Source organism: Novosphingobium sp. FG137 (genome assembly GCF_057809735.1).
On sequence record NZ_JBMDKN010000004.1, the window covers coordinates 1 to 57671 of the forward strand.

Below are 57671 nucleotides of genomic sequence, written 5' to 3' on the forward strand. Positions count from 1 at the left end.
ACCTGCGCCTCCCGCCGCCACACTCGACATAAACTGCGACTGCAAAGAATATGTCGTCGACTACCTCATGAAGAGCTTTCCGGTACGGCTTATGGCCGTCTGCACCGACGAAAACGGCAATCCCCGCTCCGAACCGATGAGCGATGCCGATGGCGCGCCGGTTCTTTGCCAGGCCGCACTCGCAGCGCGCGACCGGATGATCGAGCAGCTCTGTGCGCTCCCGCCGATTGCCACCGCGCTCGATGCGATCATCGAACGCTTCGGCACGGACAATGTCGCTGAGGTCACGGGACGGACACGGCGTCTCGTTGTCGGCTCCGATGGGCGGCAGCGGCTGCAATCACGGACACCGCGGGCCAACATCGCCGAGACACAGGCCTTCATGAACGGCGACAAGCGCATTCTCGTGTTCTCGGACGCTGGCGGGACTGGCCGCAGTTATCATGCGGACCTCGCGGCGAAGAACCAGGCGCGGCGCGTCCATTTCCTGCTTGAGCCGGGCTGGCGGGCCGACGCGGCGATCCAGGGGCTTGGCCGTACCAACCGCACCAATCAGGCCTCAGCCCCGCTGTTCCGGCCAGTGACGACCGATGTTCGCGGCGAGCGCCGCTTCATCTCGACGATTGCGCGACGTCTCGACAGCCTCGGTGCCCTGACACGCGGCCAGCGCCAGACTGGCGGGCAGAACCTGTTCGATCCGGCCGACAACCTCGAAAGTGTCTATGCCAAGGATGCCCTGCAGCGCTGGTTCGGGCTGCTGTTTACTGGAAAGCTGGAAGCCGTCAGCCTTGGACGCTTTCAGGATCTGACAGGCCTGAGGATCGAAAGTCCGGACGGCGGCATGGTCGATGACTTGCCCACGATCCAGCGTTGGCTCAATCGCATCCTTGCCCTGCCGATCGCCCTGCAGAACGGCATCTTTGACGAGTTTCTGGGACTGGTCGAGGCCCGCATCGATGCGGCCCGAGCTGCAAGCACGCTCGACCTCGGGCTCGAGACCATCGCGGTCGAAAGCTTCGAGGTTCTTTCCGATACACTGCTGCGCACCGACAGTGTGTCGGGGGCAACCACGCATCTCCTCGAACTGGAGATCGCCCGCGCGCTGAAACCGCTCACGCTGGAGCGGCTCGACCAACTGGATGGCGCGTGGGGCAGCAAGCGTTTTCTCCGCAATGCGCGCTCAGGAAGGGCCGCGCTGCTTGTCCCGGCTCGTAGTCTCCTCGCAGACGATGGCACCCGGATCACCCGATACGAACTGGTTCGTCCGTTGAAGCGGGGTCATCTGACCGCTGAGCAGCTTGCAGAAAGCAGCTGGGAGCCCGTTGATGACGGTATCTTCCGCAACGCATGGCAGGCCGAGGTCGACGAAGCGCTGTCATCGCTGAAGCGCGAACGCCTGCATCTCGCGACGGGCTTGCTGCTGCCCGTCTGGGACAAGCTCCCGGCGGACCATGTCCGGGTCAGTCGGATATCGGCCAGCGACGGTCAGTCTTTGCTGGGCAGGGAGGTGCCGCTCCATGCCGTCGCAGACATTTGCGGCGCACTGGGACTGGATGCCGCGCCGTCCATCGCACCGGATGACCTCGTGCGGGCTGTACTCGCCGGCGGCCGACCGATGGCGGTCAAGGCACGCGAAGCGCTCATGCTCCAGCGCCGTCTTGTCAACAGCTCGCAACGTCTTGAGCTCACGGGCTGGTCTGCGAGCCGTCTCGACTGGTACAAGGCACAAGGTTGCTTCACGGAGATCATCCGCTTCCAGACGCGGCTGTTCGTCCCGCTCGAGGGAGCTGCCGCAGTGCTGGCAAGGATTACCTTGGACTCATAGGTACTGGTATGCGCCAAGCTAGAAGACATCCGCGATGTCCTGGCCGTCCTTGCGGCGCGGCATGACTTGCAGATCAAGGTCAAGCATTGCGATTACGCTTAGGAGCGTGCCGAGCTTTGTTCCCGGGCTTCCGGTTTCTATTGCCGAGATCGTTTTTTGCTGCTTGCCGATCAGGCTCGCTAGCTGCTTCTGTGTCATTTTGCGTTCTTGGCGCGTGCTCCTCACGAACGTACCGAGTTGGTTGGGCAGTCTGATGATTTGATCCAAGGGACACTCCATCAAGAGGTTATACCCTATAGGGGATGGATCTGCCGTATCCCGTAGAGGGTATAACTCAGCTAGCTACCGTCGAGCTCACATGCGGGCATCGGATTTGACGATCGTCTGTGATCATCAATGCAGCTTGATGTACACAAAACCCGGTTTCACGATCATCAAAAGGTGCAGCCAAGGCTCGCGAAGCGCTCATGCTCAAGCGGATCTTCGTCAATGGTTCGCAGCGTTTGGAGCTGACCGGGAGGTCCGCAACACGCCTTGACCGGTGTAAGGCCCAGGGCTGCTCCACCGAGATCATCCGCTTCCAGACCCGGCTATGCGTCCCGCTCGAGGGAGCGGCAAAGGTTTTGGAGCGGCTTGATGACGGTATCTCGCTGCGCTGATCAAAGGGCGCCGAGATGCGTTGCGAGGATCGAAGCGGTCTCCAGCAGGCCGTGCGCTTCGAGTGAGCGCAGCAAATCCTCCGGCTGCATCTCGGGCCGCTGCAGCCGCTGACGCAATCTGCGAATGGCCGAGATCGCGAGCCCTTCCTCAAGCGCGATCGTATCAGCGATAAACTCGTCCGCGCTGCGCGCTTCGAGGTTGAGCGAGCCAAGAACACTTGCCGGGAAATCGGCAAGGTTCTCGGTCACGATGGCCTGAGCCTGCGTCTTGAGCGCTGCGGCAACGACATGCTCGTCATTCGGATCGGGAAGGCCAACAGGATTGCCGAGCAGCCGGTCGAAATCTTCGACGAGTGCCTCCGGAAAGGCGCGGGTCATGCCCGCGATAGCCCGCGCAGCGCGTTCGCGCGCGTCGGCGAACCCCCGGTCGGCTTGTAGCCGCGTTAATGTTCGCTCGGTCTCCGCAAGGATCTGAGGTGACCACCTCACGCGAAAGAACTCCGCCTCGGCAAGGCTCAGAAGGAGATTGCGTCGCCAAACGCTGACGAGCGAGCAAGCGTCGATGAGCGCTGTATAGCGATTTGCGAACATCGCCTTTCAGATCAGGTGCGCGTCGTCAGCTATCAGGGCGTCGAGCGCCTGCGTTCGCTCCTCGTCGCGCTTTGCCTTGTAGTCGAAGACATCCTGGGCCCTGACCCGCCTGTGGCGACCGACGAGCGAATAGGGCATCGCGCCTTGCTCTAGCAGTTTGATCAGGTGGGGCCGCGAGACGTTGAGCAAGTCGGCAGCTTGCTGCGTCGTGAGCAGTTCCTGGATCGGCACCAGCGTGACCGCGTGGCCGCTGCCGACATGGCGCAAGAGCTCCAGAAACAGGTCCGACATGGCGGGCGTCAAGGTAACGTCGACCGGGCTCGAATCTCCGGGCGCACGAAGCCGAAGCGCGGCTTCGCCTGCCTTCTGCGCCGCCAGAATCCTTCGCAACTGGTTTGCCATCTGGCGATCATCGGCCGAAGGCATCCGTCCGCCGAAAGGCTCAGCGTGTGCTGGAAGGGTCATGGCATCCTCGAAAAAGCTGGGAATAGCTGATCGCATATATTCGAAATATTCGCAACGAATTTTCCCTCTATGGATAGGCCGTAATACCGCCTTTCCGGGATGAAGAGAGGGGAGGGGGCTTTGCCCTGATGAGCCTGTCAGGCGTCGATGGTCGGCGTCCGGCATGGGCTCGCAGTCAGGAGTGAAGCCGATGTTTCAGACAATCCCGTTGAACAAGCTTGTCGCCTCGCCGCGCAATGTTCGCCGCCACACCGATGCCGCTGCCGATGCGGAACTCAAGGCCAGCATCGCCGCGCACGGGCTGCTGCAGAACCTTGTGGTGCGTGCGGGCGCCAAGGGCAAGTTCGAAGTCGAAGCCGGTGAGCGTCGCCGCCGGGCGATGCTGGCGCTTGCCGAAGACAAGGTGCTGCCCCGCGACCATCAGGTTACTTGCCTTGTGCTCAGCGCCGACAATGAGGCTGCACCGGAAGCAAGCCTGGCGGAGAACTTCCACCGTCTCGCCATGAACCCTGCCGATGAAGCACAGGCGTTTGCCGCGCTCATCGAGGGAGGGGCCACGACCGAGCAAGTCGCGCGCCGCTTCGGGCTGACGGTTCGCTTCGTTGAAGGCCGCCTCCGGCTTGCGACGCTGGCACCTGTGGTTTTCGACGCCCTCGCCGCCGGCGAGATCACGCTAGACATGGCCAAGGCCTATGGCGCGACCTCGGACCAGCAGATCCAGGCGCGTGTCTTCACCGAGATCTCCGGGGCCTACTATTCGCCGACCCCGGACAGCATCCGCCGCATGGTGCTAACCGGCACGGTCCGTGGCAGCGATCCGCGGGCGAAGCTCGTCGGCCGCGACGCCTACGTCGCTGCAGGCGGTCGGATCGAGCGCGAACTCTTCGACAATGCCGATACCGAGAGCTGGGTCGATGTGGCGCTGCTGGAATCGCTCGCTGCCGAGAAGATGGCCGAAGAAGCGCGTGTGCTTGCCGAGCAGAATGGTCTCGCGTGGGTCAAGCCGACGCTCGATCCCTATGCGAGCCACGACCTCGTCGAGGGCCTCGTGCGGCTTCCGGCAGAGGCGGCGCCGTTGAGCGAGGCCGAGGCTGCCCGGCTCGAAGAACTCGATGCGTCGTGGGACGAGCATGCAGCTGTCCTTGAAGACGAGGACAGTGCTCCCGAAGCCATCGAGGCGGCCGAAGCCGCCATCGCGGCGATCGAGCGCGAGACGCAGGACATCCGCAATCGGCCGCCGGTCCTGCCCGACGACCACAAGGGCTCTGCCGGCATGATCCTCACCCTGTCGCGCGAAGGCAAACCGATCCTGCAGCCGGTGTTTTATGGAACGCGCGACGAAGCGGCTGCAGACGGCGATGATGGCATCGAGGTGGTCAGCTCGGATGGTGAGGCCGGCACTCGCCGAGCCACCCTGTCGAAGCGGCTTGTCGACGAGCTCGCCATGCAGCGGCGCGATGTCCTCGCACTGCACCTCGCGTCCGATCCCGCGCTGGCGCTCGACGTGATGGTCTTCATGCTGGCCGATGCCGACAGCCATGACTGGCAGGCCCGCACGGCCTCCACGATCCGGGGTGGCCTGCCGAATGGCCCGCTGGTCGGCTTCGAGCCTGCCGATGCGGCGGCGACGCGGGCGCTGGTCGAACTCAGGGCCGGTCTCGATGAGACCTGGCGGAGCGGGCGGGACCAGTGCGAACGGTTCGACCGGTTCCGCGCGCTCCCGGACGAAGCCCGCGCGGCGTGGCTCGGCCATGTCGTTGCTCGCTCGCTCGAAGCCAGCCTCAACATGGCCGGCGAGCGCCGGATCCCGTTCCAGGATCACCTCGGCGCGCTGATTGGCATCGACATCGCGCAGTGGTGGCGGCCGACGGCGGCGAACTACTTCGACCGGGTGCCCAAGCAGGTCATACTTGAAGCGCTGGGCGACGTCGGCGGCGCGGAACTCGCGTCCCGCTACATGTCGGTGAAGAAGGCAGACCTTGCGGCCAGCGCCGAGCGGATCTTCGCTGGCGCGACGATCGCCGAAGTTACCGAACGCGAGCGAGCGCTGGCGTGGGTGCCGGATGTGATGCGATTTGGCGCCTCTGCGGTGATCGATGAGCAGGGCGACAGCGACACGGCACTGGCCGAGGACCAGCAGCCCAATCCGTCGGATGGCATGGCGAACGCCGGCCCATCCGAAGCCTCCCCTTGCGATCTGGCAGCCTGACCTCCTCCTGACAGGCTGACAGTCGCGGACCCTCGAAGCCGTCCCTCGCGCTCACCGCGAGGGGCGGCTTCGTTCGTTCAGCGAGAGGAGAGGAGGCGCCCCTGGGGGCGGAAGCCGTGGGCAGGAGCACCCACGGGTGACCGATCAGGAGACCCACCCATGACAAAGTTCCGTTCGCGCGAGAGCAATGCCCTCTCGCCCGCAGCCCGCATCACCCAGGAGATCATCGCCCGGCTTGAGGCGGGGACCAAGCCCTGGGTCCAGCCCTGGCGGGGTGTTCCCGTCTCGCGGCCCTTACGGGCTTGCGGGATTCCCTATCGCGGCATGAATGTGTTCTGGCTCTGGATGGTCGCCGAAATGTGCGGCTACGTCTCGCCGTTCTGGATGACCTATCGGCAGGCGCAGGAACTCGGCGGACAGGTCCGCAAGGGCGAGAAGTCGACCATCGCGATCTTCTACAAGAGCTACACCAAGGAGGTCGAAGCGCCCGACACCGGCGAGCGCAGCGAGGAAGCACGCCGCGTGCTCAAATCCTACCCGGTGTTCAACGCCGATCAGGTCGAAGGGCTACCGTCGCACTTCCGTCCGGTCGCCACCCTCGATCTCGTTGAGCCAGAGGGCCGCGAGGCGGAGCTCGACGCCTTCTTTGCGGTGATCCCGGCACAGCTGCGCACCCACGGTGCGGAGGCCTACTACGAGCCTGGCATCGACCGGATCACGATGCCTTCGCCGACGCTGTTCACGGGCTTCGATCACTACTACGCGACGCTCGCGCACGAGCTGTCGCACTGGACCGGGCATGCGAGCCGGCTCGGGCGCAATCTCAAGAACCGCTTCGGCTCTACGGCCTATGCTGCCGAAGAACTTGTCGCCGAACTGTCTAGTGCAATGCTCGGCGCCGAACTCGGACTGCCGGTCGCGCACCTCGACAGCCATGCTAGCTACATCGAGCACTGGCTAAAGCTGCTCAAGGATGATGACCGCGCCATCCTGACCGCGGCGGCCCGCGCCGAGGAAGCCGCCTCTCTGCTGCTCAAGTTGGCCGGACGGGCTGTTGCCGGTGATCATGATGATGACGCCTTGCCCGGCAGCGATGCTGCCGATGCCATCGCGGCCTGACGGAGAACAACGATGGGACGTTCTGTCAGCTATCCATCCGGCGCGGTCGTGGCCTTCCAGGTTCTGGATATCGATGACGACGGCGACTGGGATTTCGAACTCGACTGGCTGCGCGAAGACCTGATCGAGCGGGCGAGGGCTGCGTTCCCCTCGCTCGAGCCGCAGCAGGGCTGGCGCGGCCGTGAGGACCGGATCCTTCTGCGCAACGCCTATGCCGATTTCGGCATGTCGGTCTATGGCAGCCTCGTCGCCGTCTGGATCGCCGAGCGCGAGGACGGCCCCTACCAGGAGTGCGACTGGCGCCATCCCCGAACCGGCCGTGCACGCCGCTGGCTGACACAAATCGCACCGCGCTTTGAGGCCCTGTTCGGTGAGTACGAATGCCTTGGGCACATGTCGAACGGGGAGGGCGTCTATCGCAAGCGGGCAGCCTGATCGGCCGTCTGTTCAAGGAACACCCCAAAAGGTTTGAACGCAGCCGCATCAACTCCCCGGTGCCGCGAGAGAGGCCCTGGGCCGGTCGCCCGCGCCCCGCAACCCGGCTTGGCACGGCCCGTGTTGGCGCGCTTGCAGCGCGCCTGCCCGCACCAGCCGCGCCAAGCGGGTTTCCGCCCTTCGGGCGTGCGGAACGCGGGGCTTGACCGGCCCTGACGGGCTCTCGCCGGCACGGGGCAGCACGACGCTCCTCGCCGGTCTCACACCGTCAGGAGGTATCCCATGCACACGTCCTTTGCCGACCAGCTTTCCGGTCTCGATCTCTCCGGCTTCTCGATCGGTCCTGCGCCGCTCACAGAGACCGATTTTCCGCCTCGGGAGGCCGCCACTCAGACGCTTGAAGCGGTCTGGTCCGATCTCTTCGCCCTTGTGACCGGCACCGCGCTGGAAGCCGATGCCGAGGATCTGGACTGGGCCTTCGTGAACCTGTTTCACCGCGCTGCTGAGCGCAAGGGAGCGGCGCTTGACCGGGCGACCGACGAGGTCCGTGCGCTGGTGGCAACCGCCGATGGATCCGAAGTCCACACGCATGATCTCGAAACGCAGGTCGAACGCGCACAGTGCGCTGAAAGCGCTATGCTCGCCTTCGAGGAGATGCGCGAGATCGCTGCGTCCCTTTATCTCAACGAGTTTGGCTCGTCCTGGAAACCGGTCTCGAGTTCGCGTCTCAATCACGGCGCGACCTTGACGTCGGCGCTCGTACAGGGCCGGGATTTCCTCCGCGCACGCGCTGAAGCCAAGCGGCGGGCCGCCAAGCCTGAGGGCACGCCGGTGGTCTTCGCCGGTGGCCGGATGGGCCGCAGCAGCGAAGCCGATGCGCTTGCCTTTGCCGACAACATCTGGGCGACGCTCGACAAGGTCCATGCCCGCGTTCCCGACATGGTGCTGGTCCATGGCGGCGATACCAAGGGTATCGACCGGCTCGCGTCATCCTGGGCCGAACGCCACAAGGTGCCGCAGGTCGTCTTCGCGCTCGACATGCGGCTTGGGAGCCGAGCCGGGTTCCAGCGCAACGAGCGGATGCTCAGCCTCGAACCGCGCTATGTCGTCGCATTCCCCGGCAATGGCGTGCTCGAGCGGCTTGTGATCGAGGCCAAGGCGCGGCGGATTACTGTCGTTGATCGCCGTGGTCCGCTGGGCACGTGCCCCAAGGCTCAGCGCAATGGAGCACCTGACTGACTGATCTCATATGTCGCCAGCGCCTCATGGGCGCTGGCGATCAACTCCAAGCTTGTCTTGCGCGTTCAGCACGCCAACGCTGACTTGCAGTTTGTATTGACATTGTATGTGCAAAATGGCATTTTGTGATGCGAACTGAAAGGTTGAAGGCAATGGCCGTGCTCAATCGCGATGCCTCTGAGAGTGGTCGGCGCAAGCTGCCGGCTGATGCGACGATCACGATGCGTGTCCCGGCGCGAACGCGCGATCTGATTGACTCAGCGGCGGCGTCGCTGGGCAAATCGCGCACGGAGTTCGTGCTCGATAGTGCCCGCCAGCACGCGGTCGATGTGCTGCTCGATCGGCGGGTCTTCAGCCTTGATGCTGAAGCAAGCGAGGTGTTCGCCAAGGCATTGGCGGCCCCGGTTGCTCCCAATGCGGTGCTCAAGGACCTGATGTCGGCCAAGGCTCCGTGGGAGTAAAGCCCATACGGCTCAGCCAGCCGGAACCGCTCAAGGCGCACCATGATCTGAGCCAATTCGAGAGCGGAAAGTCGGCCCTGGATCAGTGGCTTCGTTCGCATGCCATGGCGAACGAGGGGACATCTTCGCGTACCTTTGTCGTGTGTGATGATGGGGATACGGTTGTCGGCTATTACACGCTGGCAACCGGCAGTGTGGCCCGAACGGAAGTTCCGCGGCGCATCCGCCATAATCTGCCCAATCCTGTTCCGATCATGGTTCTTGGACGTCTCGCCATAGACAGGCGGTGCCAGGGCCTCAAACTCGGCAGTGCACTGCTGCGAGAAGCCATGCTGCGCACGCTCCGCGTGTCGGAGCAGGCCGGCGTACGGGCGCTTGTTGTCCATGCGATCGATGACGAGGCGGTCGCCTTCTACACGCGCTATGGCTTCCAGATCTTCCCTCCGGAAACGCGCACGCTGTTGCTGCCAGTTGAGACGATTGCTGCCGCCTTGCCGGCATGATGATTTGATCCGCAGCTTCTCGCTTCGCCGTCATCACCTCTGTTTTGAGGCTCCGATCAGACCGCCACTTACCCGCTTGCTGCACCGGCATTGTCCGAGGGATGCCATAAAGGCGACCGGCGGAGCTGTCCGGCAGCGGTGATGTTCAGCCTTCAGTCCTGCTTTTTGTCGGTCGGCGGCAGCGCGGTCCAAGTAGGAAGCCTGGTCCGGAAGTGGGAGCAAGTTCCGGGCGAACCGCAGCCGTGAAAGTCCGCGAATTGGCAGCTCATCTCACCGGCACCTGCCCGGGACCATCCGGCTCTTCGCGAACCCCTCCCTGAAGGCGCCGTCAGCCCCTCGCAACCCCGATCCGGCCGGCCGTGTTGCCGCGCGCTGCGCGCGCGTCTGCCCGCACCACCCGTCCTGATCGAGGTTCCCCTCCGGCCGCCTGCGGCGCCCTGCGGTGCGAGCGCCAGCCGCCACCTTCTGACGGTCAGTTCGCAGCCGGGATGGTCCCGGAACTGCAGCCTCAGGAGAAGTTCCATGACCAATCTCGTTATCCTCGTCGGCCGCATCGCCCGCGATCCCGAAACCCGCACGACCACTGGCGGAACCAGCATCACCAGCCTCTCGGTCGTGACCGACCGCCCCGCCCGCAAGGACGGCAAGACCTACAAGGACGAAAACGGCTACACCGCCAAGGACAGCGAGTTCCACCGGATCACCTGCTTCAATGGCCTGGGCCAGAACGTCGCCAAGTTCTGCAGCAAGGGTCAGCTGGTCACGGTCGAGGGCCGCATCCACTACACCCAGTGGGAAGACCAGGACGGCAGCAAGCGCTACGGCTGCGAGATCATCGCGGACAAAGTCGATTTCCTCACCAAGGGCCGCAGGACCTCCGGCGAGAGCGCTCCCGATATCGACGAGGACTGAGGGCTTCATCCCCTCTCGAACAAGGCCCCGGCAGAGCGATCTGCCGGGGCCTTCTTTGTGCTCGAGAAGCAATCGGCGGCACGGGGGCATCGAGCCCCACGCGCCGCCAGGACTGCCGGCTACGCTGCAGACAACCGCTTGATGGCGGTGTCGATGCCAAGTGTCATCGACAACCGCAGCAGCTGCTTGAGCTCTGCCTGGTCGAGCACTTCAGCACCGCATTCGAGGAGCACTGTGCCGAGTTCGGTTGCAGCCTCTTCGCGCAGCCTCATTTCGCGAGTTGCAAGTTCTTCGCGCTCTGCCCTCAGCTTGATGAGGGCATCACGTGCACTGGGCTTTGACCTGGCCATAATCAGGGTCCTTTCGATCTGGCCGTTGGACCCCTCCGCCCCCAATCTTGCCATCATGACGCAGCGTTTCAAGGGGGCAGGGCACTCTCGCCACTGCCGTGCCCTGCCGAGAGGTTGGAAGGTTCTCTCGCAGAGTGATCAAGTGTGATGGCGCCTTTAGGGCCGCGTCAAGGACGACGGGGCCCCACCAGTTTGCCGGGACGAGCCCGACAAAATCGTTGCCCCCATCGCCGCTGCGCGGCCGCGCATTCGCGCGGTCCCTGACCCGGCCCGTCGGCACCATCGCGAGCTTCCTGATGCGACGCATCGCAATCAGGAGGAGAAAACCATGTTTGTTCCAGCACACGCAGCGCTTGCCGAAATCCAGTCAGTGGTTGATCACAGCAGCGCATGGATCGCGGCCCTTGATCAGGCCCATGCCCGGGCCCAGCATAGCTACTTTACCCAGTATGTCCTGACCGATGGGGAGGCAGGTTATCTGGTCATCGACGAGGGCGACTACGGCGCACTACCGGCGGAGCTTGAGGGACGGGTCATCGATGCTGTCTGCGGCAAGCTGAGCGACGAGTTCTAGGAATTTGGCACCATTATAGGGAGGGCGTCCGTCAGGGCGCTCTCTCTTTTTCTTTGCTCGTTCACCGGACCGGCTATCGAGTGCGTAATCGGCAGGTGCGGAGCGATTTGGATTGCCCCATGAAAAAGCCCCGCCGAACCGCTTGGGCTCGGCGGGGTTGAGGTCGAGAGTACCGGAATGGCACCCTTCGGGTCGCAAGAATGGTTTAGCATCGCTTCGATGAAAGCAAAGTGACGATCGTCACTCGCTCCGGATCGCCACGCGCATCCAGGCCACCTCGATAGGTCTTCTCGGCACCCAGCCTCGAGGTCGACTACGAGTGCATTGGTCGCACTGCTGCCGGTTGATCAGGCCAGCGCCTGAGGGCAACCGACGTCCCTCCAGTCCAGCACTCCATGAACCGATTGTCCTTCCAACCGACCACCTGGAACGCCGCTGCAAAGGAGAGGAAGTGGGCACACCGTACGCGACTTGTCGCATGCGGTAAATATTTATAATATAGATCAAAATTGTGGATTTCGATCCCTTTGGTGCTTTTCCGTCACTTTGACCTACTGGGCCGCGTAGCACGTCAGTCTACCGTGCGGGGAGGCAAAGACGGCAGGGTTCCCTGTCTTCAATGTTCTTGACATGTTCCAAATGCCAACGTAATCTGCTCATCACTTTCGCAGAGTGACCAGGCTCCTTCATTTGAAGGAATCTGTCGTATGTCACGTCCCAAATGTCTCCAAGCCTACGTCTCTGACGAGCTTGCTACTCGTGCCCGCGCAGCAGCTTCTGCCAACGGGCTCGCGCTCAGCGAATGGCTGCGCACAGTCATCGTCCGCGCCTGCGATAACGACCTCTCGGTCGCCAGTGATCGCAGCGTCATGCTCCGGCTATACCGCCAGTCGCTCTTCGCCATGGTTGGGGTTGATGCCCTCCTCGCGGGCCATAGCGATCATGCTTTGCGCGAGCGTGTGCATACCGCTTTCGCTGCCCGCTGCCGCGCCGCCGGTGTCGCTGAAACGACCGACGAGGGAGGCAGCCATGAAGCGTGACCTCGGCAATTTCACTCGCGGCAGCCAGCTCATCGAGCACTTCGGCTTCATGTTCGCAGCGGGCCTCAAAGGCCCGCTAATCATTTCCCTCATCGTTATGTGCTTGATGACCTGGTGGACCGTCTCGGAAGGCATGTCCGACCACGAAGTCTACCTCGCTTGGATGCATGTCTACGGCGTCGGCTACCGCTTCATGGAGTTCGATCCGGCGCACGATGTGACGGTCCGGACAGCGTGGGGAAGGGCCGTGACCTTTCCCATTTCGCTGCTCGATATCTACCCGCCGGTGGTGCGCGCCTGGCATCATTTGCTAAAGCTGGTTGGCATCGCTCTGGCCTGGTCGACCGTGATCCTAGTGCCGGTGTTTGTGGCGTGGGTCTGGTTCGCGTCGCGGTTTGGCGGCAAGGCCAAGGAACGCCAGCATGAGCGCGGCGCCAAGCTGACGAGTCTCCGCGATCTCGAAACCCGGATCCGGAGGCATAACAAGGCGGAGCAGCGCAAGGAGTGGAGCGCGAAGCTCGGCAACGAGTGGCGCTTTTGCAGTGCTGCACAACTCGCCCGCGCGTTTCCCTATCGGCCTTCGAGCATTGCCGGGGTGACCTATCCCTGGCGGCTGGAACAGAGCCACGCCATGCTCATCGGCACCACCGGCATGGGCAAAACCGTTGCGCTCTCGGACATGATCGAGGAGGCCCGGGAGCGCGGACACCGCGCGGTGATCTTTGACCTCACCGGACACTTCATCGAGCACTTCTACGATGCCTCGCGCGACGTAATCCTCAATCCGCTCGATGCGCGCTGCCCGCGCTGGAGTGTGTTCGACGAGTGCCGCGACGAGGCCGAGTTCACGGCCGCTGCCGAGGCGCTGGTGCCCCACGATGGGGGCGGCTCGGAACAGTTCTGGGTGCTCGCCGCGCGCCTGCTGTTCGTCGAGATGTGCCTCAAGCTCCGCGCCCGCGGCGCCGACAGCAACGACGCTCTGGCGAGGGAACTGATGACGGCAGACCTCGCCCAAGTGCACAAGCTCATGCGCGGCACAATCGCCGATCCGCTGACCGCACCCGAGGCCGCGCGCATGGCTGAATCCATCCGCGCGGTGTTCAACGCGAACGCCAAGGCTCTCAAGATGCTTCCCCGAAGGGGGAAGCCTTTCTCGATGCGCAAATGGATCGAGAGCACCGATGACGGTGGTGGGTTCGTCTTCATTTCGGCTCGCTACGTCGATCTCAGCGTGTGCTCGCAGCTCCTCACCGTCTGGCTGGACCTGGCGATGAACACGCTGATGACCCTCGATCGCACCCGCGACCTGCGCATCTGGTTCTTCATCGACGAACTGGGGGCGCTCCACCGCCTCCCTGCGCTTGAGAAGGGCCTGCAGACCGCGCGCAACTTCGGCGGCGCGATCGTCACCGGCATCCACGCCTATGCGAAGCTCAAGGAGGTCTACGGCGACAACATGGCAATGACCTTGTCCTCGCTCGCCCGAACCAAACTCGTTCTCGGGACCGGCGATGCCGAAACCGCCACATGGTGCTCTGACTTCATCGGCCAGAGGGAGGTGCGGGACATGGACGAGGGCTACACCTACGGTTTCAACAATGCCCGTGATGCCGTCAGCCTGACCACGCGGCGGCATATTCAGCGTCTGCTCCTTCCCGACGACATCAAGGACCTGCCTCGCCTTGTCGGTTACCTCAAGTTTCCCGATGGCTTTCCCGCAGCGGAGGTCAAACTCACGCCGGTCGACCGTCCGATGCGTTCGAAAGCGTTCATTCGCAGGGCAGCTGATCCCTTCCCGAATCGGCCGATTGCGCGAGAATTGGCGGATGGAAGCACCGGCGAGGACTGGACGGGATCTTCGGCTCAGGAGCACCCGTCATCCAATGATGATGGTGCGGGCAGAAGGCTCGATCCGCGCCAGGGTCTGCTGCCGCTTGTTCCCCGCGAGCCGGAGAACGGTGAGGGTGACGAGCGCGTCCAGCATCGCGGCAGTCTGACAGATAACGCCGCTGAAATCGTTACGGCGAAGGGGGCTGTTACCCGCCCAGCTGTGCCGCGCGAGGGTCAATCGGCAGACGAGATGGCGGGCGTTCAAGGTGCGGGGTCTGTGCCGACCCGTGGTACCAGCCCCGAAGCTGCAAAGACCAGTGGCGACGGTGAAGTGCCTGACATGTCGGCGCCAATCTATGGCAGTTCATCGGCATCTGACACCACTCCGGCACATTCAGATCAGCCTCTGTCAGAGGCACCCTTGGCGCTGACCGACCCCCGCCGGTTGGCACTCGAAGGGGACGCATCTGAGGTGCGTCATGCACCTCGCGAGCCTCGCGATGTTGGAGAGTTCGACATCGAGATCTGAAGCACCAGCTTCCTCTGATCGGGGTCCTTGCCCATGCTTTCCGTTGCCAATGTCCGCACCGCCGGCGGGGCCGCCCGCTACTTCGCCGCCGACAACTACTACACCCGCGCTGATGCCGATCGTTCGGGCGAATGGTTCGGTAAGGGCGCGGACAAGCTCGGGCTGTCGGGTGAAGTCGATGCCAAAACCTTTGAGGCCATTCTCAAGGGGTTTCTGCCCGATGGAACCCGCCTTGGCACCGACAAGCGCGAACATCGGGCAGGGACCGACCTAACCTTCTCGATGCCCAAGAGCTGGTCGCTGCTCGCCCTCGTGGGCGGCGACCAGCGCATCCTTGAGGCCTATACCGAGGCGGTCAAAGAGACGCTCGCGTGGGCCGAACGCAACCTTGCCGAGACCCGGATCGAGGTGAGGGGCAAGGACAAGGCCGTCGCCACAGGCAACCTCACCGTCGCCCTCTTCATGCACGATACCAACCGCAATCAGGAACCTAATGCCCACATTCACGCGGTGGTCGCCAATGCGACGCAGGGTCCGGACGGCAAATGGCGCGCCCTGCGCAATGACAAGCTGTGGGAGCACAATACCCTACTCAACGCCATGACGATGGCCCGCTTCCGGATCTCGGTCGAGCGCCTCGGCTATGAGGTTGGCGAGATCGGCAAGCACGGCAACTTCGAAGCGGTCGGCGTGCCGAAATCCGTACGCGATGCCTTCAGCTCGCGCCGCGCAGAAATCCTCGGCCAACTGGAGGGGATGGCCTCGCGCAGCCTCGCCGCGCGCAGCGCCGCGAACCTCATGACCCGCTCGGAAAAGAGTACGGTGGAAGACCGTTCCGCGCTGGTGAGCGCTTGGAAGGAAAAGGCCCGATCCATCGGCTTCGATCCTACTGCGGTCATGGCGAGAGCGAATGCGCGCGCGGCCCAGGGCCTTGGCGAAGTCGGCAAGCTGACCTCGATCGTGCGCGGGACCGTTACCAGAGCGCAGGACCTTGTGGCCTCGCTCGCCGAGCGCTTTGGGTTCAGGGAAGGCGATCCGCTGATGCCTCGGGATCTCGCCAAGCGGTCGCCCGAACAGGTCGCGGCAGCCCACGCTGTGGCGTCCGCGGTGCGGCATCTCGCCGAGCGCGAAGCGGCGTTCTCGAAAGTCGATCTCTACCGTGCAGCGCTGGGTTTTGGCCTTCCCGCAGCCTTGCCGGCCATCGAGCAGCGGGTGCAGCAGCTGGTCCGGCAAGGTGCACTGCAACGCGGCAGCGGGGTCAACCAGGGCATGCTGACCACGAAAGACGCGGTCGCATCCGAGCAGCGCATCGTGGCCGCCGTGGATGAGGGGAGGGGGAAGGTATCGCCGATCATCACCGCCGATGCGGCCGGTGCGCAGCTGCAGAGCCTCTCGCAGATGCGGTATGGCATCAAGCTCAATGCCGGGCAGGAGGCTGCCGGACGTCTGCTGCTGGGTTCGACCAACCGGATTGTTGCGATTCAGGGCGTCGCCGGCGCCGGCAAGAGTACGGTGCTCAAGCCTGTGGCCGACATCCTGCGCGAGGAGGGCAGGGTGGTGCTGGGCCTCGCCGTGCAGAACACTCTGGTGCAGATGCTCGAGCGCGACACCGGCATCCCGTCGATGACAGTTGCGCGGTTTCTGCGCCGCTATCAGGACCTGCTGGAGGGTGGTGATCCAGCCCGTCTCGCCGAGGCCCGGGCGGATATGAAAGGCGCCGTGATTCTGCTCGACGAGGCCTCTATGGTCGGCAATGCCGACAAGGAAAAGCTGGTCCTTCTCGCCAATCTTCTCGGTGTCGACCGCTTCGCCAGCATCGGCGACCGCAAGCAACTGGGTGCAGTCGATGCGGGCAAGCCCTTCGATGTCATGCAGCGCTCCGGCATCGAAACAGCGACGATGGATGCCAACATCCGCGCCCGCACCAAGGCCTTGCGTGCTGCGCAGCAGGCAGCTCAGGGCGGGCGGATCGATGACGCGCTACGGCACCTCGGCAAGAATGTCGTCGAGGTCGGTGAAGGGGCAGCGATCGAGGCGGCGGCGGCGTGGCTCTCGCTTGCGCCTGTCGAGCGCGAGCGAACTGCGATCTATGCCTCTGGCCGTGCTCTGCGCAGCGAGGTCAATGCCGCTGTTCAGACCGGGCTAAAGGCCAACGGCGAACTGGGTCAGACGGCACTGAGGCTGGACGTGCTCTCACGCGTCAACACAACGCGCGAGGAGCTGCGCTATGCATCCAGCTATCGCCCGGGGATGGTCGCCGTATTCGACCGCGACAATCGGGCGCAAAAGCTAGGGAAGGGGACATACACGGTCATCGAGAGTGACCGGCAGCGGGGGTCGGTGACCTTGGAGGGTGAAGGCGGGAAGCACACAGTGCTGAAGGTCGATCGCCTTCGTCCCAATGGTGACTACGATCCGCTACGGCTGTTCGAAGTCAAGCGCCTGGACCTCCATACCGGAGACCGCATTCGCTGGACTGAGACCGACCACAGACGAGGGCTCATCAATGCCGACCAAGCGCGTATCACCGCGATCGGCCGGGATACAGTATCGCTGGTGACCTCGACGGGCATTGCGCATGATCTGCCGGCCAGCGATCCGATGCTGAAGCGGCTTGATCTGGCTTATGCGCTCAATGCCCATATGGCGCAGGGGCTCACGTCAGACCGCGGCATCGCGGTGATGGACAGCCGCGAACGCAATCTCTCGAACCAGCAAACTTTCCTCGTGACCGTCACCCGCCTGCGGGATGGGCTAACCCTCTTCGTCAATGATGCCTCGCGGCTTGGCGCGGCCATCGCTCGCAACACGGGCATGAAGCGTTCTGCCCTCGAAACCGTTGGCCTGCTGCGCGAGGCGGCCGCTTCCGGTCTTGCGAGAGGGAAGTCCGAGGCAGCGCTGCCGAGCGAGCCTCCCGTGCTCAAGGAACCGCCTGAGCGCGAGAAAGCGATGGTCAAGCCGTTCGAGATGGGGATCTGAACGGGCGGGATCAGACTTTGCGGCCGAACCAGAGCACACGGCCAACGATGTTCACCGAGCGGCGGTCCAGCCCCTGCCAGCTGGGATAGGCCGCATTGTCGCTGACCACCGAAATTTTCCGGCCCTGGGGCTCGATCGCGATCCGCTTGACGTTGAGAGCGCCGTCCATGCGCAGTACGTAGATCCCGTCGCGCAGCTTGGTCTGCTCGTCCGATACGTCGACAAGGACCTCGTCCCCATCGTGCAGTGTCGGCTCCATCGAGTCGCCGGTCACCTTGATGATCGAGAGGTTCGTGGGCTTGGCCTGGGTCAGTTTCCGCAGCCACTTCTCGTCAAACCCGAACTGGCCAGCCTGGCTTTCTGCGCCGGCTAGAGCACCGTGGCCCGCAGATGCCTCGACATCGAGTACCGGGATCTGGACGAGCTGGATGACCGGAGTATGCCGCGCGACCGGGCCGCCGAGGACAGTTTCGTCCACACCGAAGAACTGCGCCAGGATCTGGCGGTCCTGCTCGTCCAGATGGCGCGGGCTGCCCTTGCGCAGATACTGCTGGATGTAGGACACGTTGCGACCCAGCAGGCGGGAGACAGCCGAGTAGTTGACGCCGCGCTGGTGGATCAGCTCGTCGAGCGTTGTGCGGGGATCGTCCATGGTCTCTGTTCCTGCGATTCTAGGATATGATCCTAGCGCTAGGAAACATCCTTAACAAGAACAAAAAGCGAACTTAGGCTGCGCGAATGCATCTGAAGCGGTATGGATTGTGATACTCCGGGCTGCAGAGAACGGGGCGTGGCTGCCAGGAAACAGCAGCTGGCTAGCGACTAAAATGCGCCGTTCACCCTATAGGCCTTCAATAACGACTTATTCTAAAACCGGCTGTTCGGTCGGCGCGAAACCGCCTTGCAACAAAGCGCCCTAAGATTTGTGGTTCGATGAGCTGATCTAGCTGCCGCCGGAGTGGTCTGAGATGGGTCTAATCTCGCCGTGTAGCAAACGCCGCTACCACTTCTCTAGCTGCGGTCGATCCGGAGTCCGCTAAAATGGCGAGGACCGCGCGCCCCCGGGTGCGTACATCATTACTCGAGTCGGAAAGAGGCTTGAGCAAGACGGCCGCCTTGTTCGCCAACCCGTTATACGACCAGAAGCTCTCATCGGACCCGTGGAGCTGGGTCCAATGCGCCAGCCATGGCAGGAACCAGCGCACCCGCTGGTCGGGGCTCATGCGTTCGACGATCTGGATCACAGAATAGGCGCCCGCTGGCAGATGCGCGGTCGCGCGAGCCCAACGATCGACCGCGCCGAGCACATCCTCCAGATGGGGCCAGTCCGGGGGCAATGGTGTGTAATAAGGCCCGACGAAACCCGCAGCCCCGGCGCCTTGCGACAGGTGATCGTGCCGACCGCGACGCTTTGGAATCGCGTGCTCTAGCATCCAGTCCGCGGCAGGCTGCCAGCTTAACCAGAAGCCGGGGTCAGGCCGTTCGCCGCTTTCCACAAGGGATGCCATCGCACCTTCGAGATACTCGCCGACCAGATCTTCGGGCCGGTCGTGACGGGAAAATGCGATCAACGCCTTCCATTCATCCCCGCCGCCATGGGCGGCCGTGAACCGGCCCAGTTCCTTGGCGAGCCCGTGACCCCATTCATAGGGAAACTGGCGATCTTGCCGATTGGTGTCCTCCGAATAGGCGCGTGTCCATTCGACAAGCTTGGTCAGATAGGTCGAAAATAGCGCGTGGTGCTTGCCGCCATCGGTGAGGCGGGCCCAGTCGAGACCCTTGGTCAGCGCCAACGCCCGGCCCCAGCTCAGGACGCGTTTGGCCGGCATATAGAGCCGTTGCAGCGGGCGCGGCCATTTGCCGGTCCAGACCCATTTCCAGCTATCGGGGGAGGGAGGCAGCAGTGGCGCGCGAACCCCATGAGAATCAAGCGCCCAGCGCATCGCTCGCCTGCGCTCCCGGGCATTTTCGCGCTTCGCCTTGTCGCGTTGCCGGTCGCCGCGCCACCACCAGCCTATATTGACGACGCAAGTGTCGAGCGCGGCGATGTGCAGCGCCCGCACGAAATCGGGGCGCAGCGACCATTGCAGTCCTTCAAGAGCCCCTTGGGCGATCGCGTGCACGCGGTGCAGTGCAAGGGAAGTGACTTGGACGTCGATGGTCGCGTTCGCAGGCCCTCGGCTCGCCAGGCTTGCCAAGCCCCATGCGGCCAAGACCTGAAAGTCGTCGAACAATATCGCATAGTCGTCGACATCCTCACGCTCGCCCCCCGATGCTCCGAGCAAAAGCCAGTGCTCGATCCAGGCGCGACGGGTGGCCAGTTCCGCTTCGCTCAAATGCCTTGCAGCAACTGCTGCCGTGCCGACGATGGCCGCGCCGCCAAACCTGCGCGCAAGATCCAGATGAGCATTATCGGCTTCCTCGAGCGAGGCGGCGAGTCGGGTTGCGCGCTCGATCGCGTCGGCAATGGGTATGGCCTGCGAGAGGCTTCGCTGTTCGCGAGTGGCGCGAATCCAGTTCGCAAGCGCGGTGGCCTCGCGGAGCAAGCGGTTGGCCTTGCCCATCGCTTCTATCTCGGGCAGCGTTTCTTCGGGTGGGGAAATGCTGACCTTCACACCTTGATCGGCTTCTTCGAAGACGAGTTGCCCGGGATCGCTATCCGACCGGTATCGTTCGATTTGCGCGGTCCGCTCCGATACGAGCGCTTGGTTATCCAACTCGTCCTCGAAGCTGGCGAGATCATAGGCGGTCCAGGCGAGCCGCGTGGCATCGAAGCGCTGGCGCACCTCGCCGCCGGCCATCAGCCGGAACGGCAGAAGCAGAGCATGGTGGAGCGGACTGCGCTTCATGTGGCGCTGATGATTGCGCTCGTTCGCCTGAAAATGGATATTCTCGGACGAGAATACCCCGATCCGGTGCGCTCCCCCTTGGTCGTCGATGTGCCGGCGGATATCATATTCCCAAAGGCGGGGGAGTGCGAGGAAGGGACCCGCGAAGTCGATGGCGCCTGCCGTGTTCACTTGCTCGCCCACAATCGCGATCAAGGGCGCCGCGGTGGCGACAAGGCCTTGGTCCTGGAGCACCAGATCGATCAGCTCGGCAACGGGGCGGCCAGCTTCGGCCTGGCGGCCAAGCCAGTCGTCGAGTGCGAGATATACCGATCCCAAAATGTTCGATCCGAGAATGCCGCGCGACCAGCGATAGACCGGATCGTCGCCCCAAAGCGTGACCTTGCGGTGGCCCAGGTCGACGACGAGGGGCCGCGGTCGTCTATTGTCGTAGCATTTGGAATGCCACCGCCAATGCACGCTCGCGCGCCGCTCGAGCGCATGGAAAAGGCGAAGTGCCTGTGCCGGATCCGCTTCGAACAGCTGATCGAGGCCCGCCCGCAAGGCCGAGGAGGGCGACATGCCTTGGTCGCTGCCGAGACCGGCTCGCTCATAATCGTGCCATTGGAATAACTCCCGGCCAAACAGGCCATCGCGGCGTGCACGGCGCCGGCGGGGGAGGAATTGACGCAGGCAAAGGTCGGCCCATGCCTGCGGGAGCTTTGCCGGAACTCTACCATGCGACTCGATGAAGTCCGTTCGCGGACGCCCGAGACCCCTTCCGGTTGTGAGGCGCCGCAGATAGGCATCGACCGTCGAGGGCGAGGACTCAACACATGCGACGAGCACTTCACGGAGGCGGTCCTCGACCTTCTCCCAGCCGCGATAGTGTTCGAGCTTCACCCCGAACGGCTCTCGGCGATCGTCAAACTTCTCGACGTAACATGCGTCTTCGATCTCGATCAGCCATACATGCACGATCTTCGCGAGGCTTTCAGACAAGCCGTTGGGGACGTCGGCCGTAGCCCGAGCGAAAATAGCCGCGACCTCCGAGAGGCGCGGGACGAGCTTTTCTGGCCAGTCCCGCCAGCGCGGCAGCGACCACCGAAGGAACGGAGCCCAGCTCCTGAGATGGGGCTGCCGCCAGTAGGCCGCCATAGCGTAGCGGGTCGCCTCATCCCTATCAGCAAGGACGGCAAACATCCGATCGTCGAGGCGCGACTCGAAGACGATCAGCGTGTCGAGCATCCTCAGCAATAGGCCAGCACCATCCGCCAGGAGGCTGTCGGATAGTCGCGACAATATTTCGTGGGAGCGTTCCGAATAAAGCGGTGCCGCTAGCACCGCACGGCCCCAGGATGGGTCCAGTCCTTCTACCGCGTCGAGGTTTGCGAGCATTGCTCCCCATCCCGCGACATCGCCCTGCTCTAACAGAAGCTGAGCACTCAATCTGACGGCGCGGAGCCACCAGAGCGGTTGATCGGCGGCGCGAAGGATGGCGGGGAGTTCATAGCGCCGAGCGTTGAGGTGCCGGGCGAGCAGCCAGTCCTCATGGACGTCATGGACGAGGCGAAACGCATCGCGGTTCGGAAGCTGAAGTACCGTGCCTTCGTCGATCAGCGCCTGCAGCCCGTCCGGATCAATCTCGGATCGGCCAGGGAGCCGGGCTGGTGCCGAGACGAGCGCCGCTCCGATCTCGGCCAGCGCCCTGCTTCGCCGCGCCTCCCCAGACGCCCAAGCGTCGGCGATGTCGAGCTCGGTCCAAGTCTCAGCCGGTGGTGTCCCCCGCTTGAGGAGTTCCCGGATTAGGAAGAGCGAACGATTCTGGCGGCCCAAGTCACGACGCGCCAATAGCGGTGCAAAGCTTGGAAACGCTGCGGCCAGCAGTTCGGTATCCGCATCGGTGATACCCTCGATGGCGATTGAGGTTCCAGTCTCGGTGATCCCGGCTTCGACGAGCGCGTCGGCGACCAAGTCTCGATCCTGGTAAGAGCGGGCGCTGGTAATGATCCGCCACTGATCGCGTTTTTTAGAACCGGCTATTGCGCGGAAGAGATCGAGGACGACCCCACGTCCGGCGGACATCAGCAAGCGATCGGCGCCATCGATCACGCACAGTGCTTCGCCATCGCTAATGGCCAGGTCGAGCAATTCCGCCGGGTCGCTATCGACGCCGAGTTGCGAGCAATGCTGGACAAGGCTGGTCGCGGACACGCGATTGTCCTTGAGCACGATGCGCGGCCCATCGAAGGCCTGCGCGAGACGCTTCAGGATCGCGGACTTGCCCGTGCCGCCGTCGCCCGTCAGCCGGACAACGCGTTCCTTGGCAAAGGCCTCACTCGCGCGCTTCCAAATCTCGGGCCGCTCTATGGTGATCTCGGTTGAGCCAAGCCGGAGCGTGTCGTCAATGCTGGCCAGCGCGGCGTCCCCGACCGTCGCGACCCGCGCGAGGTCATCCTGTGCCGCCGGGGCCTGCTCAGGGTAGAATTGCCGGATGACGGGGTCGTGCTGCGCGATAAGCGCCAGCAGCGAACCCCATCCCAGGACTTCCACCGGGAACTGCCCAACAGCAACCCGTGCCGTGCTTGTCTTTCGCGCATGTTCCTGAAGTCTGGCGTCGTCGGGCGCGGTGGTGACAAAAATCCAACGGGATAGGTCCGGTTGAAAATTGCCAGCCTTAACAAGCTCCGCATCAAACTCGGCCTTGGTGGCTTTGGATCCGTATCCGAGATCCTTGCCCTTGCACTGAACGCCAACCCAGCTACCGGGCTGATCCAAGAGCTCGACAAAGACGTCAACACCATGCTGGGGCTGTCCCCGGCGACCGTGTTTCGAAGCGAGGGGATTTTTGAAGACAGCTGCAAATAAGGCGCGGCAAAGATCTTCGAACGTCTCCCAGTTGCGCGGTGGTGCGATTTGCTTGTCTAAAAAATCCACTACATTGCCCACTCTTTGAGGCTAACTTCCTCACATCGGCGCACAGCTTAGTCCAGTGTGTTTTCCGCGAGTCATCGTTTTCGAACAGTGACCGCCGCTTAAACATGATCGGTCCGCGTCGTTGCAATCGCGATCCTCGCTATTGCGCGTTTCACTTGAACGCGCGAGCGATCGTGCGCACATCTGGGGGATGGCAGAAGAGAGGACCAGTATCGACACCGAGCATGGCTCAAGCCCGGCATCGCGCGGTGCGGCCGGCGCCTATATCGAGGGCGAGCTCGGCGCGCTCTATCTGCTGGCACTCCTGACCGGCAATAGGGCGCCGGGGCTGCCCGATTCGCGCGTCACCAGCGTGCGCTTCCAGGGCGTCGAGCAAGGTTTCAAGCTCGATGACCTCATCATAAAGGGCATCGGCGCCAGAGGGGATGCGCTGCTCGAAATCCAGTCGAAGCGCGACATCCAGTTTTCTCCAAAGGACGCGGTCTACAAGGACGTCGCCCATCAGATCGCCAGCAGCACGATCGGCAACGTGCCTGCGGAGCGCCATCTGTTCGGGATCGCCACGCAGCGGACTAGCCGCAAGATTTCTGGCGCCTATCAGGATGTGCTGGGCTGGGCGCGCAACGCGGAAACAGCGCACGAGTTCTTCACTCGGCTGGGCGCCAAGGGCGTGGCGAACGACGACATGCGCGCGTTCGTCGCGACAACGCGCGCGCATCTGGTCGCGGGCGGTGTCGCCGACGAGGATGAGGCGATCTGGCGGCTGCTCCGCCGAATGCTGATCCTCGAATTCGATTTCGAGGCAACTGCGCCGATCGCGCGCACCTATGGTCTGGCGCTTGCGCGGATGGCGCTGGCCGACGAGCAAGTCGCACGCGCCGAGGCGCTGTGGAGCCGGCTGGTCGATCTCTCCATCCAGACAGGCACGCGGGGTGGCGAAATCGACGCTGCCGCGCTCAAGGCCAATCTCGCCGAGGCCGAATTCAAGCTCGCCGGTGAACGCGAGTATGGCCCGGCACGTGCGCGGCTCGCCGAACTCGCGCATAACACCCTCGCGCAGATCGGGACGAGCGTCGCGGGCGTGACGTTGCCGCGGCTAATTGCGGTCGCGGCGCTCGACGAGGCGGCGGAGACGCAGCGCTTCATCGTCGTGCGCGGCGATACCGGTGTCGGCAAGTCCTGGGTGCTGCGCCACTATGCCGAGCGCGTCGCCGCGCGCGCGCCGATCATCGTCCTCGACCGTGAGGCGACACCGCCGAGCGGCTGGCTCTACTTGGCGAACGCGCTCGGTATTCCCGGATCGGCCGACGCCTTCCTGACCGATCTGGCGGCTAGCGGCGGAGCCTATCTCTTCATCGATGGCATCGACATGATTGACGATGCGGGGCGCCAGCGCACGATCAGCGAGTTGCTGCGGGCAGCTTCCGCCATTCCCGGTTTCACGGTGATCGCGACCGCACGGCGGGGCAGCGCCAGCGACGCCATTCCTTGGCTCGACGCTGGAATTGCGACCGCGCTTGGCGGGCTGCATGCGGTTGAGGTCGGGGCGCTGTCGGACGAGGAAGTCGCGATCTTGGTCGGCCAGGCGCCCGAACTCGGCATGCTGCTCGATGCAAGCCATCCCGCAGCCCAGCTTGCGCGCAATCTCTACCGCCTGTCGCGCCTACTCCGCGAGCCGAGCGCCGCGTCGGTGCGTACCGAGGCCGAGCTCGCCCAGCTGTGGTGGACCAGTGCCGATGGCGCGTCTGCGGCCGAGGTGCGCGCAGCGCAGCGCATCCTCGAGGCGCTGGCGACCGCCGCGCTCAAGGGCGAGGCCGGGATCGATCTCGCCGAGGATTCGCCGGCCCGGGACCATCTGCTGGCTGTGCAGTCGGTCCGCGAGGCCAGGCGCGACCGGATCGATTTTTACCATGACGTGCTGCGCGACTGGGCGATCGGAACCTATCTCGTCGAAGACCCGTCCCGCTTGGCCGGTTTCGACCTAAGCGGGCCCGTATCGCCGCGCGTCGCCCGTGGCGTCGAGATTGCCGCACGGCTCCTGCTCGAGACGGGCAAGGATGCGAGCGCCTGGCTCGACCTGCTCGCGCATCTCTCGCCGCCGAGCGCGCACGGGTCGTGGCGCCGCCAGGCGATCCTTGCCCTTGTCCGATCCGAAGTCGCCATAGACGCGCTCGCTAAGGCGAGCGCCTCGCTCCTCGCCGGTGGAGGCGCGCTCCTGGCCGAACTGTCCACCACAATCGTCGCGGTCGAGACGCAGGCGGCGGCAGACGCCATCACCCTGCCTGACGGATCGAAGGTCGATCTGCCACGGTCGTACCGGACCGATGTGACGGGATCGTCGGTCCTGGTGCTACGCTGGGTGCTCGGCCACGCCGACGAGATCCCCATGTCGGCGATCGGCGCGGTGGTCGAGCTGGTCGAGGTCCAGACCTTCTTCCTCAAGCTGCTCCCCTCGCTCGCCGAGCGCACCGCCCGGCTGCTGTTCGGCTGGCTCTGCCAGCTCGATCTGCGCGACACTCCGGTCACGATCCCGGGAATGGACGGTCGCGCACGCTGGGCGAGCGACGCACGGCGGCAGACGATCGACAAGCTCCGGCTGATGACGATGCTGCTCGGATCGTTCGCGCCCGACGCGCTCAAGGCCTATCTTACCGCGATCACGAGCGACGGCGACCATCATAAGATGAAGGACTTGCGCCAATTCTCTAGTGTGATCGCGCCTGTCGCGCCGGCCGAGCTCGCGGCGATGGTCAAGGCGAGCCTGATCGAGAAGAAGGACAATCGGCGCGGGCGGGACCGGACGATGGAGCGCGCCTTCAGCTTTGCCGACAGCGACTATCTGCCGCCGTCGCCTTCGCAACCGCCGTTTCTCGACCTGCTGAATGCCGCGCCGGCTGAAGGACTGGCGCTGATCCGGGCACTGGTCGAGGAGGCGATCGCGTTTCGCACTAACGGGCGCGAGCCCGGCAACGATGGTATCGCAGTCGACTTTGGCGAGGGGCCGCGCTTCTTCCCCTGGGCCTCGAGCTATGGCTGGTCGCGGGGCCGCGGCAATGAATATGCGGCCGCCTCCGGGCTTTTGGCGCTGGAGGCGTGGAGCCAAAAGCGGCTCGATGACGGCGATCCGGTCGAGGCGGTGTTGGCCGACATTCTCGGACCCGAGGGGAGTGCCGCCGCCTTTCTGCTGATTGCAATCGATGTTCTTCTGTCGCACGGCACGATTGCGCGCGTGCCGCTCGCGCCGTTCCTCGCCAGCCCGCAGCTGCTCGCCGACGATCGCACTCGGCAGATCCATGATCAGATGGGGTCGGGGCTCGACACGCTTCGGTTGAAGGAAGAGCCTAAGGGTCCGGTGCGCATGGTCGATCTTCGAGCACGCCCCTCGCGCGGCTATTCGCTGGTCGACACACTGCCGAATTTCCTCGCCGACGAGCCGGTCGGCAACGGGTTGCGGACAGCACTCGCGGCCGCGGTCGAGAAGCTTGAGCCCTATGGCGCGCACGCGACGTTGAGCGACCCTGAGCTGGCCGGACGGTACGCGCTCAACCTCCTCACCCGGGCAAACTGGTTCGAGCGGGACGACGGCAATCTCGAATATCGCTCGCCGCCGGACGAGGCCGCGCATTTCGCGGCGCTTGAAGCCAAACGCGACGTGTCGGTCCAGGCAAGCGGCATGGAGGCGCGCATTTCGATGGCCGCCGAGGGCGGCGACTATGCGACTGCCGACACCGCGCGCGACGCGGTCGCCTTTGCCGAGGGCGGCATGCCCGATGGCAGCGATACCGACGTGCTCCAGTCACGCTCGACGCGGTTGATAACGACGGCGCTGCTGGTAGCACGCGACGGTGATGACGGGCTGCTCGCAGCGAACGAAGCATGGGTCCGGCAAGTGATCGCCATCGCGCTTGAGGAGAAATCAGATCGCTGCGGCGGGTCGCACGACATGCTGCGCTACAACCGGCCGGCGATCGCGATCCTGGCGCTGATCCATCTCTGGGCGCGGCAGGGCCAAACCGCCGACCGCGATGCGTTGGTCGCGCTGGCGACACGACAGGATCGGGGGGCGGCCCCCGCGGTGGCTGCGGCGGTCCAGCGCATCCTCGAGATCGAGCCACGCCTCTTCAAGGCGATGATGCGCGCGGCTTTTGCCAGCATGACGGGGCGCTGGAAAAACTGCGAGCCGGAAGACGAGGGGCTCCACGCGGCGTTCGAGGCGGAACGTGCCGCCGGGATCGATGCGGCGGTGGCGGCTGAGCTGGCTTGGCTTGACGGTGGTGCGGAGCCGGACTGGCCAGCCTGGCCCGACGAGCGTCCAAACCTGCGCCGGGCTAGCCGGATGCGAGTGCCGGGACCGGTCACGCCAGAGGAGTTCGACGCCGACAACGCGCTTGAGACGGCGATCGACGCGTCGCCAGCGATTCTTCATGCCGATCATCGGGCGGCGGCCAAATGGCTCGCAATGATCCAGTCGGCGCCTGCCGGCGCGATCGGCTGGCGGCAGGAGATCGTCTCGGCCTATGCAGAGTGGACGGGGCGGATGAACGGGCTGGGCTATGCGGCAAATGCCGAGGTCAGCCGCAACCCGAACGACTGGAATATGCATTACTATGCCTTCTACGCCGAGCGGCTGCTCGACGGGGACGATGCGGCGTTCGCGGCCGACTTGCCGTTCGTGACTGACCTGCCGGACGCGCTGTTCGGCGAAGTTGCGCAAACGGTGCAGCACGCCGCCGACGCGCTTTATTTCAACGACAACGGCCGTGCGGCGGCGCGACCGGTGGCTCTGCGCGAAAAGCTGATCGGCCGTGTAATGACCCTTAACCGGTGGCAGCATGCCCGCGACCCTGCCGAAGCGCGGATCGACATGGAGAGCGGCGGCGTCATCGCGAAGATGCTGTTCAACACCTATGGTATGATCAACGGGACGCAAAGCTATTTGCCGCGCGCCCTTTTCGACAGGGTCGACCCCTTTCTGCCGGTGCTGCGCCCGATGTTGCCTGGTGGGCAGACCGTGTTCGTGGCACGCTGCACGATGAACATGTTGCTGGTTGCGCCGCGCGCGCGGCATCTCGATTTCTTGCTCGACGCAGCCGAGGCCTGGTTTGACCGTACGACATCGCCGGACCTCTGGATCGCAGCGGGCGTCGGCCGTCAGGTCGTGCAGTGGTTCGAGGCGGCGGTGGTCGAGGACCCGGGGTTGCTCGCGCCAGCGCATCCGGCGCGCGCACGGATCGATCGGGCGCTGGGGCAACTGGTCGCCGTCGGTGTCGCTGAAGCACATGATCTGGAGGGGCGTGTCACGGCGACGGCCGAAGCCGCGACCGTGGCGCTCGTTCGCCGCACCCCGCCCGAGTGAAAGTCGGCTGTCCTCGTCCGCTTCGGTTGACCGGATAACGAAAGCTGTCAGCCTCCTTTCGGCCCATTTCCGGCCGCATTCGAGTGCCGGTTATGGAAGCATCGAACTTTGGCTCTCGGCCAAACCTACCGTTCGACATGTTGCGCGCGAACGGCAGGAATGTCCCGTGAGAAGATGTCCACGGTCCTGAAAGTACGATCCCGACGAAAGCCGCCGAAATGTTGCGTCGACCTGGACGCTCAGCAAGGCGCCCTAACATCGGTCGTGCACCCGCCGTGTTGGTTTTCAAGATAACGGCCATTTGCCCGGGGTGGGCATAACGGGCTTGCTCCGCAACGACGTTCAGAGTCTAAGCGGTCAAGAAAGCTCGCGGCTGTCGTGCGCGCGAACCGGATCCGCGCCCCTCAGCTAATGGCACTTTGGTGTTCGGAAAAAGCCAGCGTGCCCGAAACCATTGCTGCGAGCGCAGGCCCGCAGTCGCGCAAAAAGCGGTAGAATTTTATCGTGTTGCCCGTGCCAATTTCGTCTTCGGTAATCGGCTCCCAGCCAGGCCCTGGATAAGAACTCCAAGTGTCGATCGAGGGGGTCGCGACGCTCCCTTTGAAATCTTCGCCGGTGAAATTGTATGACCCGTTCACCAGCCACGCTTCGGTGCGCGCACGGAAGATCGCCCATTGGCTTTGAACACCAACGCGCACGGGCTCAACACCATCGGCCTCGGCGAGAGTGACCATATTCACGCGGACCGGAATCGCCTTTTTGCCGACCGCTTCTTTCAATGCCGGGAAATCGCTGGCGAATGCGGCCGCCAACGCGCGATGGACCGGCAGCGTCTCGCCGTCGACCACCGTGTTCGCATTCAGCAACGCCTTCCAGTCGATCGTTCCTGCCAGGCCGGTCGCCACGAGTTGAATACGCTCATCCAGAAAATAGGCGTCAATGAGGAGGACCGCGGGGATCGGCGGGGGCTGATTGGCCAAAAGCACGCAGGCTGATATGCCCCGAGCTTTCGCCTTGGCGAGCGCATCTTTGGTGAAGCCCGACGCGCTGTAAATGACCCCCATGTTCGCGCCGGAAGAGCCAAGCTCGCCAAGGAAGGAATCCACCTGCTGAACGGTGACCTTGCGGGCATATCGCTTGCAGCTGACGAGGATCTTGACCGGGAAGTGGCCGCCGATCAGCGCCTCGATCCAAACATCACGCTGTCGTCGCGAACCGATATCGACATCGAAGGTCTTAGCGTCGTGTGTCACCTTTGCATCGGGCGCAAGCGCCTGACATAGGGCGGCGACAGCCCGTTCGAAATCTTGCCACGGTGCGCTCATTTGCCGCTGATCCTGACGGTCGGACGCAAATGACCGCTGCCATCGCGCAGCACGAGCAGGAACACCGTTCCCGCGAGCCCGGCGATGTCAGCGAGAATGGCGTCGGCCGCGAGGGTGATGGTCGTCTCGGCATATTGCGGCGGCGTGAGAACGACCCGCGCCGCCACGAACAGCACGACCAGCAACGCGACAGTCGCAACGAGGCCGGTCGTCAGTCGAAGCTTGAACCACAACGAATCGTGTGCTTTCAGCTGGTTAAACGTCTTGCGTTCCTGATGCAGCCGCTCAGGCGCACGACGCCCCATCATTCCTCATCCTCGGCGTCGAGTGCCTGACCTTCGCGTATGGCTTGCGCGATATCGCGCTCCGCATCCTTCAGGATCGCCTCGTATAGAGGATAGGCGGGTGAGAGACGAGGCATGGTGCTGAGCACGGCCTGCGCGTCATCCCGGGCTTTCAGATCGCGCGGCATAGGTTGGCCGCGGGTTCCCGATTTCATACCGGACATAGCGGCCGCAGCGAGTGCGTCGATCGCCCACTTCAACGCCTCGCTGTCAGCTGCGGCACACCGGTCGAGATAGCGTTCGACAAATCGCCGCTGATTGAAGGCGAACAGATGATGCGTGTGGCGCACCAGCTTCGAGATCCATTTCAGTTCGACAACCCCTGCCGCGTCGAGCTTGCCATCGAGAAACTCGACCACGAGGTCGGCGTCGATGTCGAACATGCCTGCGACCAGTTCAGCCGCTCGGTAGACATTATAGCCGTCGTCATCGTCATGCTGGCGAAGCCATGCCCAGGCACGATCAAGCACCCGCGCTGCGTCGGCAGACTTGTGAAAACCAAGCTTGCCCTCGTGGAAGCGGTAACCGAGCAGTTTGATGTCACCTTCCTCATCGGCGAGCGCGCGGTCAGTGCGCTGGAACAGGAAGTCGGCGAAGGGCACGGGAAAGTGCTCGGCAAGTTCGCCGAGCAGCGATTCAACCCAGTGCCCCTGGAAATCCTTGATATCGCGCATCCGCGCCAGCAGCTCTTCCACGTCATTCGCGTCCAGAAGCGCGACGAGCTTGCGGCGCCTTTCCAGCAGCAAAGACGCGACTTCGCTGAGCAGATCGGGCTGTTGCTCGAATGGCGCCAGAAGGGCGATCGCTTTCACCTGCTGATCGGTGAGGTTTTTCGACCAACGAAGCGCCGCGAGCGCCGAACGCGACACCGCCACCTCGGCGCTCGACACGGCACGGCGCAGCAACCGAAGATCTTCCGCGGCGAAAGCCCGTGTCAGCGACCCGAGCGCGGCCACGGCGCGCGCTGCCATGTCGACGTCGCGCTCCAGAAATCGCTCGATCTGGCGGCGACCATCGGCAGGCTCAAGGTTGAGCAACTGTGCCATGGCGCCCCAAACGAAGCTGCGAAACGGCGATCGGGGATCTACCGCCGCACGAACAAGCAGCGCGCGGGAAATTGGTAGATTTTCCTGCAGAAGGGTGTTGGCCAGCATGTAGGCGGAGCCATCGCCGATTCCGGCCCTAGCTAGGTCGACGAGCGCATCCTCCAGCTGATCGAGTAAGTCTTCGGGCTCTGGCCATGTCTCCTTGAGCTCGTTCGCGAGCGACGGCAGCCATTTCTCGACATCGTCCTCTTCCGCCTCACGGGCGATCTGACCGCGAAATGCAAACCGGGCACGATCGACCATCGCTGCGCGCAGACGGAAACTCAGATCGCTAGGAAGGCCGTCGAGGAAGCGGTTCGCTGCGTCCCCAGGCATTCCGCCGCCATATTGAGCATGCCAGCTGACAGCATCCGTTACGGCGAGAATCGTCGTGGCCGATAGGCCCCCGCGATCCAAGATCGCAGTGACAGCCTCGATCGTGGCGGTGAACTCTGCCTGATATTGTTCGCGCAAATCCTCTGGCAGCGACATGCTGCCGATGCCGTAGGGCATCCTGAGCGCATCATGGAGATAGCGGGCGGCGATTGCGCAAACGCGCGGATTGTCATGCTCTAGTAAGGTGACGATTCGGTCGATTACTGCGCGCCGGAGCGGGAGCGCATATTCGTAGGTCACGAATGCGCTTGAGAGCATGATCGCCCGCGCGCTTGCTCGCGATTTGTCGATCGTGCCCTTGAGCAAGGGAGCCAATATCGAGAGCGGCGTGTGCGCTCCGTCCCAAGCCCGATCGTCGTCCATCAAGCCAAACGCAAAGGCTGCAATTTCGTCGTTGAATTCGCGCGGCTTGTGCTCGGCAAACTCACAAAGTTCAGCCAGCGCGCGGATCGGATGACCCGGGTTGGAGCCGGTTTCACGAGTATCGGTTCGTCCCATCTCCCACAGCAGCTGCAATGCCTCGCGACGGTAGCGCTCGGTGTGCGCGATATTCGAGAGGATTGGCGCTGCATCACGGAAGCCCTTACCGCCACGGAGCCGGTCGGTGACGAAGCGTAACGCTTGCGCCGGCTGATAGATCGCTACCGCGCGGACAGCCTCGATACGAGGATCCCAGTCTTGGTCGATGTCGCGAAAGCGTGCCCAAGCGGCATTGAGCAGATTGCTGTCGGTGGGATCACCTCCGTGCCGGCGCCAATCGAGACGCCCCAGATTGACCATCACCTGCGTGAGAAGGCGATCGTCGACAGCATTGATGACACGTTCGGCGAAGAGGCTGAGCCGCCCGTCGTGCTGGATGCAGATATCGTCGATCAGATAGTCGCCCAGCAGGTCGGGCATGAGCCGATAGAAGCGGCCCCGTTTATAGAGGACGCCGCCATCAACGAGCATCTTGAGCGCCCTCGTTGCGTCATCGGCCGCATGTGGCGTGACCGTCTCCAGCAGCTGACCGATCTCGCGATCGTCGATTCGAACCGGCTGGAGGAGCGCGATCAGCCCAAGCATATCGCGTAGGAGGCGACTGTCTTCCGGAAGACCAATCCGCCCGGTCAGCACCTGGGTGAATCGCTCGATCACGACAGCGCGCATGTCGTCGGAATTCCGCACCATTTCGGCGGACACCTCCTGCTCGGTGACGACGCGCGCCGCCATGACGGCAATGAGCGGATTGTCGGCGGCAATACGCTGGACCAAATCCGCCCAACCTTCGTCACCGCCAAATTTGGTCAGGGCATGGGCCGCGAGGTCACGCATTGCCGCCTTCGGCAGAACGCCAAGGCTGATCTCGACAGGTTTGAAGATTGCAAAGCGCGCAAGGTCATTCCGAATGCGCTGCTCGGCATACGGGCGGGTGGCAAGCAATAGACGCGCATTGTTGCGGGGGTCGGCGACATAATCGATCAGGAGAAGAAGACCGTCGCGGTCATGCGCGTCATCGACCACCAACAACTTCTCACCGGTGCCAAGTGCTTCAAGAGCTCGATGGTCCGGGTCGCTGACGGGCGACAGGAAGCGCACCAGCGTTGCCGGATGTGCCGCAGCGTAACGCTCAACGCCTGTCTTGATGAGGCGGGATTTGCCCATGCCACCCGGGCCCGAGACGATTACGATCGGTTGCTCACCTTCCAACCCTGCATTCAGGGTCTCAAGGTCGCCCTCGCGGCCGACAAGCTCCCAGTTATGCGTGAAGGCGCTGTCATATTGACCGAAGGGGGCGAAAAAGCGATCAGCCTTAACCCACGGGCCAGGGTTGTCGCGCCCGAGCAGAGCGAGCCGCTGCCCCCGGAAGAAGATATCGACGAGATTGTCCTGAAGCTCGCCCGGCAGCTTGCGAACCTTGCGGGAGATATCGTCTTGGTCCCAAACTTCCCAGCCGGCAGCCTCCATCGCATCAGCGGTGGCAGGGCTAGCGACGCGGCTGAGCGCAAGAATAGAGCGATCGACCGGACGGTCGACCGCGGTAATCGCGCGTCGGGCTTCGGCAGGACCGAAGCGCTCGACCTGCTTACACTGAATGCCGATCGTTTCGCCGTCGCCGATGGTGAGAACGTCCCAACCGCCCTGATCGTGACCGCGGCCGCCGCGCACGCGTGTGTTGCGATTGGGGTAGAGATAGCTCGCGAGATCGCCGATGAAGCGTTCAAACATCTCCGGTGTCAGCATGCTCAAAGGCAAGAGCGGCGCCACAGCCAACGCGGGCACTGCTTCAGCCTGCCCGAGTTGAATTAGCCGCGATTCATCGAGTTTGAGCGCGTTGGCGAGAGGCGCCATCTGATCAATTGATGGTCGGTGCGTGCCCGCTTCCCACCGACTCACCGACTGTTGCTTGAGACCGAGCACGCTTGCCAGCGCGGCTTGGGTGAGATTCGCTCTGGTGCGCCCGTCAACGATAAACTTGGCAAGAGCCGCGTATTTCGGTTGAGTGGCCACGATACACATCATAGCTGTATGTCTAAATATTGAAACACCTGTAGAGTGCGCGGCATTGTGCCGATCGATCAGAACGAACAACGCCGCACGATCCTAAGGCGCGACGCGATGCGGTTTCACGTTGCATTCGCGACATTCAGCATCGAGCCAGATCCAGCCGTTGTGCTGTGCATCTCGGACGTTTCCCGGATGTCGGCTTTTGACTGCCTCTCCTGAAACGAAATGCCAGGGCGCATTTTCTTCATTTCGACCTGATAGTAGCGTTAAACTTCAGGAATTGATCGTCGCCCTACCTCGCGGATCGCTGCGTAGAGATCGTAGGAAATAAAGCGGTCACCGGTCAGGAAAACCCGACCTTCGTATTCTGATTGCGGTACGTGAACTTGGCCGCCGTAGAGCCGCGGCGACGATGTAGCTCGCCTGAGGACGGCTACCACGCCCAGAAAGTTTTCGTCACGCCAAAGCTCATATTTTAAGCCCGGAACTGCTTCATAAGGTTGAATTTCATCGACCATGCGTAGCTTCCGTCCGGTTGGCTGTCGTTGTTCTGTGGCAACGTTGCCGTCCAAGCTTTGACCATTCTGAGCGTCATCGTCGATGACTTCGTTGTCATCACCACCAGCAGTGCGAACAGAGGTTTCAAGAATGGATGGGGTTGGCTCTGCAGCTTTGGCTGCTAGGCCCGGTTTATCTCCGATCGGGCCAAGCTGGCTAACCAGCTGATCTAGAATTTTGTCCAGCCAAGTGAGCAGTTTGGCGGTCTCCCTAGCCGGATCTGAAAACCAGTCCGTTGACCAAACGCGATAGATTCTCCAGCCCAACGCCTCGAGGACCGACTGTCGAATGTGGTCTCGATCACGGACGCTCAAGCCGGAGTGATAGGGCGCGCCATCACATTCGATGCCCGCGATGAAGCCGATCGGGCATGATGGGTGCCTTACACCGAGGTCGATGCGAAATCTCTCCACGCCCACCTGGTAAATCACTTCGTACCCGGCATCTCGAATTGCATCAGCCACGAAGATCTCAAAGTCACTGTCCGTTTCACCGCCCGAGGCATCCTCATATTGGGCGCCGTTGTGGGCATAGGTGAGATAGGCCTTGAATGCGACTAGACCACGCGATGACGTATCGATGATCTTCACGTCGTCTGGTCGAAGCGAAGTGATGAGACGACATGACAGTTTGGCTCGAGTAACCAATACGTTCAGGCGGCGCCAACCAACCTCACGGTTGATGAGGCCGAAGTTCTGCCGAACCTTTCCGGTCTTGTCTGGGCCATAAACCGTTGAAATCAGGATTATATCTCGTTCATCGCCCTGCACGTTCTCGAGGTTCTTGATGAAGAACTCGTCGACCGTGCCAGCGAAGGCGTCGACATACCGGCGAACCTGCTCTTCTTCGACGATTAAACGGTCAAACTCGTTCTTCAGCAGCTCGGTCTGCTTGGCGTTCATTGCGACGATGCCAATAGATCGCTCTGGGTACCTTTGCATAAGGCCAAAGGCATGCTCGATCGTTACCTCCGCCTCGCGTTGGTTGATCGAGGCTTCGTACTCGGTGTCAGAATGGATCGCCGGGACGAAGATGCATTTGACCCCCATCAGGTCATCATCATTGCCTGAGGGGCTCGGAAACACGACCAGCTCACGGTCATAGAACTGCCGGTTTGAGAACTGGATCAGCGATTCATGCTGGGATCGATAGTGCCATTTCAGCCGGCGCTTTGTCCGAAAACGCTGATTGGCGAGGTCGAGGATGGACTCAGTACCTTCGTCTACGCCTACTGCATCCGATGTTTCCTCATCGATAACCCCGGCCATTTGGAAGTGGTCGCTCGGCGGCAGCTGGTTCGCGTCTCCCACAACCACGAACTGCTGTCCGCGTAGAATGCAACTCAAGGAGAACTCAGGCCGCATCTGCGAGGCTTCATCGACGATGAGCAGATCAAACGAATGGGTGCCTGGCTTGATGAATTGAGCAACCGATGTCGGCGACATCATCCAAACAGGCTTAAGGGCCTGCAGCGCCGCCCCGGCCCGATGCACCACATCACGAAGGGGCGTGCGGGGCCGCTTAAGCGACACTTCGCTTAGAATGAGACCTAAGTCGGTGTACTCTGATTTCCGACCGTAGGATTTCCCCTGCGGGACAGAGTCAGTAAGTCGCTTCGCGACGATCGACGCAGCTTCCATTTTGTGCAGCTCTTTGTCGAGCTTTCGAAACGCCTGGCGAGCGGTCTCGAGCGAGAGGCTGCCAAGGCGAGAAAGCTCTTCACCGTCGCTGCCCAGGAAACTGCGCAACAGCCTTGATGTGAGCAAGAGTTCATAGGCATCCGCCAGCTTGCTCGGTTCGACAAGACCCTCGTCAGCTGCCTCACCCAGAGCCAAGAGGCCTCGTTCGAGCAAGGCAGCCCGGTATTTCAATAGATCGGCTGCCAAGCTAGCCCCGTCTCTGTCGGTGCTTGCCGACGTGAGATCACTGGCGAGTGAGCTCCAGTTGGTACTCAATGTCATTGTCTGAGGGGGGCACCCGACAAGCGAAGCGAATTCAGCCGTGCAGGCAGACCAGTCGGCGAGCGAGGCAGCTACAACGTCTGCCGTCGAGACCAACTTTGAGGAAAACTCTGCCGGGGCCGAGCTATCGGCGAACAGGTCGATGAGGTCGATCGGTCCCTTGGATGCGTCAATGCGATCCAGTTCTTCGGAAGACAACTGCAGCCCGGTAAGGTCGTCGCCAATCCCTTTGACCCACCCGAATAGGCTTCCCGACCCCTGTCGCCTTTCCTCGAACTCGCATCGCACAGCATGAAGCTCTGCGATCCGGTCAGCTATCGTTCCGGAGGTACCAACGAGGTGGCAGTCAGGGCGCAACCTTGCAGCGCTTGTCGCTTGGTAGAGCCTGGCCAAGGCATCCTTGTCTTCCTCAGCCAGCTCAGCCACCTCATCGAAGGAAACGTCGGAAAAGCCAGCTTCTCCCAGGCTCTCCAGAACTTCGGACACCCGCGCACAGCTTGCCGCAAAGCGAGGGCGTTCGGTAATCTCACAATTGAGCCACCAACCAAGAAGGCCCAGCTCATCGATCATCGCTAGCCGTTTGCCTGCATCGGAAATCGCATCGCAGGCCAGCCGGAGGGAGCTGAAGTCGCTGTCAATTCCGTCCCAGAGAAGCTCTGAGAACAAGCGTTTGGCTTTGCTTTTCTCCTCAAACGCAGCCGTGGCACGAAGCAGCATCGCAACGCGGCGCAGCGTTGTCGCCGCATCTTCGCGATTGTTGACCTCTCCGAGATACCGCACTGCCTGACGGAAAGCGGTGCGGTACCGACCGCCTAACCGTCCGAAGAATCCTGTGCCTTCAAGGATGTCAGCGGTCGCATCGATGACCCCTGGATCCGCCGCAAACACGTCTGGCCGGGTAGTTTCGCGAAGTACTGACCGCTCGGCACGCAGTTCTAAAGCCTCCTTTTCGGCCATCGCGACGATCGCCGACGCCTGCGGGTCTGCTAATTCCTGCCGTAGCATTGTATTGCTTGTCGGAGGCAGCTCTGCCAACTTAGCGGTGGTGGTGCAGACGTCCGCAATAGTCTTGACGGTTGCACTGGTGCCTGCGGCAAGCCGGTCGAGAACTCTTTCCAGATCCCTGGTGTTTGCTGCAAGTCGCTTGGTTAGCTCTTCCGCCTCTCGCAACGCCGGGCCAACTTCGGCGGCGAGATCGGGGCAATCTTCCATCGAGAGCGCTGCAGCCAAATCGGCCAGGACGCTGGCATCCATGTCCTCCGGATGTTCCACGTCGGCGGCAAGCGCATGGCTTAACTTGGCCCACTTTGCCTGAAGTTTAAGCAAATCATCTGCTACCTCGGGTGCGTGCAGGGCCGCAGCCACCACAGCCTCATCCTTGCAGGTAAGTGGCTTCAACGCCGAGAGTTGCCGGCTGACCGAAATATAGTCTTCACTCGGAAGCGGGAGTGCGATGCCAATTTCCGCCAGCTTTTGCTCTGCATCCGCTACCGCCCGTGCAGCTTGTCCGGCAGTTGCTGCCGCCTTCAGCGCAGTGGATTGATCGAACGGACTGAGCCGCTGCGCCTTTGCCCATACAGACCTCTGCACTCCAGCTTTCGAAAGTGCCTCGCCGTATTGGTCTAGCACCTCACGGTGCTCTGTCAGGGTTGAACGGTCGATCGCTCGCGGGTCTTTCGGCGACCAGCGCCCTTCCAAAGCGGCTGTTTCCTCGTGGGTGAACCGGGAACGTAGGCGAATTTCGCGCCAAGCCAGATCGTGGGCGGTGACATTGAGAGCACCAAGAGGTGAGCGGATCAGACTGAGGTAACGTCGCAGAAGGTCGCGATGGCGACGGATATCTTTTCGATTGATCTCGAGAAACTTGGGGTCGTGCTGATGGCGGAAGTCGAGGCGCTCGTTGACGCTGTCGTAGACTTCCGACCGGATTGCCCGCTCACCATGCAACTCAAGAAGCAATGGGCCGAATCCAGCGGCGCGGAGGCGATCTGCGACCACCCGAAGCGCTGCCTGCTTTTCCGCCACAAAGAGAACGCGTTTGCCTTGAGCAAGGGCAGTCGCAATCATGTTGGTGATCGTTTGGGATTTGCCCGTTCCCGGAGGACCTTCGATCGCCATGTCATGGCCGGCCGCCATGTCCATGATGGCCTTGTGCTGGGATGCGTCTGCATCTGTGATCAGCGCGGGCACCTTGTCGGCATTCACGGGGTCATCGATATCGATGTCACTTCCGCTGCCCGCCGACTGATGGAACTCTGTGGCACCCAGAAGCCCTGGCAGCAACCTGTGGTTGGCGAACGCGTCTTGCGGCCAAGCTTGGGGGTCAAGGTCCTTCCAAAGGATCATGGGGGGTAGGACTGCGAGAGTCGCAAAGCAGTTGAATTGCAGCCTCTGGCCCTGCGCAAGCACGGTCTTGGTCCGGATGAAATACGACTCAGGGCTTTCGTCCTGCCGCAACTCGGGCAGTTGCAGGCCCCAGTGCGTGCGAGCCTTCTCGATCAAGGCTATGTTGACTTCCAGCTCGTCGCCGGTTGCACGCAACGTGTACTCGAACCGCCCCCGCTTCACTTTTCGGTCCAGCGTCACGGGCATCAGCAAAAGCGGCGCATGCATGGCCACATCCGAGATGTCGTCTTCGAACCACTGCACGAAACCCAAGGCGAGATGCAGCGTGTGCAAGCCCGTCTCGCGCATGTGCGTTCCGGCGCGGTCCCAGATCGTCTTCAGCCGCTTCTCAAGTTCCTTGCGTGTGAGCAGGACGCGGATCTTGTCATCCTCGTGGTGATCCTGCCGACCATCGTCATCGCTGAATTTGAGCTCATAAGATGGATCGAAACCATGGGCGCGGGCGATCGCCGCCACATCAAGGGTTTTGCCATAGGCGAGCTTGGGCAGGCCGAGCTGCACGCGCACCCGTGAGCGGAGCTCACGTTCCTTCTCTTGCAAGGTTTGAACGTCGCTCTCGCTGTCCCCAAGGTCCTCGGTCGCCTTCTGGAACTCGATATCTGTCAGGCGAGCGCGCTCATAGGCGATCTGAAATTCTGCGGTTAGCTCGTCAGGCGGAGTCTGATCCTCGCCGGGTAGCGGTTCGAACCCCATGGTTCCTTCGTTCAGTCGCTCCCAGAGCAGGTCCGGTCGCTCATCGACGATCCGCAATTGCGAAGCGCTGCGCGAAGTATGTTTGAACGAGATCAGCGGTGATTTGCGCGAGAGGTCGATGAGCTTCGCGCGAAGCTTTGCAATTGCAGCATTCGTCCATTCCCGGGTTTGCTGCAAAACGGATTCGGACTGGGGCCGCGCTCTTTGTGCGGCGGGGCTGGTGTAAGTTGGCTTTTTGAGATCATCCAACCAGGTGTCGACAGAAGTGCGGAGCTTGTTGGCCGCGTTTGTGAATCTGTGGTTCAATTCAGAGCGTACAAGGAGCAACTCAGCCGCGTTCTGCCAGTTTCGCTCGGCGATAGCGGATAGTTCATCGATTGATTTGTTGCCCAATGGCCGGTTGGACGCAGTCACTTTGATGATCGCTCCTGGTTGATCTGGAAGAGCCGACTGAGAATGTCGTCGTCGGTAAGCTGGCCGGCCTTGAAGTCGGAGCCCCAACCATACGCATCAGCCACCGCTTCATCCAGTGCGCGGTGAGCGAACGCCTTTTCGAGATCCTTGCGCTGGCCCTTGTACTCCCAAGCGAAGCAGCCCTTGCGCCAAACGTCGGCCCAACCTGCGCCGCCAGCTATCTTGGGCGCGCCTTTCTCGAACGCGAACCATTCACCCTTGGGATCGGCGCTGATCTGATCGAGCACGCCGGGCAGCGCGCTCAGGTCGTTGAAGTGGCTCTGCGATGCAGAGCGCTCTTTCAGTGTGTTGTTCCGCCACTTGGAGATGAAATTCTGAGGAGTCATGCCGCCTAATGGACCAGATTTTGCGCCCGATGTCGAATGCTGGGGCGACGGAGACACAGTTAAGTTGCAGATGCATTTCATATAGTTCTGCATCTGTCGCTCAACGGCTTTCGAGAAGGCCCGCACTCCGCAATGGTCCGGCAAGTGGGGTTCCACGACGTCCATCGCAGATGCGTCGATCTACGCGCCCGTGGTCTCCAGAGGGGAGCTGTGTTTTCAAGTTCCCATTGGGCTTTGTTTATGTTATGTTCCATTCCATTGAAGGTTTGATTAGGTGCCCCATGGACAACACTGACAACCACCAGAATGCTGCTCCCGCAAATCAGGGATGGGCTGGCCTCAGGGAGCTGGACAAGGCACTCGCCGAAGGCCGCCTGACCGAGTATCGGATCAAGAAGGCTTGGTCGGATCCACTTGTGCGGCTTTTCGGCATTGGAGTGGGCGTGATCTTCGCAGCCTACATCTGCTTTGTTATCTACTGGGACCTCATTCGCCAGTAGGTTGCTTACGAGTTCTGGCTTTCTTGGCTGCGTGAGCACTGGCACCATTCGCATCATGCGTGATGTTTTCCAGCAGGTTCCTCTGCCCATCGATCCGCTGCTTTCCCGCGCTCTGGGCCTGCTGAACCTCATCGTGAAGTGAACGGCTGACCATATTCGGCAGGCCAATTCTTGCCTGACGGTCAATGCTGTCGGGCTGCTGGACGCCGGGGCGCGCCACGGCGGGAGCTACCGGCAAGGCAAGCTTGCCTCCTACATCGTCACGAACCTCCTCTGCATAAACCTCAACAAACTTGCGTTGCAGCGTTTGCCCGGCTGCGCTGAGTTGGAAGCGCGTATCGTCGAACCGGGCATCGCCGTAGAAATCGCGGTTCCGCTCAATCTCGGCCATGCCCCAGTCGCGATAGGCCTGACTGATGTTGAGGTTGCCCGTGGCGTTGCGGCTGGCGAAGAAGGACGCCTGGTTTTCGAGCCGGTGCGCTGTCTCCTCTGCGCTGCGGGCCTCTCGGGACGATGTTTGGGCTTCGGTTATGCTGGAGTTGAGGCCACTTGCCCTCGACGATACGGCAGAGTTGCTTGAGGTGGAAACCGTCCGAAGAAACCCGTCGCGGATGCTCGACCAGTTCCGGCTGTCCGACATCTGCTTGAGGCTGCCGATGATCCGCGAGCGATCCACAGACGCGATGCCGGTATCGCTGGTTGTCCAGGACTGATTGCGACCACCTTTGACGCCGACTGAGCCGCTGAAGATGCCCGCTTTGCCGGAGGCACCACCGCCGGCATCACCATTCAGGAACCACGCAACCGAGATGTCATCCGCCGCTCGCCGTGACAGCCCAAACTGGCGTTGCAGACTGGACGATGCCTGATCGACTTCGCTGTAAGCGGTCTGGATGCTGTCCGAGGTTGTGTTGCCTTGCGCGGTCTCGCTGCCGCGGGCGCCGCTGAATTGCTGGCGCAGTTCGCGGAACCGCGCGACGGCATTGCTGGTCGATTGGGTTGCGACATTGGCTAGGGTCTCGCTGCGGCTCTTCGCCTCGGTAGCCATGGTCGCAAGGCGCGAGGAGAACTCCGTCCCAAGTGTCGGTGTGAACGGGTAGCTCGAATTGGGCACTTGATCGTAGGCCGCGTCGGGGAACGAAGATGTGGCCGCACCGCCTTCGCTGATCGTGCGGGTCTGCGGGGCGCCATAGGCAAAGCTTGGCGCCACGGTCCCTTGTGCGAACTGGCGCGTGAACACGTTCGAGTTGTCGATGCTCGAGTTGCCGAGCGAGACATTACCGGTGCTAGCCTCGCGCGCCGCTTCCTCGGCAGCGTTCTGGCTGGGGTTGAGGTAGGAGGTTGCCTGCGACGAAATCGCCATCGCGCCCTTGGCGACACCGCCCGCAAGGAAGGGCACAGACGCGATCAGGTAACCGGCCAGCAGGCTGATGTCCGCGTTGACGTCGGCCATGCCGGTAAAAGTGGCTAGGCTGAGCCCCGATCCGTTTGCGACAGCCGCCATATCGGAGGCGCCCTTGGTCATCAGGACCATATGGAGAATGACAAAGAGAGGACCCCAAGCCGCGAGATAGAAGAAGCCGGTCAGGTAGCCCTTGAGCGCCGTGGGCCCCGTGCGGGGAAGCAGAAACAGCGGAAACAGCACCGGAAACAGCGCGTAGAACAGCACGGTCAGGACGATATTGAGCAGCGGAACCCACTTCATGGCATTGCTGGCGATCGAGCCGTAAGTACGCTCGGTCTGGATGTCCGCGCGGGTCTGGGCGTAGACATCGATGCTCGAGGCCCCGCTGTTCCCTGCAAAGCCGTGCATGGCCTGCGCCATCGCGTTGATCGTCAGCGTCTGCTTGAAGATCTGCGAGGCATTGGCCGAAACGCCAGACAAGTACTGGAAGGCGACCGGTAGATCAGCCAGCAGCTTGGCCTTGGCGAGCGCTGCGGTCTGGTGCGGATAGAGCTGGTGGCCAAATGCCGTGGTCATGGCTGTTACGAGGACGGTCCATTGACCGTTCAGCGCGGTGTAGGCCTCGCGGCATGTCAGGATCGTCGCTGTGACTTTGCCGCTGGCCGCATCGCGGGTGAGGAACCGCTGCGCTCGTGCCGGGCTACCCGGGCCGATCGTCGTCCAGATGTCGGTGCTGTTCGCAAGCGTCTGCATCGATACCCGGCCCAGCAGCACATCGTAGAAAACGCATTGCCGGAAATGCTCATCGAGATTGGCGGCGAACTCCGGATCGGAGATGCGCAGGCCCCGCGTCGCCTCAAACAGGCGCGCGCCGTAGACCATGCCGTTCTTCGAGTAATTGAGCTGCGGCGGCAGCGCGAACACGACTTCGGCCGAGCCAGTGAGGTAGTCACCGACCTGGCTCGTGAAACTCGCCATGAGCGCAAGGCCGAGCGGCACATTGCTCACATTGGCGGGCGCAAGGCTGGGGTTGATGCGGTCGGTGACGTGGACGTCGAGCCGCGGCACCATCAGGCAAGTGTACATGAGCGTGGCGCCGAGGAACCAGTTGATCCACGCGCGCCAGTCTTGCCCGAATGCGAGCGTCAGCGCCGAAAGCCCGAGCCCCATGACCATCACGACCTGAAGCAGGCCCTTGTAGCCGCCATTGCCGGTCCAGGCGGCAACCGCCCGGAACACCGCGACGAGGTAGTCACCGCCGCCGATCGTGAAGACTTCGACCATGGAATGGGGTCCCTGATACAGGCAGGACGCCATAGGGCGCCCGCACGCGTGAGGTGTCAGTGAGTGAGCACGCGGGTCTCGACAGCGCGCGACCAGTCGAGCGCGGCGGCCATGCCGGGCGACATCTGGCTGGCGAGCAGGTTCTCGATGAAGGCCGTCTTCTCGATGATCTGCATGATCGCCCCGACTTTGGCCTGGGTGTTCGCCTGCCGGTCGGCGAGCGCCTGACGGACCACGTTCACCTGGCCCTGCCACAGCGCGATCTTGGCCTCGTCGGCACCGATGAAGCTTGCCATCGAGCGGCTGGATTCGCTGACGATGCGGTCGAGCACCGCAAAGAGCAGGTCGACGCTGGCAATCTCGGCGAGCGTCTGGCGGTCATCGGTTGGCATGCCGCGTCCATAAGCGGCCTGGACGGTCAGGATCTTGTAGAGCGGGATCGAGGAGACCTGCAGCAGTTCCTTCTGCGCCGCCGTGATCGCTGTGTCGTCGCGGATCGCCTGGACCATGCCATCGATCAACGCTGCAATGCGCGGGCGCAGCGCTTTGGACGTTGGCACTGAGAGCGCTGCAAGGCCGGGGTTGAGGCACTGGTCGGGCTCGTCGCAGTGGAAGATCTTGACCGCGCTGCCCGAGCTGCCGTCGAGAAGCGCCGAGACCAGGGTCGAGGAAGCATCGCCCGCCACGGGAATGAACTTGCCCGCGCTGTCATCCTTGGGCGGCTGGTAGATCACCGTGCCCACCAAAGTCATGGCATATTCAGCGAGTTCCTGGTCGGACTTGCCGCCCGGCGAGAAGAAGGCGGACTTCTTGAGAACGGTCCAGGTGTAGTTTCGCGCCACGCCCGGATTGACGTCGGCGAAGCTACCGTCGGCCTTAGCCGTGGTGCTCGCCCGCTCGCCACGCGTACCGCAGCCATGCTTGGCGGCGGCGTAGTCGGTGAAGATGCCCTGGCTGTTGCCGATCGCCTCGCAGACCGCCTTGTCGGCAAGGTCGCCCTTGGGCCAGACGCCGCCAACGAGGCCCTGCGCCATCTCGCACGAGTTGATGCTGAGGTTGTTCATGAGCTGCGCCTTTTGGGCGAACTCCTGCATGATTTTCGAGCATTCCGGGCAGACAGTGTCGATGGCGAGGCTGAAGGCAAAGCCGACCGCATTGTTGGCGACGGCTTTGAGCATCGCGACGATCTCGCTCGCGTTGATGAAACTGAATGAGCCCGCAAACAGGTCGATGCCGCCGCAGCCGGCGCGGGCTTTGGGCAATTGGAGGTTGGCGATCGAGGTCGTCTTCTGCGGGAAGCGCATCCAGACATTGCCGAGGCTGTAGTAGCCGGCCGACTGGCCTTGGAAGGCGGTTGGGCCGCTCACGTTCGACGCGCCGCCGACATCGTTCAGGAACGAGTCCATCGAGCTGCCGACATTGGCGGAGACCGGAGCGGGTATCGGGGCGAGCGGGAGGGCGAGCGCCATGATCGCGGCGAGCAGGCGCTGGGATCTAGTAGTCATGGCCGGCTTCCTTGGTGGTGAGGAGGTAGATGCGGTCCTGCAGTTCGTCGGCCGACATCACGCCGTAGCCGATCGGGATCGCGCGGTGCGCCGCGGCATCCCACAGGACCACGGCGGGCGTGATCCCGGGTTCGAGGCCCATGCGGGCGCGCTGGTTGGTCTCGGCGATGTAGCGCGGGAAATCGGGCGAGGGCCCGCCGTCGGTGGAGATCGCGCGTACCTCGATCGCCCAGGTTGCCGCGACTGAGCGCACGATTGGCGACATCACTGAACAGGCACCGCAGCTTTGCGCGAAGAAGTAGAAGAGGCCGTAGCGCTGAGAGAGATGCGCCATCACGCTGTCGCGCTCAGCTTTGCGGGCATCCTGCCACTGGCGCTTGCCGAGCGTCGAGACCGGCCGCTGGAGCGTGTAGTCGAGGTCGGGGTCCTGCCAGATCGAGCGCTGCCAGACATCGCTGAACAGCGAGGCGCGGTCGAGCTGCGCGCGCTGGAAGCGGATATAGGCTGTGACGTTGGCCGGCGTTGGCTCGAGGATGGCGCGGGCCTTGAGCTCGCGCAGCTGAGACGTGATCGTCTCCAGGCGCTGTGTGGCCGAGGTGTCCGGAACTGCCTGCGTCTGCGGCGCCTCGGGCGGCTTGGGCCTGGTGCAGTAGAACCAGTACCCGAGCCGACGCTCCTGGCAATAGAAGGGATCGTCGCCCGATGTTTGTGCAGTTGGTGTCGGATCGGCAGCATGAGCGGCCAGCCCGGACGACAGGATCAGGCAAGCGCCGAGAGCGGCCATGTGCAGGGCGCGGTCAATGCGATGCATGGGCATAGTAGGCCTCGATTTTCTGCTGGAGATCACTGGCAGCCTGGAGTTCATCGGGCAGGCGCGCGGCGTCGGTGAACTCGGCATAGACTTCGCTGAAGTCCATTTTGGACAGATCGAGCTTCGCGAACTCCTCGACGGTGAAGCCAGCGCAGCTTTCTTCCTTGGGCGGGGCCCAAGGCTTGTTCAGCTGGGTGCGGCCCTGTTCCTGCAGGATGCGCGAGAGCTTCGATTCAAAGCAGCAGTAGACCTTGCGCTTGGTGAAGCAGACACCGAGGAAGCTCGACGCACAGTAGGTGCCGACATAGTGGCACAGACCTTTGGTATCGCGCTGATGGAGCAGCATCTCTTCGCGGCTGCAGCCGAGCGCGACGAGGAGCTGGATGCCCGGGATCAGCGGGAAACCCTTGCCTTTGCAGCAGTTCAGAATGCCGAAGACCTTGGAGGCGCAGCTGGCGCGCTCACCCTCGAACAGCTTCAGGTTTGCGGGATCGAACTCGCGGCGGGCCTGGTTCATGGCATTCAGCGCAACCGCCGCATCCTTGAACTCGGTGTTGGGCTGGCGGTCGATCGTCTCGCAGGACCCGTCGATGCAGTAAATGTCGCCGTCGCAGATGAACTGGCTGGGATCGGTCTTCCGCTCGGGCACGGGGCAGTCGTAGACCCGCTCCCAGGTCCGGCAGGGCTCGTCAGTCAGGCAATCGGCGCGCACAAAGCGGCAGCCGGGATTTGCTTCCAGCTCCGAGCAGTCCTGCTTCGCCGCGTAGGCTGCACAAGTATAACTGCGCTCCCAGCCCCAGCAGGGCCGGGTTATGGACAAGCCGCCGACCGTGCGGGTGACGGGATCGCTGTCGGTGCAGGTCTCGCTGTCCTGCGTGCAGTCGCTGTCGGCTGCGAGGCCCGCGCAGGCGCTCTCGTCGCGCACGGTATCAACCGTTGTACCCGGCCTGACGGCCACTGGCGTGAAACCCGCCACCTGCTCGGTGCAGGTGAACTCATCGACCGGATCACCGGGCTCGGTGCAGCCCCCGCCGGCAAAGGTCTTGTCACGTTGCAGGCACGGGCCGGGATGCGTGCCGGTCTTGCGGCATTGTGGGCCGATGAAGGCCGAGCAGTCACCACCGGTCGAGCAGAAGTAGAGGTAGGTGGATGCATCGCGCAGCTGCGGGGTCAGGCGAACCGTGCAGCTGCGGTTCTCGGCAGTGGCCGTGAAACCGGTGTTGCAGGTCGCGATGTAGCGTGCCGCCGCGCTGGTGGATGGGGGGAGCGGGACGCAGCGCCCAGCAGTGCCGTTTCCGCCCATGCCGCTCGCATACGTCATCGGATCGCCGCTGATCGTGCGGCTGCGGGCGATTGTGGCATCGAGATCCACCGGCGCGAACCTTGCGCGGTGTTGCAGGGAATCGCGCACTGTCCGGTAACCCGCATGATTATTGCTCTGGCTTGCAGCTTCGTGCGCCATGCGATCGGGATCGGCAAAGTAACCCGATTGCGCAGGCGTCCCGTTGTACCCCGGAATGCGTGTCGCATCGGGCGCAGTGGTCGCAGCGGTCTGGGCAGCAGCGGCCTTGGCCGCGCCGAAGGCCTTACCATCGGCGCGAGCCGCGTCGGGGCTGCTCTGGGCCAGTACCGGCAGTGCGGTCATGAGCAGCAGGAGGGTGGCTAGGCGGCGGATCATCGCGCTCGCTCCTCGAGCCGCGCGCGATATTGGGCCGCGAACTTCGCGCCGGGACCACCACCACCCGCTATCGTGTCGAGCGCATAGGCCGCGGTGACATTGCCGCTGATCTTGTCGAACGGCGGGACATTTGTCGTGCAATCGAAGCCGTCGCAGAGATCGAAGTCGCTGCTGGCGACCACATAGGTCGGCACCGTCTCGATCCCGAAGGCGCGGAACAGGCGCGGATCGATCCCGACCCCGTCACGGCGCTCGCCGGGCGCAAGCACGCGCGACAGCGCGGCAGTCATGGCCTGGGCGCTGCCGCGCGTCAGCCCGCGAAACACCACCACGCCGCCCGCGCGCGGTACGTCGTCCATCATCGCCTTGAGCGCGGCCGGCGGCATTGAGGTACTGGCAAAGGCGATGAACCGCGGCGCCTCGCCAAGGTCTGCTTTCGCTATGGTTCCGGCATCCGCAACCATGCCATCGAAATCGAACACATCGCCGGTCTTGCCGGTCTGAAGTCGCGGACTTGCCGCCAAACGCGCACCATTGGCCTGGCCTTGCTCCGCAGTGCCGGTGGCCGAGGCGCTGACCGCTTTGGCGCGGGCCCGCGCGGTCGTAGCGAGAGCCTCGGCTTCGCTAGCCTGTTCGCCTGCACGCGCGCGAATAGCCGCGACATCGATATCCGCCGGTACGCTCTGCGCGAGCGCGCCGCCGAGCGCGGATGTCATGATAAGACCCGTGAGCGCCCAGGTGCGAAGGGAGAGGGAGGGCCGGCGGCTCATAGGGCGCAGCAATTGCGTTTGCGCCAGACGAGGTAGCCCATATCTTCGCCGATCGCGGGATAGACCTGTCCTGCCGACATGAAGGTGGTCGAGGCGCCGATGGGGGCGCAGGCATAGCGGCCGCCGGTCTGGGGATTGGGGTTGGTCGCCTGGAAGCGGTACTGCTGCTTGCGCATGACCGGCATCAGGTATTTGCCGCAGAGGCCCTTGCCGCCCATCGTACCCCAGGCGACGAGCTCGCGGTGAAGCTTGTAGGCAAAGCGCGCGAGCGCGAGGCGCGAGGCCTGAACATGGCCGATCGTCGCCGAGATGTTGCCGTTCAGCGGGTACATCGTGCCCTGGCAGCCGGCGCACCAGAACAGATCATCGCTTGGGAGCTTGGTGGTCGCAGCAACGCAGTCGGCGGCGCAAGCGGCGAGCGCGAGCGGATTGGCGAAAAGCACGGCTTCGGGGTTGATGATCGCTGTGAGTTCGCTGTCTTGCCACAGCGGATCGAGCTCAGTGATATAGAGAATGTCGACCGAGCCTTGCTCGAGGCAGAGGAAATCGGCGGCCAGTTCCATCCAGTAGATCAGCGGGTAGGCGTACCAGTGGATATGCCACTGCGAGGCATACTGCGTCGCGCCGCCAACCGCCGAAGGTCCGGCCATGGTCTTGAAGCCGATGTCGAACCCCGGGTCGAGCTTGAGTCCGCCGAGATTGACGAAGCACCAGGGCTTCATGCTGACATCGGCAAGCCGCACGGGCTCCCAGAAGCCCATGGCGATGCCGGGGCGCAGCCCGCACAGGCAGACCGGGAGCGCAGGATTGCTGGTGTCAGGCCGGCTCGACGGCCAGATCTTGAGCCCGCCGATCGAAATCGGGAACAGGCACGACCAGCAGATGTCGGTGATCGGGTTCACGAAATGCCCGGTGCAGCGCCCCGGTCCCGAGGAAGCGGCGGCGGGCGATGGCGCGGCGGTGATGGCAAGCGCCAGACCTGCCGCAGCCGCAAGCGCGTGACGGACCAGTGAGCGAAGCCGCGTCATGAAGGCCTCCCTGGTGCCGCCTTGAGCGCCTGCTCGGTGATCTGGAGCACGCGGCCCTTTTGCTCGACGACGGCCGGCACCGCGCGGATGCCGAAATGCCGCACGAGCGTTCCGCCCTGGTCGAAGTAGAAGCGCATTTGCCGCGCCTTCATCAGGGCCAGCGGCGCACCGGAGACGAGGATCACCTTGGGCCTCCTCTTGCCGAACGTGGTGGCCGCCCAATCGAGCGCGGCCGGATCGTCGCCATCGACAAACACGAGCGGACTGCGCAGCGGCACGGTGTCGAGCGGATTGACCCTGGTGCCGCGAGCGATGATGACCGCGCCGCGTGCGTCCCGGATATCGGCGCTGACGGTGATTGTCGGATCGAAGGCCCAGGTCCGTGTGGCTGAAGCAGCGGCAAGACCCGGGACTGGATCGGGCCGCTGGACTTTGGCCTCAGTGCGGCGCTGAAGCGCGGCATTGAGCCGCGCGGTCTCCCCGCTCGCTTCGAGGCGGGACAGGCGGGAGTGGATCTGCTCGAGGAGATCAGGTTCGGCAATGCCCCAGACCGCGCCATGCTGGCCATAATCGCGGGCATTGGCCGGACCGCCACTTGCGCACAGGGCGAGTGCCAGAACCGGGACGAGCGAGGGAACGGGGCGATGGCTCACAGGATCGCCCTCCCGGTCCCGAGGATACGGGGACGGCAGATCCACCCGATCGCAGCGTAGCGGCTGTCGAAGCCGTCCTTGTGCGCGGTGCCGACAAAGTAGCAGCCCTTGGGGATCGTGCCGGTGGGGCCGAGTGCGAGCGGCTCGCCGGTGCGGGTCATCGGCTTGGCGAGCGCTACGGGCACGCCGTCGACGAAGAATTGCCGTCCCTCTCGGGTCACCTGCTGTCCCGGCATGCCGAGCACCCGCTTGCCGAAGAGCCCCGGCTCCTTGCCGAAGTGCCGCTCTAGCAGCTCCGAGCGCGGTGGAACGAAGAGCACGAGGTCGCCTCTGCCGGGCTCGGCACCGCGCGTCAGCCAGATCGCCCAGCAGGGGAGCGATGGGCTCGCGTTCACGAGCAGGGCATGGGCGCGCGCAAAGTCGCTCAGTCCGCCTGCGCCTATAAGCGCGAGGCCGATGCCGGCGGCCAGCAGCAGGTTACGACCGCGTTTGCCCCAGCGCCCGCTTGTGTGGTGGGACAGGTCAGCGCGCGGCACGGGCGAGGTCCCCCATGCGCCGCGCGACATCGGCGCGGACGGTTTCGGTCATGTCGGGCACGCCGCCCGCGATCACGGCTTCGGCGACCAGCACCGTGCGGCCGTCGCGGCCGAGCCGCTCGACCGAGGCTTGCACAGCCTTCAGATAGGCCTCGACCTCGCCGCGGGTCTGTTCGGGCGGCCGGCCCGAGCGGGCCTCGGCTTCGACAAAGTCGCCCATGATCCGCGAGAGCTGGACCGTCACGACCTGGCGCTTTTCGAGGGCGAGCAGGCTGCGCGTGGCCCAGACGCCCCAGAGCGTGGACAGCGTGAGGCTGACCCCGAGCGCTGCCGTGCTGAGCGTCCTGCGCCAGGACAGGGATGGCGCCGATAATGTTGCCAAAATGTTCCTCACTTTTCACTCTCCGAAAGGCCTGCCTGCACGGCATCGAGGAAGGAGGGCAGCCGCCAGATCGCAATCAGGGTGGCGAGGCCGAAGAGCCCGAGCGCAGTGCCCTGGTCGAACGCGGCGCGCGCGTTGTGGTCAGCGGCGAGATAGTGCGCGGCGAGGTTGTCGAGGTGGAGGAACAGCCGCTCGGGATCGCCGCCCGCCAGCATCAGGAAGGCGAGCAACGGCAGCCCGAGCACCATCAGATAGATCGCGCCGAGAAAGGCACCGGCCTTGACGAGGATGTACCAGAGGTCGGCCAAGTACCGCCGCGCGGGCGGCGGGTTATCGCCCGCCGAAGTTGCGGGAACCGGAAGGCCAGGCGGCGCCATGTCAGCGGCTACGGGGGCCGCGAGATGGTCGAACGGCGTAACAAGATAGAGAGGCATGGGTCTGTCCTTGGTTTGGGGAGTGAGGGGATGCGGCCGGCCTAGGGCTGGTCCGGAAAGGCGATGCGAGCGATGGCGTCGGCGAGCTGGTGCCCGCGCGCGATCTCGGCATCGATGTCGGCGACCGTCTGGGGCGAACTCGAGAACAGCGTCGCCGAATAGGGATCGAGCACGAGCCGGCCGATCGCCTCGACTTCGGGGCCTTTGATGAAGACCTCGGAGTAGGCCGAGCCTTCGCGCTTGAGGCTGCGGATCAGCGTCTCGGTGCGGTCATCCATGTCGAGCCGCTTGGAGTTCCGGAAATCGGCGATCGTCTCGGGCTTCTGCTGGAGGATCAGCATCCAGTCGCTGTTCTCGAGTGCGGCGGTCGCGCCGTCCGACTTGTAATAGTCGTTCAGCGACTGGGTCGCGGTCGCCAGCGCGCCGCCGTACTTGCGGCACGTGCGGGCATAGGTCTCGACGAAGGTCCCCATCGAGCCGCCCTTGAGCAGCGACCAGGCCTCGTCGATCAGCAGCAGCTTGCGAACCGAGCGCGGGCTCCGCGTCATGGCCTGGCTGGTCATGAACATGATCGCGCTCAGAACCACGCTGCGCAGATCCTCCCGTGCGGCAAGGTCCGACATCTCGAACACCGTGAAATCGCTTGAAAGGTCGAGCGTCGCCTCGCCTTCGAAGAAGGCGCCATAGGTGCCGCCCGCCATGTAGGGCGCGAGCGCCGTAGCAAGATCGCGTGCAAGCGGGTGGTCGAACGCCTCGAGCGCGGCACCGACGTGGGTCACGCTGGCGGCGGAACCGTGCGCGGTCCAGACCTCGTTGACCGCGCGGTCGATCAGCCCGCGCTCGGTATCGCTGAGCGCTGCGCTGTGCCGCGCCATCTGCCCGATGATTGCCTTGACCATGCCGAAGCAATCGAGGCGGTAGTCCTCGTCTTCGGCCGCGCGGCCCTCATCGATCATCGAGAAGGGATTGAGGCAGAAACCCGAGGCGAGCGTGAACTCGACGAACCGCCCGCCCTGAAGCCGTGCGGAATGCTCGAAACTACGGCCATCGTCGATCACGACGACTTGGGCGCCGGCCCCGCGCAGCGCCGCGCACATTTCCTGGAGCAGGACTGACTTGCCCGAGCCCGACTTGCCGCAGATCGCGACATTGTGATTGCCCGCGCCGTTCTCGAAGGGCGACCAGTAGAAGGGCTGACCGCGCCGTCCGACGAACAGGAGGTGGGGCACGGGGCCGCCGAGGTACTCGCCCTGGACCGGTGCGATATTGGCGGCGGTGGTCGAGAGCAGCGTGCGGAAGCGGTGCAGCCGCTCCATGTCAGTGCCGAGCCCATCGGCGAGGGTGAGCGGCATGGCGGCGAGCAGGCCCTGGATCTGGAGATAGCGCTCGTCGGCAAGGTCCCAGCCTGCCGCCTTGTAGATCGACTTGACCGCGCGCTCGTGGGTGTCGCCAAGCCCGAGCGGAGAATACGTCGTGACCCCGTAGAAGACCCGCACAAGGCGGCGACCTTCCTGGAGTTCGGCCTGGACCCGCGCCCATTCTGCCGACTGCTCGCCAATGCGCGGCAGGAACCGCGCGCTGCGGGTATCGGCAAGGCTCGTCGTGCGCATGAACTTGTAGCCCGCGCGCGCGGCTGCTGCCTCCTGGTCGGGATAGACGAGGCAGAGCATGGTCGCGGCCGGACAGGGAAAGCGCAGCTTGTCGGTGAAGAGATCACCGATCAGCCGCGCGCATTCGTGCGGCGCCCAGCGCGGCGGATAGGCGCGCACGGCAAAGTGGCGCAGATCGAAGCGGTCGGGATAGACTTCGCCGATGACCGGCGTGCCGTCCGCCATCTCGCCGGTCGGGCGGAAGCGCTCTGTGGCGAGCAGCAGCCGGTCTTCGCGCACGACGAGCTCGATATCGCGGCGGATGGCCTGCGCCGCGATCGGGTCCTCGGGATTGTAGGGAACCGCGTCCCCCTGCGGCGCGGTGGTCGGCGAGGTGAGGTCGTCGATCAGCGCGATCAGGCCCTCGGGCTCGAGTTCGGCAACGCCGAGGCCGAGCGACTTCAGCATGGCGACGAGGCCTTCGCGGACCTGGACCAGTTCCGGCGCAGAGACCGACTTGTGTTCGGGTACACCAACGGAAACGAAGACCTGATGATGCCGGGCGTGGAAGGGCGCTTCGTCCGATCCCGAGCGCCAGACCATCTTGTAGAGCTGGCGGGCGCGGTGCCGGGCAATGGCTTCGTAGATCCCGCCCTGGAGGTAGCGCGGCGCAAACCAGGGGCCGACGATGCGGCTGATGCGCGGGGAGGCGAGATGCAGGATCTGCAGGCAAGCACCGCCCGGCAGCCCTTCGGAGAAGAACGCGCCGAGGATCTCGGCGGTGCGCTCGTCAGCCCCGATCAGCGGCGTGACGCCCAGCACAAAGCCCTTCGAGCGGGCATTGAGATAGAGCCGGTGGCGCGGATCCCACACCCGGTAGGGCAGCCAGTCCGAAAGCATGTCGAGCATGAGGCGGGGGCGTGCGGCTTCGGTGTGTTCGGCATCGCCGGTAAGCCCGCCGAGCATGGCATCACGAAGGGTGCGGAACGAGAGGCTCACGGGCGCGGCTCCTTGGGCGAATCGGTCTTGGCAGCGGCAGCACGGCGCGCGGCATCGATTGTGGCGGCCGAGGGGTACTGCGGCGGATCGAAGGAAGGCCGAGAGGTCCGATCATGCGGGGTGGCGGGCATGTCGGACCCCTCAGCCACCGGCGCGGGGACGCCGGGTATTGCCTCGCCAACCGTGGAGGGGAGGGCCGATGGCGAGGCAATCTCGAAGTGTGGTGTGTCGTTGGGGTTCGTTGCGAGGCCGATATCCGCAGTGACGGGAGCGGCCTCAGCATCGGGGGCAGACTTGGCGGCAGCCTGCGCTGCCTTGAGTTGCCGGCCGATCTGGCGAGCGATCGGTGCGGACGAAGGCGGGCTGTTCGCACCAAGCTCGGCAGCCCAGTGCGGCGCTTCGATCACGGTCCAGGCGACCGCTTCGTCATGAAGCGTCCCGCTCTCGTCAATATGCGCGGGGAACACCACGCGCAGACGGCGCTCCGCCGTTCGGGCGGGATCATCGCCGCCCACTGGCGCCGCGATCCCGGCGCGCTGGCGCGCCGCGCTGAAGCCGCTATCCGGATCAGGCGCGGCAATCTCCTTGGTCGCGCGCTCGTCGATCGCGCGCGAGGGCGCACAGGTCCCGCTCGGTGCGCGGCAGGTGAACTGGCCTTTGACGTTGGTGCCGAAGCCGACGCAGCCAGCGAGCGACAGGCAAAGCGGGGCGAGGGTGGCGGCGAGGCGCAAATGGTGCGACATCAGATTCACTTTTTGTTCGATGCGAGAGGTTGCGAAGCGGACACGGTCAGGAAAGCGCGCAGCGCGGCAGCGGGACGGTAGCCTTCGAGGACCGCGCCATCGGAGGGCCGCACGATCACTGGAGTTCCGGAAAAGCCGTGCGCCTTGGCAAAGGCTTCGTTCGCATCCAGACCGCGCGTGTCGCAGGGCTTGGGATTGGCGAGCGCGGTGCCCGCATAGGCGGCATGGAGCGAGGTCTCAGGGAAGGGCGAGCAGAGCACGCGCTCGGCATCCTTGCGGGACTCCGGCCCGAAGATCGAAATCGGCCGCTCCTCGACGCGCGCGCCGATGGCTTTGAGCTCGCCCGAGAGCTTCCTGCAGTAGCCGCAGTGGAAGTCGGAGAAGACCACGACTTTGGGACCATCTACCGGACCCCAGCGGATCGCGCCGTTCTCGGGAAGGCCCGCAAGCGTGACCTTCTGCGGCGCGGGTGTCGCTCGAGATCGGCCAGGTGTTTGATCGTCCGCATCGTCGCGGTGCGCGGCGCCGGCGGCGAGCAGATCGGGATTGAGCTGGAGCAGCCGCGCCGCAGTCAGATCCTGGCGCGCTTCCATGTCGTAGACGCGGCCGATCACAAGGTACTTGGCCTGCGCGTCGACATAGAACAGCGTTGTCTTCGAGGCGACCTCGCACAGACCGCCGAGGCCCTTGCAGTCGATCGCATCGATCGGCGTTTTGGGCAGGCGCAGTTGGAGCGCGGCGCGTACTTTGGCGGTGTCGGCTGCGGCATGGGCCGGCGAGGCCATGTAGGCCGCAGCCCATCCGGTCGCAGCCGAGAGCGCGATGAGGCTGGCAAGGCCTGCCGCCCGGGTAAACGGACGGGGGCGCGGTGATGGGATCGGGGTCATTGGCTGTTCCTCACGAAGACGCCGTCGAGAAACACGATCTCGACATCGATGCCGGTCGGCATCTCGACGACGGGCTGGTACTGTTCGGCGCGTTCGATCAGGTATTTGCTGACCGTGTCGGCCGCCTCGCCTGCGCCTTGCCCGAGCCCGCCGCCGAAGATGTCGCCAGCGGAGAGCTTGGCCGGGGTGCCGTTCGCGGTGGTGCGCTGGTTCGCGAACACGCTGTTGGCGTTGGCCGAGAACCCGCGCCCGAACCCGCCGATGATCCCGGCAAGCAGCGCCTGCGTGACGAGATTGCCTTCGCGGCTGACGACGCGGCCGCGCACGCCCGACTTGCCGGCAAAGCTGATGAAGCCCTTGACCTCGCTGACTGCGACGCGCCCGCCAGGCTGGTCGCAGGTCATCCGCGCGAGCTTGACATAGACTTTCTCCGAGGAGAGGTCGCCGCGCGCCGCGCCGTTCACAACGCAGCCTTCGATCCGCGTCGTCAGCACTTTGCCGTTCTGCAGAACGGACCTTGCAGGGCCGGTGATCCGCAGGACGACCGGCAGCGGATCCGTCTGGCTGGCAACGCCGGCCGAGGCATCGACCCCGACAATCACCCGCGCCGGCGCATAGGAGTTGGGCGGCAGGTATTCGGGAGAATCCTCGACCACGAGCGGCGGTGCTTCGGCCCGCGACACTTTCATGCCCGCACCGCCTTTGTCACCAGTGAAGCTCATCAGCTTGACCTCGGCAGTTGGAGCGGCGGGCCCTTCGCCGGGAGAGCCACCAAGACCGTCGGCATTGCTGCCTGTCGCAGGGAGTCCCCGTGCGTCGTAGCTGCCGCCGCGCGGACCATAGGCCGGCGGTGGCTGTGTGGGTGCAGGCGTCGGCGGAGCCGCCAGCTGGCTCTTCAGCTGCGCGTTCTCTGCTGACACCGCATCGATCGCGGCCTGGCCATTGGTGCGCATGGCCTCGTTCTCGGCCTTGAGCGCCGCCAACTGGTCGTCAAGTTCGCCGCGCGGCACGGCCGCGTCCTTGAGCTCCTTCTGCGCGCGCGCCATGGCCTCGAGACGGTTGCCGAAGACAGCTACGAACTCGCGCTCGGAGAGGTCACGGTTGACCAGCCCGCCCGTGTCCACGGTGGTCTTGGTGGCACTGGCTTGGTCGCTGCTCTCGGTTCCGAACAGGAACCACGCCGAACCGGCGAGGAGAACCGCCGCGATCCCGCCAAGCAGCAGGTTCTGGCGGCGCTGCGTCCGCTTGTTCAGCGTCGCAAGCAGATCGCGGTCGGCGTTCCCGCCGTCCTCGGCAGCGCGCGGGGAACGGTGTTGATCGGTCTTGTCGTCAGTCATGGCCAGTGTCCCCGTTCGGCCCGACAATCCAGGCAGTGGTGGCAGCGCCCGGCGCGAGCACCGGATTGGCGATGGCAACGGCGATCGTGCCGAGAGGCGCAAGATCGCGGGTGGCAATCGTGGCAGGGGCTGTGCCCCGGTTCGCCAGGCGCACGACTTTGCCAGCAAGGCTGGCGCCGCGGTATTCGGCGATCAGCTGGACTTCGATGCCGCCTGCACGGGCGGGCAGGCTGC

40 protein-coding genes and 1 pseudogene (1 of these 41 running past the window's edge) are annotated in these 57671 nt (G+C 63.7%); 15 read left to right on the plus strand and 26 right to left on the minus strand.

What is annotated here, in order from left to right:
• Positions 1 to 22 precede the first annotated feature (22 nt).
• A pseudogene (locus tag ACODS2_RS12080) lies at positions 23 to 1825 on the plus strand (strawberry notch C-terminal domain-containing protein); the annotation flags it as partial.
• Between the two features lie 18 nt (positions 1826 to 1843).
• Here ACODS2_RS12080 and ACODS2_RS12085 read toward each other — a convergent pair.
• Positions 1844 to 2092 (minus strand): helix-turn-helix transcriptional regulator, encoded by a 249-nt coding sequence (locus tag ACODS2_RS12085; RefSeq protein ID WP_488999035.1) that lies wholly within the window; start codon positions 2090 to 2092, stop codon positions 1844 to 1846.
• Between the two features lie 200 nt (positions 2093 to 2292).
• On the opposite strand from ACODS2_RS12085, the gene ACODS2_RS12090 reads away from it, so the two are divergent.
• The gene (locus ACODS2_RS12090; protein ID WP_488999036.1) at positions 2293 to 2484 is read left to right on the plus strand and encodes a hypothetical protein; all 192 of its coding nucleotides are present in this window, start codon (positions 2293 to 2295) and stop codon (positions 2482 to 2484) included.
• On the opposite strand, the gene ACODS2_RS12095 is transcribed toward ACODS2_RS12090, so the two are convergent.
• Positions 2485 to 3075, minus strand: coding sequence for a PIN domain-containing protein (locus ACODS2_RS12095; RefSeq protein ID WP_488999037.1), 591 nt, complete (start codon positions 3073 to 3075; stop codon positions 2485 to 2487).
• 6 nt (positions 3076 to 3081) lie between these two features.
• Positions 3082 to 3540: a helix-turn-helix domain-containing protein gene (locus tag ACODS2_RS12100; RefSeq protein WP_488999038.1), complete on the minus strand. Its 459-nt coding sequence runs from the start codon at positions 3538 to 3540 to the stop codon at positions 3082 to 3084.
• 190 nt (positions 3541 to 3730) lie between these two features.
• Here ACODS2_RS12100 and ACODS2_RS12105 point away from each other — a divergent pair, with 190 nt between their 5' ends.
• The 7 genes from ACODS2_RS12105 (at position 3731) to ACODS2_RS12135 (ending at position 10418) form a co-directional block, all read left to right on the plus strand.
• Positions 3731 to 5749 carry a ParB/RepB/Spo0J family partition protein gene (locus tag ACODS2_RS12105; protein WP_488999039.1) on the plus strand — a complete coding sequence of 673 codons (2019 nt, stop codon included), beginning with the start codon at positions 3731 to 3733 and terminating at the stop codon, positions 5747 to 5749.
• A gap of 159 nt (positions 5750 to 5908) precedes the next feature.
• Positions 5909 to 6868 (plus strand): ArdC family protein, encoded by a 960-nt coding sequence (locus tag ACODS2_RS12110; protein ID WP_488999040.1) that lies wholly within the window; start codon positions 5909 to 5911, stop codon positions 6866 to 6868.
• 12 nt (positions 6869 to 6880) lie between these two features.
• A complete protein-coding gene (locus ACODS2_RS12115; RefSeq protein ID WP_488999041.1) occupies positions 6881 to 7303 on the plus strand; it encodes a hypothetical protein in 423 nt (140 codons plus the stop codon).
• Between the two features lie 282 nt (positions 7304 to 7585).
• Complete coding sequence (locus ACODS2_RS12120) at positions 7586 to 8542, plus strand: DUF2493 domain-containing protein (RefSeq protein WP_488999042.1); 957 nt, start codon at positions 7586 to 7588, stop codon at positions 8540 to 8542.
• Between the two features lie 152 nt (positions 8543 to 8694).
• Positions 8695 to 9003 (plus strand): type II toxin-antitoxin system TacA family antitoxin, encoded by a 309-nt coding sequence (locus ACODS2_RS12125; protein WP_488999043.1) that lies wholly within the window; start codon positions 8695 to 8697, stop codon positions 9001 to 9003.
• Positions 8994 to 9506 (plus strand): GNAT family N-acetyltransferase, encoded by a 513-nt coding sequence (locus tag ACODS2_RS12130; RefSeq protein ID WP_488999044.1) that lies wholly within the window; start codon positions 8994 to 8996, stop codon positions 9504 to 9506. The genes ACODS2_RS12125 and ACODS2_RS12130 overlap by 10 nt, the downstream gene beginning before the upstream one ends.
• Before the next feature lie 522 nt (positions 9507 to 10028).
• Positions 10029 to 10418 (plus strand): single-stranded DNA-binding protein, encoded by a 390-nt coding sequence (locus ACODS2_RS12135; RefSeq protein WP_488999045.1) that lies wholly within the window; start codon positions 10029 to 10031, stop codon positions 10416 to 10418.
• 119 nt (positions 10419 to 10537) lie between these two features.
• Here ACODS2_RS12135 and ACODS2_RS12140 read toward each other — a convergent pair whose 3' ends face one another.
• Positions 10538 to 10825, minus strand: coding sequence for a DUF6437 family protein (locus ACODS2_RS12140; RefSeq protein WP_488999046.1), 288 nt, complete (start codon positions 10823 to 10825; stop codon positions 10538 to 10540).
• Positions 10826 to 11096: 271 nt separating this feature from the next.
• Between ACODS2_RS12140 and ACODS2_RS12145 the strand changes: the two genes are divergently transcribed.
• The 4 genes from ACODS2_RS12145 to mobF all read left to right on the plus strand — a co-directional run bounded on the left by ACODS2_RS12145 (position 11097) and on the right by mobF (position 17720).
• Positions 11097 to 11342: a hypothetical protein gene (locus tag ACODS2_RS12145; RefSeq protein WP_488999047.1), complete on the plus strand. Its 246-nt coding sequence runs from the start codon at positions 11097 to 11099 to the stop codon at positions 11340 to 11342.
• 707 nt (positions 11343 to 12049) lie between these two features.
• Positions 12050 to 12382, plus strand: a complete 333-nt coding sequence (locus ACODS2_RS12150) for a hypothetical protein (protein WP_488999048.1) — start codon at positions 12050 to 12052, stop codon at positions 12380 to 12382.
• The gene (locus ACODS2_RS12155) at positions 12372 to 14741 is read left to right on the plus strand and encodes a type IV secretion system DNA-binding domain-containing protein (protein WP_488999049.1); all 2370 of its coding nucleotides are present in this window, start codon (positions 12372 to 12374) and stop codon (positions 14739 to 14741) included. Before ACODS2_RS12150 ends, ACODS2_RS12155 begins: the two co-directional genes overlap by 11 nt.
• Before the next feature lie 33 nt (positions 14742 to 14774).
• The gene (mobF, locus tag ACODS2_RS12160) at positions 14775 to 17720 is read left to right on the plus strand and encodes a MobF family relaxase (RefSeq protein WP_488999050.1); all 2946 of its coding nucleotides are present in this window, start codon (positions 14775 to 14777) and stop codon (positions 17718 to 17720) included.
• Positions 17721 to 17730: 10 nt separating this feature from the next.
• On the opposite strand, the gene ACODS2_RS12165 is transcribed toward mobF, so the two are convergent.
• Both ACODS2_RS12165 and ACODS2_RS12170 read right to left on the minus strand, forming a co-directional pair.
• Positions 17731 to 18372: a S24 family peptidase gene (locus ACODS2_RS12165; protein WP_488999051.1), complete on the minus strand. Its 642-nt coding sequence runs from the start codon at positions 18370 to 18372 to the stop codon at positions 17731 to 17733.
• A gap of 322 nt (positions 18373 to 18694) precedes the next feature.
• Entirely contained in the window at positions 18695 to 23485 is a 4791-nt protein-coding gene (locus ACODS2_RS12170; RefSeq protein WP_488999052.1) for a hypothetical protein, read from the minus strand.
• A 190-nt stretch (positions 23486 to 23675) separates the two neighbouring features.
• Here ACODS2_RS12170 and ACODS2_RS12175 point away from each other — a divergent pair, with 190 nt between their 5' ends.
• Positions 23676 to 28841 carry an NACHT domain-containing protein gene (locus ACODS2_RS12175; protein ID WP_488999053.1) on the plus strand — a complete coding sequence of 1722 codons (5166 nt, stop codon included), beginning with the start codon at positions 23676 to 23678 and terminating at the stop codon, positions 28839 to 28841.
• 404 nt (positions 28842 to 29245) lie between these two features.
• Here ACODS2_RS12175 and ACODS2_RS12180 read toward each other — a convergent pair whose 3' ends face one another.
• The 5 genes from ACODS2_RS12180 to ACODS2_RS12200 all read right to left on the minus strand — a co-directional run bounded on the left by ACODS2_RS12180 (position 29246) and on the right by ACODS2_RS12200 (position 41061).
• On the minus strand, positions 29246 to 30166 hold the full coding sequence (locus tag ACODS2_RS12180; protein ID WP_488999054.1) for a restriction endonuclease: 921 nt from the start codon (positions 30164 to 30166) through the stop codon (positions 29246 to 29248).
• Positions 30163 to 30474 carry a hypothetical protein gene (locus tag ACODS2_RS12185; protein ID WP_488999055.1) on the minus strand — a complete coding sequence of 104 codons (312 nt, stop codon included), beginning with the start codon at positions 30472 to 30474 and terminating at the stop codon, positions 30163 to 30165. Before ACODS2_RS12185 ends, ACODS2_RS12180 begins: the two co-directional genes overlap by 4 nt.
• Positions 30471 to 34481 (minus strand): helix-turn-helix domain-containing protein, encoded by a 4011-nt coding sequence (locus tag ACODS2_RS12190; protein WP_488999056.1) that lies wholly within the window; start codon positions 34479 to 34481, stop codon positions 30471 to 30473. Before ACODS2_RS12190 ends, ACODS2_RS12185 begins: the two co-directional genes overlap by 4 nt.
• Before the next feature lie 263 nt (positions 34482 to 34744).
• Positions 34745 to 40510 (minus strand): DUF4011 domain-containing protein, encoded by a 5766-nt coding sequence (locus ACODS2_RS12195; RefSeq protein WP_488999057.1) that lies wholly within the window; start codon positions 40508 to 40510, stop codon positions 34745 to 34747.
• The gene (locus tag ACODS2_RS12200; RefSeq protein ID WP_488999058.1) at positions 40507 to 41061 is read right to left on the minus strand and encodes a hypothetical protein; all 555 of its coding nucleotides are present in this window, start codon (positions 41059 to 41061) and stop codon (positions 40507 to 40509) included. Before ACODS2_RS12200 ends, ACODS2_RS12195 begins: the two co-directional genes overlap by 4 nt.
• Positions 41062 to 41177: 116 nt before the next feature.
• Here ACODS2_RS12200 and ACODS2_RS12205 point away from each other — a divergent pair, with 116 nt between their 5' ends.
• Positions 41178 to 41396: a hypothetical protein gene (locus tag ACODS2_RS12205; protein ID WP_488999059.1), complete on the plus strand. Its 219-nt coding sequence runs from the start codon at positions 41178 to 41180 to the stop codon at positions 41394 to 41396.
• On the opposite strand, the gene ACODS2_RS12210 is transcribed toward ACODS2_RS12205, so the two are convergent.
• The 15 genes in view from ACODS2_RS12210 to ACODS2_RS12280 are tightly spaced (at most 56 nt apart) and all read right to left on the minus strand, a layout consistent with a single transcriptional unit that may run on beyond the window.
• Positions 41383 to 44085 carry a conjugal transfer protein TraG N-terminal domain-containing protein gene (locus ACODS2_RS12210; protein WP_488999060.1) on the minus strand — a complete coding sequence of 901 codons (2703 nt, stop codon included), beginning with the start codon at positions 44083 to 44085 and terminating at the stop codon, positions 41383 to 41385. The two genes, ACODS2_RS12205 and ACODS2_RS12210, sit on opposite strands and share 14 nt — an antisense overlap.
• Before the next feature lie 56 nt (positions 44086 to 44141).
• The gene (locus tag ACODS2_RS12215) at positions 44142 to 45590 is read right to left on the minus strand and encodes a conjugal transfer protein TraH (RefSeq protein WP_488999061.1); all 1449 of its coding nucleotides are present in this window, start codon (positions 45588 to 45590) and stop codon (positions 44142 to 44144) included.
• On the minus strand, positions 45580 to 46407 hold the full coding sequence (locus ACODS2_RS12220) for a conjugal transfer protein TraF (protein ID WP_488999062.1): 828 nt from the start codon (positions 46405 to 46407) through the stop codon (positions 45580 to 45582). Before ACODS2_RS12220 ends, ACODS2_RS12215 begins: the two co-directional genes overlap by 11 nt.
• On the minus strand, positions 46388 to 48079 hold the full coding sequence (locus tag ACODS2_RS12225) for a conjugal transfer protein TraN (protein WP_488999063.1): 1692 nt from the start codon (positions 48077 to 48079) through the stop codon (positions 46388 to 46390). The genes ACODS2_RS12220 and ACODS2_RS12225 overlap by 20 nt, the downstream gene beginning before the upstream one ends.
• A complete protein-coding gene (gene trbC, locus ACODS2_RS12230) occupies positions 48076 to 48795 on the minus strand; it encodes a type-F conjugative transfer system pilin assembly protein TrbC (RefSeq protein WP_488999064.1) in 720 nt (239 codons plus the stop codon). Before trbC ends, ACODS2_RS12225 begins: the two co-directional genes overlap by 4 nt.
• Before the next feature lie 50 nt (positions 48796 to 48845).
• Positions 48846 to 49877: a conjugal transfer pilus assembly protein TraU gene (gene traU / locus ACODS2_RS12235; protein ID WP_488999065.1), complete on the minus strand. Its 1032-nt coding sequence runs from the start codon at positions 49875 to 49877 to the stop codon at positions 48846 to 48848.
• Entirely contained in the window at positions 49874 to 50530 is a 657-nt protein-coding gene (traW, locus tag ACODS2_RS12240; RefSeq protein WP_488999066.1) for a type-F conjugative transfer system protein TraW, read from the minus strand. The genes traU and traW overlap by 4 nt, the downstream gene beginning before the upstream one ends.
• Positions 50527 to 51066 carry a S26 family signal peptidase gene (locus tag ACODS2_RS12245; RefSeq protein WP_488999067.1) on the minus strand — a complete coding sequence of 180 codons (540 nt, stop codon included), beginning with the start codon at positions 51064 to 51066 and terminating at the stop codon, positions 50527 to 50529. The genes traW and ACODS2_RS12245 overlap by 4 nt, the downstream gene beginning before the upstream one ends.
• Positions 51053 to 51448, minus strand: a complete 396-nt coding sequence (locus tag ACODS2_RS12250) for a TrbI F-type domain-containing protein (RefSeq protein ID WP_488999068.1) — start codon at positions 51446 to 51448, stop codon at positions 51053 to 51055. Before ACODS2_RS12250 ends, ACODS2_RS12245 begins: the two co-directional genes overlap by 14 nt.
• An 8-nt stretch (positions 51449 to 51456) precedes the next feature.
• The gene (locus ACODS2_RS12255; RefSeq protein ID WP_488999069.1) at positions 51457 to 51882 is read right to left on the minus strand and encodes a hypothetical protein; all 426 of its coding nucleotides are present in this window, start codon (positions 51880 to 51882) and stop codon (positions 51457 to 51459) included.
• Positions 51883 to 51923: 41 nt separating this feature from the next.
• Positions 51924 to 54470 carry a type IV secretion system protein TraC gene (traC, locus tag ACODS2_RS12260; RefSeq protein WP_488999070.1) on the minus strand — a complete coding sequence of 849 codons (2547 nt, stop codon included), beginning with the start codon at positions 54468 to 54470 and terminating at the stop codon, positions 51924 to 51926.
• Positions 54467 to 55213 carry a conjugal transfer protein TraV gene (locus ACODS2_RS12265; RefSeq protein WP_488999071.1) on the minus strand — a complete coding sequence of 249 codons (747 nt, stop codon included), beginning with the start codon at positions 55211 to 55213 and terminating at the stop codon, positions 54467 to 54469. Before ACODS2_RS12265 ends, traC begins: the two co-directional genes overlap by 4 nt.
• A gap of 5 nt (positions 55214 to 55218) precedes the next feature.
• Entirely contained in the window at positions 55219 to 56100 is an 882-nt protein-coding gene (locus ACODS2_RS12270; RefSeq protein ID WP_488999072.1) for a DsbC family protein, read from the minus strand.
• Entirely contained in the window at positions 56097 to 57437 is a 1341-nt protein-coding gene (locus ACODS2_RS12275) for a TraB/TrbI/VirB10 family type IV secretion system protein (RefSeq protein WP_488999073.1), read from the minus strand. The genes ACODS2_RS12270 and ACODS2_RS12275 overlap by 4 nt, the downstream gene beginning before the upstream one ends.
• Positions 57430 to 57671, minus strand: the final stretch of a protein-coding gene (locus ACODS2_RS12280; RefSeq protein WP_488999074.1) for a type-F conjugative transfer system secretin TraK. Its footprint extends 514 nt past the window's final position; 242 of the gene's 756 nt are visible here — the last part of the coding sequence; its start codon lies off the right edge, out of view; the stop codon is at positions 57430 to 57432. The genes ACODS2_RS12275 and ACODS2_RS12280 overlap by 8 nt, the downstream gene beginning before the upstream one ends.

What these genes read in the sequence shown, in the direction of transcription:
- ACODS2_RS12200 (WP_488999058.1), bottom strand. Translation starts at nt 41,061, where the DNA reads ATGGACGTCGTGGAACCCCACTTGCCGGACCATTGCGGAGTGCGGGCC.
- ACODS2_RS12225 (WP_488999063.1), bottom strand. Translation starts at nt 48,079, where the DNA reads ATGATCCGCCGCCTAGCCACCCTCCTGCTGCTCATGACCGCACTGCCG.
- ACODS2_RS12095 (WP_488999037.1), bottom strand. Translation starts at nt 3,075, where the DNA reads ATGTTCGCAAATCGCTATACAGCGCTCATCGACGCTTGCTCGCTCGTC.
- traU (WP_488999065.1), bottom strand. Translation starts at nt 49,877, where the DNA reads ATGACGCGGCTTCGCTCACTGGTCCGTCACGCGCTTGCGGCTGCGGCA.
- mobF (WP_488999050.1), top strand. Translation starts at nt 14,775, where the DNA reads ATGCTTTCCGTTGCCAATGTCCGCACCGCCGGCGGGGCCGCCCGCTAC.
- ACODS2_RS12270 (WP_488999072.1), bottom strand. Translation starts at nt 56,100, where the DNA reads ATGACCCCGATCCCATCACCGCGCCCCCGTCCGTTTACCCGGGCGGCA.
- ACODS2_RS12100 (WP_488999038.1), bottom strand. Translation starts at nt 3,540, where the DNA reads ATGACCCTTCCAGCACACGCTGAGCCTTTCGGCGGACGGATGCCTTCG.
- ACODS2_RS12150 (WP_488999048.1), top strand. Translation starts at nt 12,050, where the DNA reads ATGTCACGTCCCAAATGTCTCCAAGCCTACGTCTCTGACGAGCTTGCT.
- ACODS2_RS12090 (WP_488999036.1), top strand. Translation starts at nt 2,293, where the DNA reads ATGCTCAAGCGGATCTTCGTCAATGGTTCGCAGCGTTTGGAGCTGACC.
- ACODS2_RS12215 (WP_488999061.1), bottom strand. Translation starts at nt 45,590, where the DNA reads ATGACTACTAGATCCCAGCGCCTGCTCGCCGCGATCATGGCGCTCGCC.
- ACODS2_RS12210 (WP_488999060.1), bottom strand. Translation starts at nt 44,085, where the DNA reads ATGGTCGAAGTCTTCACGATCGGCGGCGGTGACTACCTCGTCGCGGTG.
- ACODS2_RS12120 (WP_488999042.1), top strand. Translation starts at nt 7,586, where the DNA reads ATGCACACGTCCTTTGCCGACCAGCTTTCCGGTCTCGATCTCTCCGGC.
- ACODS2_RS12165 (WP_488999051.1), bottom strand. Translation starts at nt 18,372, where the DNA reads ATGGACGATCCCCGCACAACGCTCGACGAGCTGATCCACCAGCGCGGC.
- ACODS2_RS12175 (WP_488999053.1), top strand. Translation starts at nt 23,676, where the DNA reads ATGGCAGAAGAGAGGACCAGTATCGACACCGAGCATGGCTCAAGCCCG.
- ACODS2_RS12185 (WP_488999055.1), bottom strand. Translation starts at nt 30,474, where the DNA reads ATGATGGGGCGTCGTGCGCCTGAGCGGCTGCATCAGGAACGCAAGACG.
- ACODS2_RS12140 (WP_488999046.1), bottom strand. Translation starts at nt 10,825, where the DNA reads ATGATGGCAAGATTGGGGGCGGAGGGGTCCAACGGCCAGATCGAAAGG.
- ACODS2_RS12105 (WP_488999039.1), top strand. Translation starts at nt 3,731, where the DNA reads ATGTTTCAGACAATCCCGTTGAACAAGCTTGTCGCCTCGCCGCGCAAT.
- ACODS2_RS12110 (WP_488999040.1), top strand. Translation starts at nt 5,909, where the DNA reads ATGACAAAGTTCCGTTCGCGCGAGAGCAATGCCCTCTCGCCCGCAGCC.
- ACODS2_RS12115 (WP_488999041.1), top strand. Translation starts at nt 6,881, where the DNA reads ATGGGACGTTCTGTCAGCTATCCATCCGGCGCGGTCGTGGCCTTCCAG.
- ACODS2_RS12275 (WP_488999073.1), bottom strand. Translation starts at nt 57,437, where the DNA reads ATGACTGACGACAAGACCGATCAACACCGTTCCCCGCGCGCTGCCGAG.
- ACODS2_RS12125 (WP_488999043.1), top strand. Translation starts at nt 8,695, where the DNA reads ATGGCCGTGCTCAATCGCGATGCCTCTGAGAGTGGTCGGCGCAAGCTG.
- ACODS2_RS12180 (WP_488999054.1), bottom strand. Translation starts at nt 30,166, where the DNA reads ATGAGCGCACCGTGGCAAGATTTCGAACGGGCTGTCGCCGCCCTATGT.
- ACODS2_RS12145 (WP_488999047.1), top strand. Translation starts at nt 11,097, where the DNA reads ATGTTTGTTCCAGCACACGCAGCGCTTGCCGAAATCCAGTCAGTGGTT.
- ACODS2_RS12220 (WP_488999062.1), bottom strand. Translation starts at nt 46,407, where the DNA reads ATGCCCATGCATCGCATTGACCGCGCCCTGCACATGGCCGCTCTCGGC.
- ACODS2_RS12155 (WP_488999049.1), top strand. Translation starts at nt 12,372, where the DNA reads ATGAAGCGTGACCTCGGCAATTTCACTCGCGGCAGCCAGCTCATCGAG.
- ACODS2_RS12205 (WP_488999059.1), top strand. Translation starts at nt 41,178, where the DNA reads ATGGACAACACTGACAACCACCAGAATGCTGCTCCCGCAAATCAGGGA.
- trbC (WP_488999064.1), bottom strand. Translation starts at nt 48,795, where the DNA reads ATGACATCCGCGCTCGGCGGCGCGCTCGCGCAGAGCGTACCGGCGGAT.
- ACODS2_RS12255 (WP_488999069.1), bottom strand. Translation starts at nt 51,882, where the DNA reads ATGCCTCTCTATCTTGTTACGCCGTTCGACCATCTCGCGGCCCCCGTA.
- ACODS2_RS12135 (WP_488999045.1), top strand. Translation starts at nt 10,029, where the DNA reads ATGACCAATCTCGTTATCCTCGTCGGCCGCATCGCCCGCGATCCCGAA.
- ACODS2_RS12265 (WP_488999071.1), bottom strand. Translation starts at nt 55,213, where the DNA reads ATGTCGCACCATTTGCGCCTCGCCGCCACCCTCGCCCCGCTTTGCCTG.